The organism is Pseudomonas sp. GCM10022186, from assembly GCF_042656385.1.
Classification (GTDB): domain Bacteria; phylum Pseudomonadota; class Gammaproteobacteria; order Pseudomonadales; family Pseudomonadaceae; genus Metapseudomonas.
The window spans coordinates 64,484-122,154 of record NZ_JBHSOU010000025.1 but is presented as its reverse complement, the minus strand read 5'-3'; the positions used below and the strand labels follow the sequence as shown (position 1 = coordinate 122,154).

The following is a 57,671-nucleotide window of genomic DNA, read 5'->3' as shown; positions in this document are numbered from 1 at the left end:
TCCTCATTGCCTGGTTGGCCGGTGAAGCGGAGTTCCGCTGGGCGCGCCTGTCGCGCATCAGCATCTACGGCCTTGCGGGCTTCCTGATGGCTGGGGCGCAGTTTGGTTTACTGCCTAGCTCGACGGAGTCGGGAATTCTGCAGTTGGCTCACATCGCCTTTGGCTTGATCCTGTTTGAAGCCGGCTACCGCTTCATTTGAACTTGGGAAACCACGTCCTGAAGACGTGGTCATGAGTCATCGGCGCTGCCTGTGACGATTCGAATGTCCGGGCTGGCAGGATGAAGCCGATGGGGTAGGGTGCGCCGTGCGCACCGGCGGTTTGACGTGGTGCCGAAGCCGATCCCGGAATCGGTGCGCGCAGTGCACCCTAGGGTCCAGGCCAGGGGAAAGGGGGCGGTCTTGTGCAGGGGGAGGATTCGCCATCTTCCAGGGGGCTAGCGCAACTCCACGTTCTACGAACGTGGATGTTTACGCGTAAGTGTGGGGGGGAGACCGCAACTGGTGTGGGTGATCAGGGTAATGATCTTCGCTGTCGTGTGGCTGGTGTTTGCGATGGCCAGTACCTGGTGGATAGCGCAAAAGCAGGACGTGACCAGAAAGCATCCGTCCCGAACCGCTGTGACCGGGCCCGATCCGCCCGGTCCCTCCCCCTGGCGCCTGCGGTGACAGCCCCGGTCCCGTTAATTATAATTTGATTAACATCAGACGACCGGAACGAGCCGATATCCCATGGAAAGCAAGACCGCCCGCCTCACCGTTCTCATCGATCCGCACAAGAAAAAAGCGTTCGAAGAACTGTGCGCCGCGCAAGACCTGACGCCATCGCAGGTGGTGCGGCAACTGATCCGGGATTACCTGGAGCGCCATGGCGTCACCTATGCGACCAAGAGCACGTTGGCGGCCAATGCCAAGTCTTGAGGCTCCGTGAGCCGTGATCGTCAGCGGGCCAAGGGCCCGCCCTAGGGTTCTGGCACCTCAGCCGTCGCCAGCGCAGCGGCGAATTCCTCGTGGTAATGCGCAGGTCCAAGGGTCTGCAGGATCCCCGCCTTGTCGAGCTTGCTGAGCACCTTGCGGTTCGCTTCGCAGAGCTTCACCACGATCTGCCGCTTGTGCAACTGCTGAATGACTTCTTCCAGCGTCTGCAGGCCGGTGATGTCCATGAACGGCACCCGCTTCAGGCGAATCACCAACAGGTGCGGATCGGTGTGAGTCTGCGCCAGGACCCGTTCGAAGGTTTCCGCCGCGCCGAAGAACAGCGGTCCTTCGATCGTATAGACCAGCACCCCGGGGGGGAGCCGGAGCTGACCATTGGCGCGCAGTTCGCTCGTCAACTCCTCCTCGACGACCTGTTGCACCGCCACCGACGAGGCCATGCGGCGCATGAACTGCAGCATGGCCAGGATGACGCCGATGTTCACCGCGATCACCAGGTCGCTGAACACCGTCAGGCTGAAGGTGATGAGCAGGATCGCCACGTCGGCCCGTGGTGCCCGCTGCAGCATACGCTGGAAGTGTTTCAGCTCGCTCATGTTGTAGGCGACGACGAACAGGATCGCCGCCAAGGCGCAGAGCGGAATGTTCGAGGCCAGGGGCGCCAGGAACAGAATGATCAGCACCAGGGTCAGGGCATGGGTCACGCCAGCCAGCGGTCCGGTGGCGCCATTGCGGATATTGGTGGCGGTCCGGGCGATGGCGCCGGTAGCGGCGAACCCACCGAACAGCGGGACGGCCAGATTGGCGATGCCCTGACCGATCAGTTCCTGATTGGAGTCGTGCTTGGTCCCCGCCATACCATCGGCGACCACGGCGGACAGCAGCGATTCGATGGCGCCGAGCATGGCAATGGCGAAAGCCGGACCAATCAGCTCGATCACGCGTGACAGGGTGATCTCCGGCCAGGTGAACTCGGGCAGCCCCTTGGGGATGCCGCCGAAGGCACTGCCGATGGTGGCGACCCCCTCGAAGTGGAACAGTGACTGGACCGCCGTGGCGAACACCATTGCCACCAGGGGGCCGGGTACGCGCGCCAGGCCGGGCAGCCTGGGCGCTGCGATGACCAGAGCGAGGCTGGCCGTCGCGAGCAGGGTGGTCGCGACATGCAACTCCGGCAGCGCCTGCAGCAGGTGCCAGAGCTTCTCGTGGAAGTGCCCACCACCGACCTTGGGCAGGCCGAAGAAGTCCTGCCATTGCCCGACCCAGATGATCACCCCGATCCCGGCGGTGAAGCCGACGATCACCGGATCGGGGATGAACTTGATGATGGCGCCGAGGCGGGTGAGGCCGAGGAGCAGCAATATCGCGCCGGCCATCATGGTAGCGAGCTGCAGGCCATCCACGCCGTATTGGGCGGTGACCCCCGCGAGAATCACGATGAAGGCGCCGGTCGGCCCGGCGATCTGCAGGCGGCTGCCACCCAGCAGGGAAACCAGCAAGCCGCCGATGATCGCGGTGTAGATGCCTTGCTCCGGCTTGACCCCGGAGGCGATGGCGAACGCCATGGCCAGGGGCAGCGCCACGACGCCCACAATGACACCGGACACCAGGTTGCGCACCCAGTGTTCCCGCCCGAACAAACCGGCCTTCCACGCTTCGCGTACGGCAATCATGACTGGATCCTTAATCGGAGTATGTGCATGAGATTATCATGCAGTGATAATATTAAATGCCCGGGCGCCGTGGAACCAGCGGGAAGACCAGCCTAGGCGGATTCAGCCGGGACCTTTGTGTAGAAATGTGCGAGCGCAGACGTAGCGTGGTGACTTGAATGAAGCGAAACGATGTAAAGGCCCGGCATGCCGAAGGCATATCCTTCGACACCCATGTGATCGCCAATCCCACCAACACCAAAGAGTGGATCGTGTTCTTCAAGAAGAACGCCGGAAGGAGCTTTTTCCTGGTCGATGACAACGAAGAGGTCGAGTCGTTTGCGCACCTGGACGACCTGATCCATGAACTGCGCGACCTGGGGATCAAGAGCGCAGAAATCCATTTTTGACCCGCAGGCCGATCTAGAGGCGCCGTCATGTCAGTGAAAATCGAGCATCTAACGAGCCAGAGTGAAGAGTTCTGGACGGTGCGCTTCGGTATCCGCCGGGTGCAGTTTCGCCACGAGCGTTGCGCCAGGGATTTCGCGGCCAAGCTCAAGGAGCGGATCGAGGCGCCGCATCGCTATCCGCACCCGGTGGGCAGCGGCACGGGCGGGCCAGTCAAGTGAGCTGTACGACCAGTCGAAAGATCGACCAGTTGCGTCGGCAGATCCCGGCTTTCGCCTGCGAGCCCGGCTGCCACGATTGCTGCGGGCCGGTGACCGCATCCTCCGAGGAAATGTCACGACTACCCGTGAAAAGCGACGCCGAGCATGACGCGGCGCTGGCGCAATGGAATTGCGTGCATCTCGGTCCGCAGGGCTGCGAAGCCTACGAGCAGCGCCCCTTGATCTGCCGTCTATTCGGGACTACCCCGAGCTTGCCGTGCCCGCGCGGTCGTGGACCGGAAACGCCGACGGAGGCGCATGTTGAACGCCAGGTGCACGAACTGATCGCCAGCACCCGCCAAGTGCTGGTGTAGCCGACCAGCGCGAGGAGCATTTTGATCCAGGTGTTCATCCAGATCGATGACCAGCTTGAGCGGGCTGTCGGCCTTCAGGGTCAGGGAGTTTCGTGCCGCCACCCTGGGTTACTTCGGCCACATTTGGGAGTTCTACACCTTCTGGACGATCGTGCCCCTGATCGTCGCGAATGCACCATTGGCCACGCGCTTCCCGGAACTCGGCGTCTCGGGGTTGTCATTCCGTGTGATCGGGGTTGGAGCGCTCGGGACCTTGCTTGGCGGATTCCTGTCCCAGCGCCTGGGCAGTGCAAGAGTTGCCATGGGAGCCCTGCCTGCGGTCTGGTCTTCGCGCTTGGCTGGCGCGAGCTGCCGGTTCCCGCGCTCCGCTCTGCCACATCCCACGGGCCCGGCGCTGTGCGCGCTCTCAGTGTGAGGTATTCGCGTGGTACCAGGGGCGCTGTAAGCGCAGCACCAACCGGTCGATCTGCGGCACCAGCAGGTTGGCGGCCAGCACGGCGAAGCAGAGACCATCGGCATAAAGTCCGAATTCGCGAATCAATTCAGTCACCGCGCCAATGGCCACGCCGAAGAGGATGCGACCGCCACGTGTATTGGGACTGGTGACCGGATCGGTGGCGATAAAGAAGGCGGTGAAGAGATAGCCACCGAGACTGAGGTTGTACACGGCTTCCTGTGGTGTGTGGCCGGCTGCCAGGCACAGCAATACGGTGCTGGCGAGCATCGCCAGCGGAATCTCGATGCGGATCACCCGCAGGAAAGCCAGTATCAAACCGCCGGCAATATAGCCGTACCCCGACAGATTGGGGGTGATCAGTGTGAACTGGTTCTTGGCCAACTGCGTGGCGCCGGCGAACGCATCGAGGTTAAGGCGTGGCGCCAGCTGCAACTGCTGTAGAAGAACCGCCTTGGCGTCCAGGGTGAGGGTCCAGGGGGCATAGTTCGAGGGCGCGGGGTACAACTGCTGGTAGAAGCAGATCGCGATGATCCCCAGGCCAACCATGGCGGGGTTGAGGCGGTTGCGACCGAGGCCGCCACTGCCGTGCTTGCACAGGGCGAGAGCGGCAAAACTGGCCACGGCGATCATCCACAGCGGCACCAGCAGCGGTAGTGCCCGAGCCAGAATCAGGCCCAGCACCAGCCAGCTCAGGTCGCTCAAACCCTCACGTACCTTTTGTCCGCGCAGGCGCAGCAGGGCGGCTTCGAAGCCCAGGGCGAGCAGCACGCACCAGAAGGTCTGCAACCAGACCACGCTGCCAAATTGCCAGGCGTACAGGGCGGTGCCCGGCATGAGACACAAGCTGACCAGCAGCATCACCGTGCGGAGTTTGTGCGGGGTAGGACGGCGTATCAGGCTCATGCACGCAGCTCCGTCTTGCTCTGGCGGAAGGTTTCGCGCAGCGGCAGATTGCTCGGACAGGTGCTGCTGCAGCTGCCGCATTCGATGCAGGCATCCAGTCGCAGTTCCTGCAGGCTGCCCTTGTCGAGGCGTTGGGCGGCATCGTAGAGATCCAGCGGTCTGAGCGACATCGGGCAGACATCCACGCAGCGCGTACAGCGAATGCAACTGCCTGCGGGTCGGGGTTCCGGCAGGTAGCGTTCGGCGCCGAATATCAGGCAACTACTGGTCTTGCTGATGACGGCAGTGGGGTCCGGCAGCGGCTGTCCCATCATCGGGCCGCCGACCTGGGTCAACTGGCCTTCGGGGGCCGCGCCGGCAATCTCGCGCAGTGCACTGACCGGGTAACCCACCGGCACCAGGACATTCCCGGGGCGCTCGCAGTCCCCGGTCAGCGTCAGCACGCGTCTTACAAGGGGTTCGGAGTGGAAGACGGCCCGTCCCAGTGCGTAGAGCGTCGCGACATTCAGCGCCAATACGCCGATATCGGCGGGCAAGGTCCCTGGCGCCAGGTTGCGGCCACTCAGGCTCTTGATCATCAACGGCTGCCCTCCTGCCGGGTAACGCTCCGGCAGCGGACAGATCTCGACCGGGGTGCGCGCCTGGCGAGCGGCGGCACGTAACGAGGCCATCGCCTCAGGTTTGTTGGTTTCGATACCGAAGCGGGTCAGCGTTACGCCCATCAGAGCGGCGAGATAGTCGGCGACCTCGATCAGCGCCTCGGCACGTTCGCGCATGAGACGGTCATCGCAAGTAAGGAAGGGTTCGCATTCGGCACCGTTGATCAGCAGCAGATCGGGCTGCTGGGCGCCGGCCAGCTTGAGGCCCGTCGGGAAGCCCGCCCCACCAAGGCCAACGATGCCCATCTGCAATGCCCGTTCGACCAGCGCCTCGGGCGTTTGTGGCAGCCCCAGCACCGGGCGTTCGATCCACTCATCCAGACCATCTGCGTTCAGAATGACGGCCATGACCGGCTCGGCCGAGTCGGCCGCGAAGGCGAGATCAATCCGCTCCACGATGCCGGAGGTGCTGGCATGCACCCAAGGGGTGTTGTCATCGCCGATTCCGATCACCTCGCCCTTGCGCACATGCTGTCCCGGCTGCACGCAAGCCTGGACACTTCGGCGACCCCGCTCGAGCGGGATGGCCAGCTGTATGTTCCCGACTTCGATCGGGGCAACCGGCGTGGCGTTGGATAACTGCTTGTAGCCTCTGAGCTTGAGCCCGCCGTGCCAGCTACGCTGTGAGGGTGAGGCGATGGCCAGCAGGCGGCGCAAGAAGGGCTTTTGCAGGCGCTCGACGCTCTGCAACGAATGGCTAGACATGTTCTGTCCTCCAATTCTTTGGGCAAAAAACTCCCCTATGCGCTGATGGATGCACATGATGGTTTTTTGCTTCCAGGAAAATTGAGCGAAACGCGAGGGCGACACTCGATAACTCACGGGACTAAGAGCACCGAAGGGAGGTTTTGTTCAGTTTTTGAGCAGATTCCCTGATGAACGGTAGGCCAATTGCCATCCCACGGGGGGATCGTCGGAACGATGTCAGGCCGCGATGGGGCGACCGGAACAGTGAGGTGTCGAGTGATGCGCGCAAGCCTGCTGGTGATGCTGTTGACGTTGCTGTATGGCTGCGGCGAACGGATCGAGCAGCTTTCCGGGCCGACCATGGGGAGCACGTATTCGATCCGGTACATACCCACCGCGCAAACGCCCGACGCGCAGCGAGTAAAGGCCGAAGTCGAGACGATACTCGGGGCGCTCGACCAGCAGTTCTCCGGCTGGCGCGGCGACTCCGTGGTTTCCCGCTTCAACGATCTGCCGGCCGGCGGCTGTCAGGCAGTGCCGGAGGATATGCGTCGCTTGCTGGAGTACGGTGAGTTTCTGTCCCGAGAGAGTGGCGGGGCTTTCGACCTGACGGTGCTGCCATTGATGAACCTCTGGGGCTTCGGTCCGCAGTCACGGGGGGAGCAGGTACCGGATGCGAGCGCGCTGGAACGGGAGCAGGCGCGGGTAGGGCACCAGCACTTGCGCCTGGATGGCGACAAGCTGTGCAAGGATGTGGCGGCGCAACTGGATTTCGACAGCATGGTCGCCGGCTATGCGGTGGATCGGGTCGGCGATAGGCTTTCGGCCCTGGGGATCCAGGCCTATCTGGTCGAGATCACCGGCGAACTCAGGGCGGTCGGCCGCAAGCCGGATGGTTCGCCCTGGCGCATCGCCCTGGAGGTGCCGAGCGGCGGGAGCGAGCAGCAAGTGGAGCGCGCCATTGCACTGGATGGCTACAGCGTTTCCACCTCCGGCGACTACCGCAACTATTTCGAGGAAGGTGGCCAGCGCTATTCGCACACCTTCGATCCACGTGTCGGCAGGCCGGTGAAGCACGCGCTGGCGGCAGTGACGGTGGTCGACCCTTCGGGGCTGCATGCCGATGGATTGTCGACGCTGTTGATGGTCCTCGGCCCGGATGAGGGCTATGCCTTCGCCGAGCGGCATGACGTCGCCGCCTATTTCATCATGCGCCAGGGGCAGGGTTTCGTTGCCCGGGCGACGCCGCGATTCGAGTCGTTGTTTCCCGGGCAGGGCGAGAAGAAGCAGTAGTTGAAGGAAAGCCCGCCTACTGGTTGACCAAGCACTAAGGGCTTATCCGTAAATAACGGTTATTCTGTCGACGTCCATAGGAAGTCGACAGGGGAGTCGCCGATGCCCAAGCCGAAAGCCAGTTCATGGGAAGTCACGGACGAATTCTGGCGGCGGGTGGTGCCGCTGATCCCCCAGCCCGAGCGCGATCCCACCAAGCAGTATCGCCGCCAAGCCGGTGCCGGACGCCCCGCCAAACCAGCCCGCTTGGTGTTCGAGGCCATTGTTTATGTGCTGCTTACGGGTTGCCAACTCAACCAGTTGGCCGCGGCGATCATCGCGCTGTGCAAGATCAGGCTGCCGATCAACATTATTTACGGATAGATACTTAGGCATCAGCCGCCCCGCTGAGCGTAACTTCGCTGTCCGATTCGAAGCGGAAATTCAAGCTGCTGCTGCTTTGTGCCATAACCGGAAGTCCAGGCATTCCGCTTCAAGTCGCAGGTCAACTCCGCTAAAATTTTGCACACACGTACAACAATACTGGGGCTGTCGGGGTGTGATCACCGCAACATAATCCCGCGGTTCCAGCCCGGGAACTCGGAGTCGACACTTTTCGGCGTGCAGAGCAGCGTGTGGGCGCCGGCGGGGGGATAACGGACTTTCAGAGGTGCAGCGCAACCAGGGGAGCCGTATGCCGAGCGATACGAGTGGCGTTGGTCGCGAACTAGTGCCAGCGCGACTACAGATCCGGCTTCTTGGCGCAGTCGAGATTATCCTGGACGGCCGGCCTCTTCGTGCCTTCAACACTCTTCGCTTGCAACGGTTTCTGGCGTTGATCGCATTGCGGCGAGACACGCAGCACCGCTCACGGCTCGCGTTCGAACTCTGGCCCGACTCTGACGAGCGTCAAGCGCGCACCAACCTCAGGAAGCTGCTCCACGACTTGCGTCATTCTCTTCCCGATATCGATAAGTTCGTCGAGATCGACAACGAGACTGTACGCTGGATTCCGACCGGGCCGACCGAGGTCGACGTGCTGAGCTTCCGTGATGCCTTGGCAGCCGGTGATTTCGAGCTTGCCGCGCGCCTCTATTCGGGCGATCTCCTGCCAGCTTGTTATGAGGACTGGGTCCTGGACGAACGAGCCAGGCTTCGAGCCGAGGCATATGAGGCTCTCGTGCGACTGACAGAAGAGGCCGCGGGGCGCGACAACCACAAAGCCACGATCAGGCACGCCCAACGCATCATCGACCTGGAGCCGACCGACGAAGCGGCTGTTCTAATTCAAATGGAAGCGCATCTCGCGCTTGGCGATCGAGCCGCAGCGCTGCGCTCCTACCACCGGTACGCGGAGGTGCTTGAGCGCGACCTTGCGGTGCCACCTGGCAAGGCAATCGAGGCCATTTACCAACGGCTCCGAGCTGGCGCATCAACCCGCGACGAAGTGCAGGGCAAGGATCTACCCATCGCCGAATCTCCTTTCGTCGGCCGCAACCTCGAATGGAACCAGCTCATCGAGGCGTGGAACACCGCGCGGAAGGGTGGGGCACATCTCTTCCTGGTGACCGGGGAACCAGGGATTGGAAAATCCCGTCTTGCCCTGGAATTTGGCCGCCGCGTTCGAGCAGACGGTTACGTGGTGGCATCGGCTCGTGCGTACGAGGCTGCGGGTAGACTGCCGTGGGGGCCCGTCGTCGACCTGCTCCGATCGGATGCCATCCGAAGCCACATTGACACGCTCGACACGGTCTGGCGGGCCGAGCTCGCTCGTCTTCTGCCCGAACTCCGCGAGGTTTCCCGGCCAACCGGACCGAAACGGTCGGGCGACGTGGCTCAGCGCCATCGGTTGTTCGATGCCGTAAGCCGAGCCATCGTGGCTGGCGACCGTCCGCGCTTGCTGATCATCGACGACCTCCAGTGGTGTGACGCCGAAACCATTGAATTGATCGGTTTCGTTGTCCGCTCCGGACATAGCGCACCGGTGCTTATCGTCGGTACTGTCCGGTGGGAGGAGATCCCACAGCATCATCCCCTCGTTGGACTCGTGGACGCCTTGGGCCACGACCAGGCAGTGACCACCTTGTCACTCGATCGGCTCGACGAAACCACCACGGCGAGGCTCGCTGCTCGGCTACGCGGTGAAGTCGCGATTGATCCGGAATTGGCGGCGCGACTCTGGAGCGAGACCGAAGGCAATCCGCTCTTTATCATCGAAGCGCTCCGAGCCGGAATTTCCACTGACGGAAGTCAGGCTGTGCTCACACCAACGATGCGGGCGGTGCTGCGCGCTCGCCTGGGCCAACTGACTGACGGCGCCCGGCGCCTCACCGAGGTGGCGGCCGTCATCGGTCGGCCCTTCTCGGTCGGTCTGCTGGTCTTGGCCTCTGGCACCGATGAACCCCAGCTCGTTGATCATGTCGACGAACTCTGGCGTCATCGGATCATCCGAGATCAGGGACTCACCTACGATTTCAGTCACGACAAGCTTCGGGCGGTTGCCCTGGAGATGGTCAGCCCCGCTCGACGACGTCAACTCCACCGCACCGTCGCCGAGGCGATCGCGCTCGAGCGCCACAGAGACATCGACGCGGCCAGCCCGCAGCTTGCCGCCCACTACGATCAGGCCGGCATGGTCGAACCGGCCATCAACGCCTACCGCGTGGCGGGGGGGCGAGCGGTGGCTGTGTCGGCCCTCGAAGAAGCGGTCACCATGTTTCGGCGGGCGCTCGCACTGCTCGCCGACCTGCCAGCGTCACCCGATCGCGATGCACTTGAGCTCGACATCCGGATCGCCTTCGGGTCGCCCCTTGTTGCCCTGGAGGGCTACGGGTCCAACAGCGCGCACCAACTCTACGAGCGAGCCCTTGCGCTTTGCCGCAAGCTTCACAGACCCGAGGACCCGCCGGTCCTCCGTGGTCTCGGCCTCGCCCGGCTGCAGGGTTGCCACTTCGACGATTGCGATGAACTCGCCCGAGCCCTCCTCGAGGATGAGCGTCATGACGCGATTGCCGGGATAGAGGGCCGATATCTCCTTGGCGTGAGCGCGTTCTGGCGGGGTGATCTGGCCAGAGCACACCACTATCTCGGTGACGCTATCGAAGCCTATGACGTATCCCATCGCGACGAGCACCTAGCGCTATATGCCCAGGACCCGAAGGCTGTTTGCCTGGTACGGCTGGCTCTCGTCGAGCTGTGGGCCGGAGATGCCGGCAGGGCCGACCAGACTGCTCGATCTGCACTCAAGATCGCCGTCGAACTCGATCATCTGATGACGTTGGGGTACGTCATCACTTACGCGGCGATCCTCGCGGACCAATCCGAAGATCTCGTCCGCCTCGCCGAGCTCCTCGCGGACGCCGACCTTGTATGGAAACGCCTTCCGGAGCGCTACCTGATGGTCGTCCTGGAAGCCCTTCGGGGCTGGCTGGACGTCTGCGCGGGAGCGGCCGGAAGTATTGACAGGATCGTGCAGTCGGTGGCGCGCTCGCGCACCGAAGGAGAGACTCTCCACCTGACCTACACACTCCTTCTTCTCGCCCGGGCTCGCGGTATGCTCGGCGAATTCCGCGAAGGGAGAGCTGCTACCCGCGAGGGGCTCTCGTGGTCACACCGGTGCAACCAGCGCTATCTCGAGGCCGAGCTGTGGCGAGTGGATGGTGAGCTGGCTTACCGCAGCGGGGAACCCGAGGCCGCCGCTGCTTCTCTGCGCCGTGCCGTCGAGACCGCTAGCGCTCAAGGGGCTAGCTGGCTAGAGCTTCGGGCGCTTCACTCCCTCGCCAGTCGATTTCCCGATCAGACACTGCGCGAGCAACTTGGGGACCTCATCGCAACTATTCCGTCGGGCCATGATCTCCCGGCGTTCCGGGCGGCAATCGGCCTTCTGAACGAGTCCGGTTGAGAGGGAACGCCTTCGGAACGCTCGAGAGTGCATCCTTGTACCTGTACGAAGCGGAGCAGGGGAGTGCCCAATGAGCAACCTAATCGAGACGTTGACCAAAACAGTACGGGGTCGTGTCATCACCCGCTCGGATTCTGACTACGACGAGGCTCGCGCTGTCTACAACGCCATGCACGACCGCAAGCCCCGCGCCGTCATCCAGTGCGTGGATTCGGCCGACGTGATGGCCGTGGTCGCTGCTGGCCGCGACGCCGGCCTCGACGTGGCAATTCGTGGCGGGGGCCACAGCGTTCCTGGATTCGGCACGGTGGAAGACGGTCTAGTCATCGACCTGTCGAAGATGAAAAACGTTCGGGTTGACCCAATCAAGAAGGTCGCCCGGGTTGGGGGCGGCGCGACGTGGGGAGATGTCGACCATGCTACCTATCCGTTCGGCCTGGCGGCGCCCGGCGGGATCATCTCGACGACTGGGGTTGGCGGCCTGACGCTGGGCGGCGGCATAGGCTATCTGACCCGCGGCTGCGGTCTCTCTATCGACAATCTGCTGGCGGCCGATGTCGTCCTCGCCGATGGCCGACAGGTCACCGCGAGCGATTACCAGAACGAAGAATTGTTCTGGGCCCTGCGCGGCGGCGGCGGCAATTTCGGCGTGGTCACCAGCTTCGAGTTTCAGCTCCACGAGGTCGGTGACATCGTCGGCGGCCCGCTGTTTTACGAGTTCGAGGATGCCGAGGCGGTCCTGCAGTGCTACCGCGAATTCATTGCGGTTGCGCCCGAGCAGCTCGGATGCTTTTTCGGCTGGCAGATAGCTCCTGACCTGCCGTTTATCCCCAGGGACCGGGTCGGGGATCTGTTCTGCGTACTGGTCGTTTGTTGGAACGGTCCACACGACGAGGCTGAGCGGATACTGCAGCCGCTACGCGAGGTTGCCGAAGTGAAAGTGGAGCAGGTCGACGTTATGCCGTTCCCGGCTCTCAACAGCGCCTTTGACGGCCTGGTCCCGAAGGGCATGCAGCACTACTGGAAAGCCGACTTCATCGCCGAACTCACTGACGGGGCGATCGCTGCTCACATCGAGCACGGCAGGAAGACACCGCACATAAGCTCGAGCATGCATCTCCATCCGATCAACGGTGCGGCTCAACGGGTCGGCGCCGACGAGACTGCCTTCGGGCATCGAGATAAGACCTTTTCCCCAGTAGTTGTAGGAATATGGTCTGACCCTGCCGACAACGACGCCAACATCAAGTGGGTGAGGGACTACTACGCCGCTATTCATCCCCACTCGGGCGGCGATGGGGGCTACGTCAACTTCATGTCCAGCGACGACGATCACCGTGCCCCCGCAAACTATGGCGCCAACTACGAGCGCCTCGCAGCCGTGAAGGCGACCTATGACCCGGACAACTTCTTCCATATCAACCAGAACATTGTCCCGGCGAAAGGGAGTTGAACATCATGGCTTTCGGACGGCGCAGTGAGATGACTGATTGATGGCTATACAAGAGCTGGGCTGGATCAAGCGCCAGCTGGCGAAGTTTCAGGCCCAGCCCAGGCAATCCCAGCGGCGTATGGTGAGTGGTGCGAGCCATTATTTCCTGGGGCAGCGGTATCGGCTCAGGGTAATAGAGGAGGGTGGTGCACCCAGGCTGATCCTAACGGGCAAGGCTTCGATTGATCTGATCGTGCGCCCCGGCACCACACCGGAGAGAAAGCAGGAAATCCTGCGTGCCTTTTACTGTGCAGAGCTGAAAAAATTCATTCCCGAGCTGCTGGACAAGGGCGGCGAAGTAATTCTCTACAGTTCAGCGCGAAGAATATTTCTATATGCGCTCGAATCTTATCGATTTTTTTTAGAATTGCCATGAAGAGCTTACCTGATTTTACTTCAGGCCGACAGCTGCTCGTTAGATGCACAACAGATCAACGCGAACTAATTATGGAAAATCCCCTGGCTACCGTGAGCGATATCTAAAATAGAATGCTTATCGCAAAATAGAATATAAGCCTTCAGGAGTATGAGCTAGGGTCACTCTTGGAATGCGCCAGAGAATGGAATCTAGCCAGGATAAGCATATCCGCCCGTTCATTAGCTAAATTGGGTGGGGTATGCCAAAGAAAAACAGAACTGCGTATTTTACCAAGCGAGGCTTGGCAAAAGGAAACATTTGGAAAGCTTACAGCGCCAAGACCGACAAGATCGTTGTACTATCAAGTGATCGAGAACTCGCTCATTGGCTCATCAATCTAGAATTCAATCCGTCGGTTATCGACTTCAACCTTGGCTCAATCGTCAAAGAGATCAGGGTTGATAATTCTATCGAAAAAATAGTTTTAAGTGCGGAGTCTTTCTACAAAGAAGGGCGTCCAGAATGGCAGTTGGTCAGAACAGCGTCAGGCAGCGACACGACAAAAGAAACTGTACGACTAGATAGAGCGAAGCAACTCGCTCTGACTCAGGGTTGTTCATATCGCGAATACACCGATATTGATCTTTTTCCTCAAAAAAGCAAAATTTTGCCACTTCTGCGCGTGGCAAATCTCTTATCTTTTGGCAGAAAATTCCAGATTCCAGACAGTTTGAGGTTGGTTGCCGAGAAATATTTCTCGGAACACAGAAGTGGGACGCTTAGATCTTATATTTCGGCAACACTTTCCTATGAACAGAGTCTTTCACTTTATCTTTTTTTCAGTGAATTCTCGAAAGGTAAGATTGCATTAGAGTTCAGTGAAAGCCCGTTTTACAAAGAGACGGGATGGGCGCTCACATGAAAAAGATAGTTTCACGTGAGCAAATAGAAAGAATTGGTTTCCTGAGAGTAAATCCAGATCTCTTAGAAGAGGGCAAGAGACAGGCTTTTCACTCAAAAAAAGTGGCAATCCAACTTCTACTGAATGGGCATACATACGTGGAGGTTGAGAAAGAAACAGGAATAAAACCATCTGCGCTATCTAAGTTGTACTCTAGGTACACAACTCTCAACGACGAAGGGCTGTATTGTGGCGAACTGGCATTTTTGTCAGGAACGCATCTGAAGCCCTATCAGCGCAAGACTGCCCCGCTAAAGAAGAGGTCCGAACAGCAGGGTGGGTATAGTGGAGTTCTTGGACTAACACTGAGAAACCACCTTGGCTTGGAAGTTGAATTTCAAAACTTGGTTCTTGGGAAAACGGAGAACTTCGTAGAGGGAAAGAAAACAAGCAAGTCACTAATGTGTGCCGATTTTTATGCGCTATTGAAAGCGTATGGAGTTACCGATGATGAGTGGCCGTTCAATGAGGCGTCACGTGGACGAAGAACTATACTTGGCTACATAAATAAGATATTGGAAAGTGATTTAGCGAGGTCGGCAAGAGTACTCGGAGGCAGTGACGCTTACCTGCATTCTAAGGTAGGCACGGGAGACGAGAGACTAATACAAGCAGCACACCCGTTTGACGTGGTTCAAATAGATTCATACAAAATCGATGGCTACGCAGCCCTAAGAATTTACCCGGAGCAGTCTATTACGGTAACAGATATCGTTAGCAGATTCTGGATGATTGCGGCAGTGGATACGAGGACCACCTCAGTACTAGCAAGAAAAACCTGCTATTCGAGTGAGGTTCGCGCAGAAGACATTGCAGACGTTATCATTCGCGCCTTCCTTGGTAGTTGGAAGCCAAAGGAAAAACTTGAAAAATCTGGGCTTGAGTATTTACCCGGATCCGGAATGCCTGGTTATCTCCTTCCTGAGTCTAAGTGCATGGTATGGGGGAGTGTATCGCTAGATAATGCCATGCAGCATCACGCTGGAAGAGTGCATGATCTCGTCCTGGATAGGATTTGTTTTGCATTGAACTTCGGTCAGCTTAAAAGGCCTGAGCGCAGGACGGAGGTGGAGAATCTCTTCAAGCAAGTAGCGAGCAAATTCATACATCAAATTCCATCAACAACCGGAAGCAATCCTTATTCAGGACGAGCAGACACCCCTGAAGAGAACGCAGTTAAATATGAAATAGAGGTTGATGCTCTTGAGGAGGCTCTGGACGTATATATTGCCGCATACAACACCACTCCGCGAAGTGGCTGGTGTTACTCCAAAAGCCCAATAGAGATCATGGGGGATTATCTGCGAGATGGTCGTCTTGTATGGCCAAAAATAACAGATAACTACGTAGCCGTATCACAGCTTAGTAGTATCTGGAAACTCTGCATGGTGCGTGGAAATATTAAAAAAGGCACGCGCCCTTATATAGAGACGGACGGGGCGACTTACACTAGCAACAAACTCTCAAGCGCATCAAGTCGGATTTCAACGAGGCTGTGGATTAAGATAAATCCAGAAGACTATCGAGAGCTGGAGGCATACACAGAAGATGGCGTCTTTTTTGATACTCTGCTGGTCTCTTCTGGATGGGCGCGTACCGCGCACAGCGTAACAACCAGGAAGATTATCAATAGGGCGAAAAGGAAAAAAGAATTTTCAGTACATCAAGGTGATGACATTGTTTCCGCGTGGAATAGGAACCTTCAAGAGAATCGCTCTAAGAAAAACAATCTAGAACTGGCAAGAATGAGAGAAGAAAATGGGGGTGGGCCAAAAGAAGATTGCGAGAGTGATCCTAAGGAGGAGGATATCTCTTCCCAGTGGAGTGACATTGTTGCATTGAATTTAATAAATCTTAAGCCCGGCGAAGGGGTTGATTAAGTGTCGACTTAAATCATGCAGATGAGATTAAACAATGGAAGAGGAACACCCCGTAGTACATACTTATTTCTGGATGTCTTCTACTGAAGTGGCCAGGATATGCTCAATTGCGTCATTCAAAATGTATATGCGGAAGACTGGGGTCATTTTTGTGGGGCCTTCTAGGCTCGGAAAGACTCGGTGTTGCGACATTTTAGAGAAACAAACAAAAATCACGTGCCCTCGTGCTTACGTGTTGAGGCTGGCCGCTGTTAATCGAGAGGGCAACAGTAAGGCAACTATTATCCAGCAACTTGCATTTGTTCTGGGCGTCAAGCCAAAAGTTCGCGATACTAGGCTGAAGATTTTTCAGATGGTGGTCGAACGCCTGGAATTTAATATGCGCGACCATGGGAGAAATCAACTGATCTTATTGATAGACGAACTTCAGCGATTTAATTGCGATGACTTCTATCAACTTGCCGACCTTTACAACGCCCTGGATGAAAGGAGAGTAAGGATGACAGTAATCTCTTTTGCTATGCCAGAAATAGAGGATATCAGAAGTGATCTATCGAGGAGCGAACAGCAACAGATAATTGCCAGATTCATGAGTGAAATTATACCTTTCAATGGTCTGAGATCGGAGCAGGATATAAGAGTGGTTCTGGAATATTATGATCAGAACTCTGAGTTCCCTCCAGGGTCCGGAATCACATATACGCAGGCGTTTATTCCCCAGGCCTTCGGGTGCGGGTTCAGATTGGGGAAATTATCGGGAGTGCTGTGGAAGGAACTGAACGCGGTAGCCACCGGCAAATATTACAAAAATCTCCCTATGGAACATTTTATGATGTGCCTAAAATTCATCCTCCTGGTTGGGGAGAGAAATGACTCTGAAACTTTTACCATTACAAAGTCATTAATCCTCGAAGCCATTAAAGAAAGTGGCTTAGAGGAATTCTGTCGAAAAAAAGAGTAGAAATGAGTAAGCCGCTATGCGCTTTGCATTCTACAAAAATGGAGCCTATCCTTACGAATCCGTAGCTGGAATATTGTGGGGTATTAGAAAGATTAATTACCTTTCTACTTATGACTTTGCAAGGGAAATAGGAAAATCTAGCTTTCGCTACGAAGCCTTTCTTACGAGGATTCCGCGCGATCTGAGTGTATTACCCGGGTGCAAATATCATCAGGTGGAACTGCATTACCCTTCGAGTTATTGCCCCGACTTCTTACTTGTCATGCCGCGACGGGAATTGAAATTCTGTGAGCGCTGCTCCGAGATCGGCTACCACAGTGTGTTTTGGATGTTAAAAGGTGTCAACAAGTGTCATATACACAATTTAGAGTTGATGCATGCTTGCTCAAAGTGTGTATACGAATTCACGGAAGGATGTAAGGCAGGGAAATGCAATTCCTGTGGATTTGAAATTATTGAGCCGAGGGCCCAACTAGCCTTTCGGAATGACAAGATGTTAAATTACGAGATATACAGGTCAGGAAAGATAATTTCAAATTGGTACTCAGGGATATACAGAAGGGCATTATCAGGCTCTGGTGTCTGCAAGGATTACTTTCGGCTTGAGAAGATCTCTGGGCCTTCAAATGAGCTTACCTATTCTCTTGAGAAATTACTTGGCGTGAAATCCCCGCGCGATACTTTTTCATCAAATATTTGCTCCTATCGGGGGAGTTGGATTGACATAGGATCTATAGATAGTGGTCAGGCTTATGGCTTCGATGACTATCACGTTTGGCGTAACGAGTTAGCATTGTTCTTCATTGAAATAGAAAATCAATATCTAGGTAGGCACAAGGAGTGTTTCAGTGAGGTGGATAGCCTCCTGGCCTACTCGGATGGAATAGATAGGCGATGCGCACTATGCCCCCTAGCTTTAGCATATTCTCTTTTGCGCCTTGGTGCCGCCTGTGAGTGGTGGCCGACACCAACAAGTGTTTCGCCATCAAAATCTTGTTTTGACTTTTTTATGAGACATGCTTCTTTCTGTAATATGCCAATTACCGCTCAGGGAAGGCTTATTCGTATTTTATTTCTTGGATTGTTAGGGGAAATACAACTCGCGTTAGATCTAGGTGAAAGCAAGGAAATACAAATGAGAGGCACGAATATTATTGACAGATTTACCCGTGGTGGAAACCTTGTTTTTGTGAGGAGATCAAGTTTTTGGGGGCGAGTGAACTGCCTTTATCCGCTAGAGATAGATGCCAATCGGCACCTCATTCGTGATGGTAAAACAGGGCGCCTCCGCTTGGAAATAGACAATTAATTTAGAGGGGCCTGGCTGTATCGTAGACTCACGGGCAAGACAGAAGCTGCGCAGTAGTGTCAGCGAGGGAAAGCGGAATCAAGCGTCACCAGCAACCTTTCTATATCCGTTCAGGACATACTCCAATAGCGTCAATTGTGTGGTAATCACTACAAGACCTCTTGTAGCTTTGAGCATGCAGTAATTGTGCCTCCAACTCTTCGCCGAATTTCTCTACTTGAAATTTAGATGCATCACAACAATCACGGGGTTGCATCACGGCCCAGGTGCGTTCGTAGAGGTGTGACATCTGCACCTTGGCACTTATTCGCAGTCTCGGCGCCAGCTCAGGTCTGAATTGCGCTGGCGGTATCCGTCAGAGGATGGCCAAGGAGCTTCAATTGCGTGAGGGCCTCTACCAATCGTTCCTGGAGGCTCTGCACCTGCTGGACTTGGGTGTCTCTGGTTTCGCTCAGACGCATTACTTCACCTTGAAGCGTATCGCAGCGCTCCCGTAAGGCACTGTTCGCCTGCTCGATGTAGGTCCATGTGCGCTGGCCGTCTGCTAGAGATTGCCGGTTCTGTTCCAATTGCCGTTCCAAGGCCTGCGCCTCCTTCTGCTGCTGACGGGCCTCAGTCAGCAGGCGGGCGTTGTCACGGTTCAGCAGAGTGAGTTCGTCTTGCTTGATGATTAGAGTCTGCTGCAACTGCCGCAACTCCACTTGGAGTTGTTGTACCTGGCTTTCGTGCCGGCGCTGATCTTGCTCGCGCTGATCCTTGCTGGCCTGCCGGAAGTGCTCCAGAGCATCCCGGGCATGTTGATGCTTCTCCTCCAGCGAACGAATCTGCCCCTCGCGGTCCTGCAGGCGGGCTTCTTGGTCGTGCTCCGCCTGCTGCAGCCGCGCTACCTCGACGTCCGCCAGCTGACGTAACTGCTGTTCCTGCTGCAATCCCTGCTGCGCGACCTGTAACTGCTCGGTGAGAGTGGCGTAGGACGTTTCCAGCTGCTGGTTACGAATCTCCAGTTGGTGAATCTGGTCGTGGTAACCGCGGCGCTCCTGGGCCAATTGCTCACGCTCCTTGGCCACGGCGGCGCGCGCTTCGTCCTGCAACTGCGTGGCCATCTGTGCGACGAGATTCGCCAGTTGATCACTGAGAGGCGCCGACGCTGCCCCCCGGCCGTGATCGGCATCTTCCAGTTCTTTCAGGTAGCGGTGAATGGTGGTTTTCGAGCCGGTATTGCCCAGCTCGACCCGCACCGCATCGATGCTCGGGTGCTCGCCGCGGGCGAGGAGGGCGGTACGCGCCTTTTGCACTACCGCCTTGTTGATACCGCCACGGGCCATGTCAGTCTCCTACGATTTCGTACTGGTATACATACCATGTATTTACATTCTATTTTGAGTGTCTATTTCACGCTAGATGACGCATGAATTAGTATTGGATAATCACGAATTATCCAATGTTAAGATGCTTTTCTGCGGGTTTGCGGTCGAAAACCAGTACGCCAGGGTGGGGAGGGGCGGTGAATCACGACGTGGAGCGCTACCTGCAGGCCGGGACCCGGGCCAATACCCGGCGCAGCTACAAGCAGGCGATCGAGCACTTCGAGGTGAGCTGGGGCGGTTTCCTGCCGGCCACCAGTGACGCCGTTGTGCGCTATCTGGTCGACCACGCCGGCAGCCTGGCCAGCAGCACGCTGAAGTTGCGCCTGGCCGCCCTGGCGCAGTGGCATGTCAGTCAGGGTTTCCCTGACCCGACCAAGACGCCGCTGGTGCGCCAGGTGCTGAAGGGCATTCGCACCCTGCACCCGAAACCGGACAAACAGGCCGAGCCGCTGCAGCTGCGCGAGCTGGAACAGTGCGTGGCCTGGCTGGAAAGGGCAGGGGAGAAAGCGCGTGCCGAGGGCAACCTGGCGCGTCTGCTTCGCTGTTGGCGCGACCGCGCCCTGCTGCTGATTGGCTTCTGGCGTGCCTTCCGCAGCGACGAGTTGTGCCGCCTGCAGATCGAGCACATCCAGGTGCGGCCGGGAGAGGGCATGCAATTGTTCCTGCCCTGGAGCAAGGGTGATCGCGACAATCAGGGGCAGACCTATCAGGCGCCGGCCCTGGCCCGCTTGTGTCCGGCGCAGGCCTACAGCGACTGGATCAGCGTCGCCGGTATCGCCCGCGGACCGGTGTTCCGTGGGATTGATCGCTGGGGCCATCTGAGCGAGCAGGGGCTGCACCCCCACAGCGTGATTCCGCTGCTGCGGTCAGTATTGAAGGGCGCCGGACTGCCGGCCGAGCTGTACAGCAGCCATTCGTTACGCCGTGGTTTCGCCACTTGGGCCACCCGCAGTGGCTGGGATCAGAAGGCGTTGATGGGCTATGTCGGTTGGCGCGACGCCAAATCGGCACTGCGCTACGTGGATAGCACCGGAATATTTCCCGGGCAACTGCGCCCGTTCTCCCTAAGTCTGGAGGCTGAGGAGGTTCCGGGGCCGCCTAGTCCAGGCGCTCCGCCAAGTTGTTGACCAGTCGGAGTATCCGTCGCGTCGTGAACATTTCCATTTACGTATCTGCTGATTCTGGCGGGTTAGATCGCACTAGAGCGCGCGCTGCCTGTCGGACGAGAAACTGACGTGGTAGCTGACTCTGCCAATGGATGCCAGCCAGCATGGGGATAAAGTGGGCATCTAGTTGATACCAGGCAGATGACTCGATTGGCTCAATTTCGCTCAGCCCCTCCGACATTGCTCGCAAGAATTCTTCAGGTACCTCTGGGATGTCACCAATGGCCTCACCAGCACCATGCGCATGCAACATACCAGGGTCTGAGACAATCGAATCGTACCCTTTATCTGCGTTCCAGAAATTTGGTGTTGTGCCCTTTGCGCTGGGGACGACGTGATCGCGCAAGAACGAGTAACTGTCTTGCATGCCGAGCGATGCGGTCCATGTCAGCAAGATAGGAATTAGGGTAGAGGTGGAGCAGAACTCGTCGGCCATCTCCTCCTCTCCTTGCCGAATCAATATCGCCTCCTCAAAGGGAGCCGACATAGGCATGAACCTGCGGAGGTTGGTGGCGTAGCTAAGTCGTTGACACAGCCGGCGCACCCACTGTCGTGCTTCGTCGATTCGGTTGGTTGTAGCCAACAACAGCAGGGCCATGTGAATGTTTGCTGAATGATGGTCATAAGCCGGCAGCGCACTGCAACTATGGGTCTGTAGCAAAGATTCAATTCGGCGTGCGTAGCACTGCGCGATCATCAGTGTTTCCTCGGTCTGCTCCACTTGCAGCGAGCAGAGGCAGCCTTGCAGACCTAGTCGCCCCAACTCATCGAAGACTGCTTTGGACACGAGCAGGCTGTCCGGCAAAGCATTAGCGAACGCATCCTGCACCACGTAGTACGGTTCCAGGCGCTCGTGATAAGCGTCCGCGACGTTCGACAGCTGTGCCAACAGCTGAGCAAATTCTTTAGCTATGGCCGCATTGCCGGCAAGCATCTCATCATGTAATCCTGCCCAAACTGCTAACACTGCGTACTCGGCAAGCCTGTATGGCGCCAAGAGGTTCTTCTCGCCCTGTGCCCAGATCTGCAGGACACTCAATGCCGTTCGGATGCCACGTAGATTTGTGAGCAACTTCTTCGCTTTGGCGCCTTTGGTTTTGGCCGGCGCAGTGGCACTACTGACCAACTGATCAATTAAGACACGTCCGACAGAAGCACAGAGGTCCGGCGACACGACGTTAGCCAGCATCCGCCGAAGAAGAGTGCGGCTATCGGCAGGCAAAATGTACTCATTCAGCAGAAACTGCTCGGTCCAGAACGCCAGCGTTGAGCCATTCACTTGCTCGGCTTCTGTCCCATTCCTTGCACACCAGGATTCGAGGTATCCAGCTATGGTTTCGTTCAAGCTGGCTTTGAAATCGCCGTTTGTGACAACCAGAAGCTTCTTCTTGAGCTGCTGAAATTCCGGTGCGACATGGCTTCGCAGGTAGACATCCTCAACATCCTCAATGGACTGTCTAATGGCTTGTGGGCCCGAGTTCCACTCAGTTCGACCGATGTCTCCACATTTGACAAGCCAAAGAAATAGCTTGGTTTCACCATCGCTATCGGGACCAACAGAGGAGATATCGACTCCATACTGGCGCGGTCCCTTTTGGGCCCGATAGACCACCTCGTGGCCCATGCCGGACATCAGCAATGGCAGGAAAGCATCTAGTTCGCCTTCTTCCCGCATGAGTCCCAGAAAGTCTTCCAGAAGCAGACGGAGGCTGGTGTTCATCGCGCGTCTCTTAGCAAGTGGATGCGCTGAAGTTGTCCACGCATAGGGTCCGCAAGCTCGCTGGACGGCAGTTCAATAGAATGGCTGGCTTCATTCATTGGAACGATCTGCGGTGAACCGTAGGGCGTGCGGATCACGACTTTTCGGCCCTGGGCTACATGAACGCCACTGACCAAGTTGGCGAAGATAGAGCGTTCGGCTGCGTCGCGGAGTATCGCGCGGTTTAAGCGATGTTTGAGCGTCCTTAGGATATGCAGCTCGCTATCATTCGGACGAAGCTCATTGAGTGACGGAAGACGCCTTAACACTCGGTGCCACCGAAGTACGCTGGCGTAAACCTTTCTGTAGGCTTCGGCTTCAGGCGCTGATCGAGTACAGGTTTTTGCCTTTTCTTTCAAGAACTCATCAGTCGCTGCTGGGTATTCATCGAATAGGACCTGCAGCATTTGCTGTCCGAGATCAATCCGTTCCTCCCCAAGCGCTGACATCTCCGTAATGGTACCTATGAACTGGCACAACGTTGGGCCGTTAAGTGTTAAGCCCAATAGTCGTCTTGCGGCCTTGATTCGCCGTTCCGAGCCTGCTTTGACAAAGGCGTCGGAATCGAGTCCAACTGAAGCCTGTCCAGATGAGCAGCGTGAAAGGAGACTCCTGATCGCATCAAAGCTGGCATCTGGTCGGAGAAGCCAAGAGGTCAGAATGCAGGCGAAGTCTTCTGCATTGTCGCTAAGCGCTGCAAATGTGCTGCTGAATTGCTCAGCCACCCTGCACTCGGCAGTGCAGAGCTCATGGAGACACGAAACGGCGTGAGGACGCAGCGACTCCCCATAAAGCAAGCTTTCGATGGCATTGTCGACATGGTGGCACACTTGCTCATCCTTCAACGCGACTGAAAGTAGGCGCTGAACGATACGCTCAAGGGGCTCCTTGGTGACTCCCACTGTCGGCTGCTTGAGGTTATACAGTGCATTAGACATTGCTATGGCAGCATTTGGTTTACCTGCGTCCAGCGCTACAAGGAGGTGGCCCATAGAGGTGGGGGAAATATCCATAAAGCAAGCCAATGCTGCCCACGCTGATTGTCCTAGTTCCGCTGTGCAGCTGAACAGGAGGTCGGAGATATCCTTCTCTTGAGATGTAAGCGTCAATTGAGCGTCCAGCGAGTCAGCCGGCAGCATTTGAATCAGATAAACAAGCAGGTGGGCACCGAAACCATTCCCTGTCGTCAGCGTCAGTGCATATTCAGCAGCAGCCCGTGGGGAAGCAGGAGCGAAAGCGGAGGCCCATAAACGTTGGGATGCTTCATTGGCTTCGCTGGACGATCTTAGATTCTCTCCGATCTCAAGCCCAAGTGAGGGTTGCTTAGCGATATGAGGACGCAAGTGTTGCACGCACGTATAACCGAAGGATGAACCCAATTTTGACGCGTACGCTAGGAGGCGCAATGCATCTGCAAGTGGCAATGAGGGCAGCTTGCCGATCGCGGGAAAAACGCGACTGCAGCAGGTTCGCACCTTTTCGATTGGCCAGTTAATGATCGTATCAATCAGGTTGAGTTCGGTGGGGTGAGCGGCAGCTATACCCTCCCAAAGCTTGTCCTGGCCGCCACCAGAAAGAAGATCCCGAGCTATCACGTCGTAATCGGCCCATCGACCTTCGCGCAATGCCCGAATTGCCATGCTTAGCTTGCTATGCCCCACGGCCAGTCTCCACTACCTTTGCGATGAACGACTTACCAGTGATCCTGCAAACTGCATGAAATCTCGGGTGATTGCAAACGGACCTGCCTTGGCGGCGCCGGGGTGGTAGAGGTCATTGATTGCCTACTGGACTTGCGGCGATGACGCCTCAAAGATGCCCATCAGCGTCTTCCAGGCGGGGACTGGCCCCTTCATTTGGTCAACGGCAGTTTTCGGCCAAAGCTGCCATTCGAGGTGGTGGTATTTTGCCCCCAATCGACCTTGACTCGTCCATGATCCAGGCTCAGATGTGACTATTACGCTAGATGGGTGGCATTGCAGGCATCTGGGGAGTTGGCGGAGCAGCTTTAATCTTCAATACTGGCAATCGGCCTGTATCAACAAGAGAGCGCAGTGAGCATGGCAAGGAAGCGCAGAAAGAGCAGTAAGTCCGGCACATCCGGCGTATTAGTCCTTGGGGCCATCTTGATAGGCCTGCTCGCTTCCGTTCCCAAGATGGTGTGGTTTCTGCTGGGCGGCGTGGCCATCGTTGGTGTGGGAATCTGGTTGGTCGCAAAGGCCACCAATAAGTCCTCGGTTGAGCCTCCTCCTCCGGCCAAGCGGCAGCCTTCCCTGAGGACAGACCGGTCAGTTGCTGCCGCTAGATCTGCGCACGGTGAGTTGACGTTTTCTTTGGCGGAGGTTGTGCCACAGGAGGCCGCCTCAACTTCCCGTGTACAAAAAGCTCCGACGGCTACGAAGTTGGATAGCTCCGAGCTGTTCACCGTGACGCTTGAGGTGGTGGAGCGATCTTCTCATCGAATTCCCAGCGCGCCGGCGGATCTGACTGGTTCCAAGGTGCGCTGGCTTTCTGCCGGCGAACCCATCGAGATTGCCGGCGAGAAAATCCCAGGTGGCTTGATCTACGTCGGCGAGGATCGGAGCAGCCGCTATGGTTCCTCGGAACCCTCACTGATCAACCCAAAGCTGAAGGTCGCGCGGGGGATCGTTGATATCGCCGAGCGTCTCACTTCCTACTGGCCGAGCTATGACAGCATTTCCCCGGAAGCCCGGCGCGCCTATCTGCAATGGCTATCCAGTGGCCGAAAGGCGCCACATGCCAACATCGGCTACGTGTTCCTGTTCTTCTACGGTCTGGAGCGCAGGGTATTCGTCGATGCGAAGCACGATCCCGACGCGGCTTCCGAGATCCCGACCATCATTGCTGAGGTCGAAAGGCTGCTCTCGGTCTACGACGAGAACCATTCGTTCAACACCTACGCCAGCCGTTTCATCGACTTCCTCTGTCAGGGCAAGGTGGCTGCTCGGCGCTACCTGGATGCACCGCCGGCGCCGTTGCCTTACGGCTACGAAATGCCTATGGAGCTGCGCATCGGTCTGGGGCAGTTGGCTGTCGACAAGCAGCCTCTGCCGGCCGACTGGGCATTGGCTTGGGTACTGTCCGATCACAACATTGGAAAGCGGACACCTGTGACCCGCTGTGGGGAGGCATTCGCCCCGTTGTTCCGCATGCGATATGAGGAACGCCATGGTGCAGGCATCGTGCTTCCTCAGAACAAGACGCGCCTGCGGCTCCAGTACAACACCGCCTCTGCGGGCCTGCCTCCCCAGGAGCTGGATGGCTTGTCTGGCATTCCGGATGTCACCGCCACCTCTGCAGTCCGGAAGAAGCTGCAGCAGTTGGTCGACGAATGCACGGTGCTGTTGGAGCCCTACAGCCGTTATCTCGGCCGCAACCCTGATGCTCCAGATGCGTTGGAAGGACTTCTGCAGCTACCCGTTAGTCTGTGGCCGGAAAGTGCCCGTGCAGCGCTCGATGAGCTGAAGCAACGCATTGGCGATGGCATGGTGGTCATGAGCTTCGGTGAGCTGGCAGGTCGGCTGCAAAGTGCGGGTACCTTATCGAGAGACAAAGTGCTGACGCTCGCTCGGGCGTTGGAGTCCTTGCACATCGGCATTGAGCCGGATGTATTGGCTGGCAGTAGAACGCCCAAGGCTGAGGACAGCGTGGCGCTTTTTGCGACCCAGGCGGAAGACGGTGATCTGCGTGCATCGCCAGCTTACGCTGCTGCCTCTGTCACTCTGGATCTTGCCTGTGCAGTGGCGGCAGCCGATGGTGACACGTCGCCGAAGGAAATCATGCTGCTATCTCAGCATGTCGACTCCTGGAATCACCTGAGCGGTGCGCATCGCAAGCGCTTGAAAGCCCATCTGCGTCTGCAGCTGAACCAGCCGCCCACTCTGCAAAGCCTGAAGAAAAAGCTGGAACCACTGGCTGAGCCGGCGAGGAGAGTCGTAGCTGCGTTTCTTGCTCACCTGGCCCAGGCTGACGGCGAGGTCAGCCCTGCGGAAGTGAAGCTGCTTGAACGTGTCTATAAGACTCTGCAGTTGGACTCGCAGTCGCTGTATAGCGACCTTCATGTGGCAGCCAGTGGCAGTCCGGTCGGCTCGTCGCCGGCAACGCCTTCTGTACCTGGATCAACTCCATCGAAGCCCGCTGGTGGGTTTGCATTGGACCATGAGCGCATTGCTCAGCTGCAGCGTGAAACGGAACAAGTGTCTGCGCTGCTGGCACAGGTCTTCATTGACGAGCAGCCTGCTGAACTTGAGGAGACAGTCGTTGAGGAGGCCGTCGAGGACTCTTCCAGCATTTGCGGCTTGGATGCCGATCACTCGGCCTTCCTGCGTGTGCTTGTTTCCCGTGCCGAATGGGCACGAGATGAGTTGGAAGCGGTTGCTAGCGACATGGAACTCATGCTCGACGGAGCCTTGGAGCAGATCAACGACATGGGTTTCGAGCAGTTCGACATGCCGGTAACTGAGGGGGATGACCCCTTCGAAATCAACCCTGAGATCATGGAAAAACTACCGCTATGAGCAGCATCAGAGCCAAGGATCGCGATGCGGTCATCCAGTCCCTGCGCGCTGGCGTAGTGCCGCGTGCAGGTCAGCACCTGATTCAGGTGGGGCGCGTTGGGGAACTCGAGGCACTCATCCGTGACGTGGAGCGCCTCGCGGATAGTGGCTCCGCGTTCCGGGTAGTGATTGGCGAGTATGGGGCGGGCAAGACGTTCTTCCTCAATCTGGTGCGATCGATTGCGATGGAGCGCAAGCTCGTCACCATGCATGCGGACCTGAACCCGGATCGCCGCCTACATGCCACTGGCGGTCAGGCTCGTTCGCTGTATGCCGAGCTGGCCAAGAACCTGTCTACTCGAACCAAACCTGACGGTGGTGCTCTGCAGGGAATCGTCGAAAAGTTCATCGCACAGGCGAAGACCGAGGCCAAGTCTACTGGGCAAGACAGTGAGGCGGTGATTCGTGAGCACCTCGCTCAACTTACGGAGATGGTCAACGGTTACGATTTCGCCGATGTGATTGCTGCTTACTGCAAAGGCTTCGACGAGGGCAACGAGCAGCTCAAGGCAGATGCGATTCGCTGGTTGCGTGGCGAGTTCACCACCAAGACTGATGCCCGTGCTGCGCTGGGTGTGCGAACCATCGTTGACGATGCATCTGTTTACGATCAGCTCAAGCTGCTCGCGCGGTTCGTTCGGCTGGCAGGTTTCGGCGGCCTGATGGTGTGCCTCGACGAGCTGGTCAACCTGTACAAACTGTCCAACACACAAGCGCGCAACGCCAACTACGAGCAGATTCTGCGCATCCTCAACGACTCTCTGCAGGGCTCTGCGGAGGGACTTGGCTTCGTGCTAGGCGGTACGCCCGAGTTCCTCATGGATACCCGTCGCGGGCTCTACAGCTACCCGGCTTTGCAGTCGCGCCTGGCGGAAAACAACTTCGCCAAGTCGGGATTGGTGGATCTGTCAGGGCCGGTGATCCGCCTGGCCAGCCTGACGCCTGAAGATTTCTATGTGCTGTTGCAGAAGCTGCGCCATGTCTATGCGGCAGGCGAGAGCGAGCGCTATCTGCTACCCAATGAGGCATTGCCGCTGTTCATGGCCCACTGTAATCAGCGCTTGGGGGAGGCGTACTTCCGCACTCCGCGGACGACCATCACCGCATTCATCAACCTGCTCGCGGTGCTGGAACAGAACCCGGGGGCTGATTGGCGAACGCTACTGGGCGCGGTAGAGATTGCACAGGATCGAGGTGGTGAGTCCGACACCCAAGTGGATGCCGATGATGAGCTTGCCACCTTCCAACTCTGAGTCCGCAGGCTTCGAGTTACTCGAGCCAAGAATCCAACGCTGGATATGGTCAGAGGGCTGGACCTCACTGCGGGACGCCCAGGAACGCGCTATCCCCGCGCTCCTGGGGGCAGACCAAGATGTCATCATCGCGGCCGCGACGGCAGCTGGGAAAACCGAAGCTGCCTTTCTGCCCATTCTTACCAATCTCCTGCAGGGGCAGGACTCACCCGGGGCGGTGTTGTATATCAGCCCCCTGAAGGCACTGATCAACGATCAGTGGGACCGCTTGACCAGGCTTTGCGATGAGCTCGAACTGCCTGTCATCGCCTGGCATGGGGATATCTCGGCAAGCCGCAAGCATCGCTTTCTCAAATCTCCGGAAGGCATTCTGCTGATCACACCGGAGTCACTCGAAGCGCTGTTCGTGAACCGGGGAACCAGCCTCGCAGGGTTGTTTGCGAACCTGCGGTACCTGGTGGTGGATGAGCTGCATGCCTTCATCGGTAGCGAGCGAGGCAAGCAACTGCAGTCCCTGATGCATCGCGTGGAAACGATCATTGAGCGCCCTCTGCCCAGGGTTGGTTTGTCCGCTACGCTGGGCGACATGACACTGGCTGCTGCTTTCTTGCGTCCGGGTGCTCCCCATCAAGTATCAGTGATCGAGTCCAAGGGGAGTGGCCAGGTACTGAAGGTTCAGATCAGGGGGTACGCGGAGTCCCGACAAGACTTCTCGAAACCACTTGAAGGTGAAGAGGTGTTTTCCGCGGACCATGCCATTGCAGAGCACCTCTTCCAGGTGCTACGAGGCAGCAACAACCTCATCTTCCCCAACAGTCGCGCCCAGGTAGAGTGGTTTGCCGATAACCTGCGGCGGCAGTGTGAACAGGATGGCGTTCCGAATGAGTTCTGGCCGCATCACGGGAGCTTGGCGAAGGACATCCGAGAGGAAACTGAAAAGGCACTGAAAGTCGGTGGCCAACCCGCCACTGCCGTTTGCACCACGACCTTGGAACTGGGGGTCGACATCGGCAGCATCAAGACGGTTGCGCAGATCGGACCACCGCCATCGGTCGCCAGCCTGCGCCAGCGCTTGGGTCGATCCGGTCGCCGCCCAGGCGAGGCGGCGATTCTCCGTAGTTACTGCAAGGAGCGTCAGTTGGACGATGGCTCGCCACTGTCCGATCGGTTGCGCCAGGGCCTGGTACAAAGCATCGCCATGATCCGGTTACTGATGCAGGGCTGGTTCGAACCGCCCCGCGTTCAGGGCCTGCATTTGTCGACGCTGGTACAGCAATGCCTCTCGGTGATTGCTCAGCGCGGAGGTGCAACAGCCGCAGATATCTGGAACACGCTTATTCGGAGTGGTCCCTTCGCCGGGTTGGAGCAGGGCAGCTTCTTGAGTCTGCTTCGTTCTCTTGGCGAGCGCGATTTGATTACCCAGGAGGCGTCAGGCCTGTTGCTGCCCGGCGTACTGGGGGAGCGCATGATTAATCACTACGACTTCTACAGCGCCTTCGTGAGCAACGAGGAATTTCGCCTGGTGTGCGATGGCAAAGCACTGGGAGCGTTGCCCGTTTCCCGGCCGCTGACAGTCGATCAGCGCATAATTTTCGCCGGGCGACGCTGGCGTGTCACGGATGTGGATACCGAGGCCAAGGTCATTGCCGTAAGGCCGGATCCGGGAGGGGCTCCTCCATCCTTCGACGGGCTTGGCGCACGTGTACATGGTCGAGTCAGGCAAGAGATGAAGACGGTCTTGCTCGAGACTGATGCTTACCCCTATCTCGATACCACCGCCCAAGAGCTTCTGGCTCAGGCGCGCGGCGCATTTTCGGAGCTGGGGCTGGCGCATTCGAGCATGACGGAAAGCGGAGGCAAGACTTACCTGTTCACCTGGCAAGGCGATTGGACGAACGATGCGCTGGCCATCTTGCTAACGCATACCGGAGTGCCCAGTGAAAACGCCGGTCTGGTCATTGAGGTCGAGGGGGATCGGGCATCGCTTGAGAGCAGTCTGCGCGAGATCGCCGGATGGGACGGTATTGATGAGTCCACAATTCTGGCCGACGTGCAGAACATGGTGCAGGAGAAATGGGACTGGGCACTCCCGCCCGGGATACTCATGCAGTCGTACGCCAGGATGCAACTGGATTTGGACGGCGCAAAGGCCTTGGCGGTGGAGCTGTCGAGAAATCACAGCTGACAGTCTGCACTAAAAACGGATTTGACCAGCCGGAGTGGCTCGCTGCTGTCGACAATGGCGTGCATTAGGTCGCGCTTGCTGCGTGGCAGCAATTTGGCACAGCGCTTGGCCGTGGCCTTGATCGCGGAGTTATTGCCGTGGATAAGAGCGAAGCGGAAGAGGGCGGAGTTGGCTTCTTTTGGCTCCCACGGCTAGCAGTGGGCTGCGCCGTTTGTCGTGATACAGCAGCGTCCTGGAGTAACATGCGTGGCCGGGACACAAGAGAGGGAAAACCTTGGTCGGATTCGAAGAGGTGCGTCCACTGGAGGGGATGTGGGCGCCGCTGCAGGTACGCCTCGATCTGAGGCTGATGTTCCAGCGCTGGTTGTCGCGTTCGAGTCACCAGCGTCCTGTCTTCGGGCCGAACGGAGTGGTCGACGAGCTGAGCATCCTCGACTTGTGCCAGCACTACCGATTGGAGTATCTGGGCGGCGCAAAGGACGTTGCCAAGAACTGGGACGAATCGGAGCAGCGCATTGCTGACGGCGGCCCCACGTTCGACGACCTCGCGCGTAAGGGCTGGGTGTTCTTTGACGGCGGCCGTTGGATTATGCAGAGCGCGCCTCCAGGTACGTTCTCGCACATCAACTATCCGAGCCCAAGCACGAAGACCTTTCTGACGGGGCTCGCCAAGGCTCAGCTCATTGCGAAGACGGATACGCCTCCTACCCACGCTCAAGCGCTTGCAGCCAGGATAAGGGCCGAGAACTGGCTTGAATTGCACATTCCTACTAAGGATCCGGACTGGCTTGCATGCCGGCTTTGGGAACGACTGTGCCCGCAGCCTCTCGCGGACGAGGCTAGTTGTGCGTCAGCATTGCTGGAAGCTGATGCCGAGGCTGTAGATAGAGCCTTCTTGGAGTGGTCTGTGTGGTGTGACGTCCTTGGCGGTGCCGGCAGATGGGACATGGGCTGGGGGCCCACTGAGATGCGGTACTGCCGCGAGGCGGCTCATCGGGCCTTGGAGTGCCAGGCCCTTTGGGGCACCTGGGACAATGATGCCGCGCGATACGCGGACGTGCTCGAAACGACGTTTGCAATTCCGCAGGACCGAGTGCGCTATGCCGGGTCTCCGAGGAAAGTGCCGCCACGGACTCTGGTGTCTCGGGTGGACTGGCTGAAATGGCCCGAGGTCGAACATCTCATGATGGAACGGCTCGGCGCGAACACGGTCAGCTTTGCATTTGGCCTGCTTTGCTCCGAGCTTGAGAAGACCGACATCGGACCCAGCATCACGGCTGCAGCGTCGACGGCTTTATCGTTCGCAGTTGACCATCCGATGGCATTGCAGCAATTCCTGTTCCGAGTCGAAGCCGCACCAGCGTTATTGGTAGACATGCTGATGCATCAGTGCACTGCCTGCCTTGCTGCCAAGTTGGCCATTGAGTGGCGCCCGGAATCAGGGCGGCATAGTGACCGCAACCTGAGTCGTGAAGCCCAGACCAAGGCGTTTGTGGTCCAAGACGCGCTGTCGCTCCTGGGCTATCACTTGGACAAGGGCACGCTTGACCTTGAGGAATGCGCGTCTTTGCTTACCTGGTGCTATGACAACGACGCTGGTGGTAAGCGGGCAATTGCAGATTCGAGGAGGAACGTCGGGCGACAGCTTCTCGGGATCGTCGCAAGGGGAAATGAAGCACTTCAGTCTGCTGTACTGCAGCACCTCATAGGCCAGGCGGCCTATGAGGACAACGTGCCCCGGGCGCGGTTTGCGGGAGTGCTCTACGGATTGGATTGCCTTTCGAACGCGCCCGCTATCGACGCTTCGTCAATCGTCGCACTTTACTCAAAGTTTGCGCGCGACCTGACCCTGGATTGGACCGACGCGTCCAGCTTGTCCGCAGAACTGGCCACGCGACTCGTCACGACTGCATTCGGACAATCCGTGTCCGACCGCGATGCGCTCTTAGTCCCATTCGATAGCACAAAGCTGCTGCGAGAGACGCCGGACGGTGAGAGGCCATCCTTGCGCTTCTCCATTGCTCAAACCCTAAGAGGGCACGTGCGGTTGCTCGCGCGCGCTGCGGCCGGTTGGACTGACGGAGCCGTGCCGACGGAGCTTTGTGACGCGCTCCAAGCGCTCATTTCGCGCAGTGTCATTGAGCATACCGAGAAAGGGCGCGTCGGAGCCCTCACTGACAGGTACAGCCCAAACCGCATCCTTGCACGTGAAGAGGGCTCGCCGGCCGAAGACATAGCGGCCGCATGGCGACGGCTCGACGGCAGTCATCAGGAAGGCATGCTGCAAGCGCTTACCCAGTCTGACGACCCGGTGCTACTTGCCGAGCTTTGCCAATACCTCCCTGCGGCGGCAAAGCCCAGCATCCAAGCGAGGTTGCGGCAGCTGACGCCAGGAGAGGCTTCAGCGCTTTGGACCTGGCCCGAACTGCAGCACCGCATCGAGTCCTTGTTGGTCGCTGGCGAATACGAGCTTGCCCGTGAGCATATGGATGAAGCCGAGCGGGACTTGGACCGCGCGCCACCGCAGTTCCGGCTTGGCCTTTTTGGCCTCGGACTTCAACTGCTTCTGCAGGAGAAGAACTGGACTGCACTCGATGGAGCAGTCGTCCCGGCGACGCTGGATGTGCCCACGACGCGACAAGCGCAAGACCAACTGGAATTCTACAGAGCTACTTCCCAACTGCTGCGCCCGAACGGCGATTTGGCAGGTGCTCGGATCGTGCTGCAGCGACTCGCAGCGCGTCCTGGTGCGGCCTCTTCATATAAGGACAACATCTTTGCGGTTGCCATTCAGCAGCTTTTGGGGCCCAACCTTCATCCGTTGACCGGTGCGGACAAGATTACCGGCGAGGGCCTGCTTGCGGAAATGAATGCTGTGGTTGCCGTGGACGAGAAGCAAGCCAGCAGCAACTTACTAGCCAACCGTGCGCTTCTCATGCTGGCCTTGCAAAGGCCCGAGGATGCATTGGAGAGCGTGGCTGCGCGTCGTCAGGAGAAGCGAAACCCAGACCTCGAACTCGTCGCCGTACTTGCAAAGTCCGAGATAGGGCTCCGGGGCGAGGCAATGGCGATATTGGACGCAGCCATCACAGAGTTCGGTACTGACGACCGACTTATTGCGCTCAAGAACGACCTCCAAGCTGGTGACGCTACGCCCAGTGTCGCTTCGGCATCAGTCGTCGTCGATTCGATTTCATCCATCCGGGCCGCCTTGCAACAGTTGACCGAGCTTCCGCCTTCCCAGGTTGGTGACGTACTCGGCCCCCCAGGCCGCGGAGTTCGAGGCTATCTCATACGGCAAGTCTCACGTGCAGTTGCCGCACTTCAACACATGGCGGCGATGTTACGTGACCGGAAAAATCCGGAGGACGAGGCAAGGTTGGAGGACGACCTCAACACCGCCATGAGGGAGGTGCTGGGGGCTTCGCTCGCAGTGGCCAAGTGGGATGTGGCTGACCAGGCGCTCGGTGGCGTCACTGCAAATGGCAATCCCGGCGAACGGGACGCTGTTATCCGGGTATCTGGTCAGGAAATATCTATCTATGAGGCGCTCGTCTGCTCCGGGCTTGACCGGACAAATATCAAGAAGCATTTCGACAAGCTGTTGTCGTACGGCATCTGTGACATCTATTTCCACGTCACTTACTCTTACGCGAAGGAGCTCAATCCTCTCCTCGAGTATGTCGAACAAATGCTCGAACACGAGGTGCCTTCGGGGCTCATATACCTCGGTTGCGAGTCTCTGGGGCCTCCCGATTACGAGACAAGCGGGTATATCGCGACCTATCGTGTCGACCACCGGGAGGTCGCGGTGGCGTTCTTGATTGTTGACCTTAAGGGCTCGCGGCCTCAGATGGCTGACGCGGCCGCTCCAACGACTCAGTCGACCGCACAGATGGGACATCCTCTGACAGACTGACTGTTACCATACTGGCGGTGTTGACTCGGTAGTTCGCCGTACGGCTGGTAGGGTGGCTCGCGAAGCTCTGGCAGACGTGGATGAATTGATCGAACAAGCCCAGCGGACAAACAAAATAGTGGCGCTCAACCGCCGCCGATCGAAGAATGTTTAGTGACGGCCGTGCCATGAGGGGAGTAGCGCCTCTGTTCTTCAGCCATTGAAATGACGACGGATTTAGATCTAGTCGCGGTGGCTGTTCATTTCGATGATCCATCGGGCAGAAGCGCTAAGCCACGCCCTCAGGGCGCGGCACTGGTAAGCTGGTGTTAATCCCCCTCACTGCTCTTCAGAAGTCTGAAAGTCACCCAAACTCATTCGAACCGCTCATCAATAACCTGATCCCGCTCATCCTCTGATTGCCGATCACGGGCGATCTCTCGCGCCAGTTGGCCCTTGGCTTCGGCCACATACGGTAAGAGTGCGGCCGGAATCATCCCCTCAAGATCATCGAGTAAGCACGCGTTCGACTCCATCAGTGCAGCGCGAGAGCCACTCCAGCTCGACGGCCTGAACCGGTCAACCAATACCGCCAGAACGTCAATAGGTTCGGGGGCGTTAGCCAGGAGCACCGTAGCCTGTTCAGACCAAACCTCCGGGCCACTTTCTTCCGGACGACGCTTGAATGGGACGAATGACGCAGCGAGCGGGTAACGTACAGTGCTATCTCCATTGCACCACTCAATCAGGTGCTCACAGGAGATCTCACTTGCTGGGTTGGGGCCACGATCGCGTAGCTGCTTGAATAGCCGGACACCTGCCTTTTGCCCGTCCTCACCCCCCTCGAACAGTGCCTCCAGCACGCATATTGGCTGGGCGCTGAGCAGGACCTGCAAGAGGTGGGTATTGTGGAACGCAAAGGTTTCATTCGCCGAAACGGCCAGCCTCAATCGCGTTGCAACTTCGGCCGCGATAGCACCCTGACCCGCCCCGGCCAAGGAGGTGCGCGCGATTTCCGCCACCTTATAGTCACTGCGCTGATTGTGCTTCCTTAACATGACATACCTCAGCAGCTCACGCCCGGCTTCAAGGGTTTCTAACTCATGCGCCCGTTGTTCTGTACGGTTTGAGTAATAGCGCATGGACAGGATCTCTACTGCCACGTCGAAGCCGTCTGGCTGGTCCGCGATCTGCATGAGCAAGTCTTTTAGCTCTCCACCGGACAATTGATCCGTAGTCCGTCCGAGCGCCAAGTTGCGATACATCCAGATTGGGGCCAGGCCGGCGAGGAGCGCTTGCTTTAGCCGTTGGGACCCACGCTCATCTAGCGGCATTGCCGATTGCAGCAGTGGGAAGAACGCGCCCAACGCTGGCTGATGGAGCGCAGCATCCAGAAGCTCTTGCACAAGGTCACGGTCTCGATCCCAGAGCTCGGCAAGAAAGCCTCGTAGCACGCCGGAATCACGCTGCTCTACCGGTACGCCCTCGAAACCCTCCACCAGCTTCACCCATGTGCTGCGGGGGGCATTCGTCCTACTGGCGAGTCCGTTGCCGAAACTCCAGGCCAGGTTTCCGCCACGGAGGAGGTCGGGTATGAGTCCGTCTAAGACGATTTCATTGGCGGCTACGGCTTCGCCAAGCTCGCGGGCGATCACCCCAGGCCGCTCGAACTCGCTTTCCACCTCACCTTCCAGCTCCATATCCACCAGATCAAGCCCGTCGGTACTGTTCCTTAGCACCATCGCTCGGACTCGTTCGGGCAGATTGGATGGCCTCAACTCGGCTTCTAAAACAGCCAGGCGTTCGGTGCTTTGCGCAGTTAGCCAGTCTCGGTCGTAATGCATGGTCTCAGAACAGGCCGCCCATCCCTTATTCCAGAACCCCTCGGCCGCAAATCTGCGGAACAGGTGCTCCAGCTTGTCCAACACCCGTACCTCGGACCACAAGGCGCGAAAATGCCGGGAGAGCAGGTCGCGAAGCTCCACTTTGACAACGATGTCTTCACTGAACGCCAATCGCTCAAGGAAATCCAAAACGGCTTCGTACCACTGTGTTATGTCCTCAGCGCTCGTGGGTTGGTAGCCGTAGTCCCGTGATCGTGCTCCGAATTCAAACTGATGACTCGAGCTGAAGCTCGAAGCTTCTAGCATCTTTTCTAGCGCCCCGAATCCGAGCGAGCGCTGTCTCGCTTCGTTGGATCGGATCAATCGTTCGATGAGGGCGAGCCGCTGCTCGACGCTGGCGTGCGTTCCAGAGAGATAGATGGTGAACAGCGACAGGAAGATATCGGCGGTTTCCTTCAGCTCTTGCTCATCCGCGCCATCCATCGCAGCTTGAACAAGCGCGAAGGCACTTCGTTCGAATAGGCCTGGTTCATACGCCAAGGAACGCAGCAGCGACTGATATCGCCGCCATACTCGCGCCGCTACATCCACGCCTCCATCTTCGGCACGTTCTAAGACCGCGAGCGCCCGTTCAGGTAACACCGGCGCAACGTTCTTGAACATTCCGTGGCGAAATTCGCTAAACGATGTTGCATCGCCTAAGAAACCACCTGGGGCAAGCCAGCCCTCCACAATGGCCATCGCTCGCTCATGTTCGTGCAAATACGAAAGCCGGCGCGAGAACGACAGCGCAAGGCGCTCTGTTCCGCCCGACACGAGTTGCTGATCGATCAGGTCAGCTGGCGTGTCCTCCAGTGCTCGGGCGGCAAGACGGTTGGCGATAGCGTGCGGCAATACCGCTCGCCAAACACTGCGTTGCTGGACGAGGTCTCGACGCTGCAGCTCACCGACATGTCGAAAGAGTTCGCGAGGTGTTTCATCGGCAAGCACGGCTAGGCGCAAAAGCTCTGCTTCATCTCCTGTGAACGCTTCGCCTTGGAAGGAATACACAAGTGAGCAAGCCTGTGCCGCGCGAAGCAGGGAGTCGTTTGGCTCGTGCCGCTGCTGGAAAAGACGAATGAAGAGTTCGTCGTCCGAAAGGCCTGCAATCGTCTCGGAGTGTCCCACTGTTCCAGCAAGGGCAATTGCAATGCGGGCATTGCCGCCGGATGCGTCTGCAATTGTGCGAGCGTCGACCTGAGATAGATGAGGGTAACGACGGGCAACAAGCCGCTCGATCAGCTCAGGTGAAGAGGTGTCGAGGGTCACGACCTGAGTTGCTTCGGGCTGATCGCCGCGTACGTCGTACTCAACCGTGATGAGACTAACGGTGCTACCTGGCGCGGAGCACAGATCCGAAAGCCGGCGATGGAGATCGGGTGGGCAATTGTCGATGACGACGACGACTCGCATGCGGTTGGCGATCAGATCCGACACCAGCCCAGTTGGCTGGGGATTGGGGTTGTCCGACAGGTTGGTGTAGACGGCAAGAGATGAGGGAAGAGGGCGCGAACCTATTCGGGCATCAAATAAGGCTTGGACGAAACGGGTCTTACCAACGCCGGAGAGGCCGACCAATCGTACGATTTTGCCAGGTTGAAGCAGCTCATCTCGCAACTCATCTATGGCGTCAGCAACTGGTTTAGCCACAGCGTCACGGCGATTGCCAAGATTCAAGCGGAGCTTGTCGTCGAGCAGGTACTCGGCCCCAACGCCCTCGATCGCACCACTCCACGCCCCATAAGGATGCCAACCGGGATGAGAGCGACCTATCTTCTCCTTGACCCAGACAACGAGGCCCGGGTGACGCCGTACCCAAGTGGCCAAGCGAGTGCGGTCGTAGAAGTCGACGTGAAGTTGATCGGCGTTGGGCATACCAACCAAAGCCAATCGCATAGCCGCTCTCCGATTGTTGAGCGCGATGTCCGCCGTGGAGCCATGTGAACTCACGATAATGTAGGAACCGCGCGCATTGGCCAGTTCCTGAATGACAGGGCGAATCGGACCATTATTTGGACACATCTCGGCCAGAATGGCCGCCCTCGGCATGTCCGGTGTCTTAACCTGGAACCCCGTATTGGCGCGGGGGATGAAGCCGTCTATGTCTGTCCCTGAAGGCAAGGCGACACACACATCTAAGCCACCGTCGGCGGCAGTCTGATTGCCACCCCAGGTGACGGCTACAGGAGAAGGCCCTTGGCTCGCCAGTTCAGCCTCGCACAGGCGGCCTACGAGCTCCCGCAGATCCTCGTCGTTCAACCGCACAATATCGTCAGGTGTTACGTCGAACATGGTTTTGAAACCGTCTTTATCGGGTCGTGCCGTTGTTAATAGTTCAGCGGCTGGAAAGCTAGCCACTTTACACGTCCGAAACGGGACTTTTACTGGTTAATTGAAGAACCCAGATCGAGCGGCCTAGGGTTAGCAAATGCCGCGGTGATCATCGGTAGGCTACAGCCGCACTTCGAGGAATTCAGACACTAGTTGAGTCCGATCTTTACGTATGATCCCGACCCTGCTGGTCCGGCCCGATCCCTTCACTAGGAACTGAATTGCCTGTTGGACGGCCTCCAGTTCGGTGGGCGCGCTGAGTTGAGGAATGACTCAACGCTCTGCCTCTGGCCCTTTAACTACAGCCCCGTCAGGTCGTCCTCCCTGGCGGGGCTTTTTCTTGTCTGCGGGCTGGGAACTCATCATTGAATCTCTTCGGCGGGGCAGGCGGCAGGCAGAAAAAAGCCAGTCACGATGACTGGCTTTTTTTCCATTCGGTGTGGTTGCTCAATGCCCGGTAGCCGCCTTGCCCGCACGCTCCGGGTCGTAGCACCCGGCCTGTTCGAACACCAAGCGGATCTCATCGAGCACCGCCGGGTCCTCGATGGTCGGCGGCACCGCCACCTCTGGTGTCTTCGCCAGGGTTCGCAGAGTCTTGCGCAGGATCTTTCCGGAGCGGGTCTTGGGCAGGCGCTTGAGGATGAATACCCGGCGCAGAGAGGCGATTGCCCCGATCGCTTCGCGTACCCGCACCACCAGTTCGCCTTCGAGCTGCTCGGGCTCCGCCTGGACGCCCTGCGTGAGGACCACGAAGCCCACCGGCACCTCACCCTTGAGCTCCTCGGCCAGTGCCACCACCGCGCACTCGGCGACCGCCGGGTGACTTCCCAGGGCTTCCTCCAGGCTGCCGCTGGAAAGCCGGTGGCCGGCGACGTTGATCACATCGTCGACACGGCCCATGACGAACAGGTAGCCGTCCTCGTCCAGATAGCCACCGTCGCCACTGCAGTAGTAGCCCGGAAAGGCACTCAGGTAGCTGTCGGCGAAACGTTGCGGATCACCCCACAGGGTGCTCAGGGTGCCCGGCGGCAAGGGCAGGCACAGGGCGATGTTACCCGGCTCGTTGGCCGGCAGCGGCCGGCCTTCGTCGTCGAGGATTTCCAGTCGGTAGCCGGGCAGCGGGAAGCTGGCCGAGCCCGCTTTCATCGGAAAGTTGCCAAGCCCGCGCGGGTTGCCGGCGATCGCCCAGCCAGTCTCGGTCTGCCACCAGTGGTCGACCACTGGGCAGGGCAGGAAGCTGTGCAACCATTCATAGGTCGGTAGATCGAGGCGTTCGCCAGCGACGTACACCGCCTTCAGGCAGGACAGGTCGCGGCCGCTGGCCAGGCGCACCTGCGGGTCCTCGCGCTTGATCGCGCGGAAGGCGGTAGGCGCGGTAAAGAACACATTCACCCGGTGCTCGGCGATGACCCGCCAGAAGGCTCCCGCATCGGGCGTGCGCACCGGCTTGCCCTCGTAGAGCACGGTCGTGCAGCCGCGAATCAGCGGGGCATAGACGATGTAGGAGTGGCCAACCACCCAGCCGATGTCCGAGGCCGCCCAGAACACCTCGCCAGGCTGTACGTCGTACAGCGCCTGCATGCTGAAGTTCAGAGCAACCGCATGGCCGCCATTGTCACGCACTATCCCCTTGGGTTTTCCGGTGGTACCGGAGGTGTAGAGGATGTACAGCGGGTCGGTAGCTGCCAGCGGTACCGGCGCCACCGGCTTGGCGCTGGCGAGTAGCACCTGCCAGTCGTGCTCGTGGGGCCCGCGCAACTTGGCACGGGCCTGCTCGCGCTGCTCAATCACGACCTGTGGCGCGGTTCCGCCAGCAAGCTCCAGGGCCTTGTCCAGCAGCGGCTTGTAGGGCACCACGCGGTCGTACTCGATGCCGCAGCTGGCGCTGAGCAATACCTTGGGCTGGGCGTCGTCGATGCGCACGGCCAGCTCGGCTGCAGAGAAGCCGCCGAACACCACCGAGTGCACCGCGCCCAGGCGAGCGCAGGCCAGCATACCGACCAGCGCCTGGGGGATCATCGGCATGTAGATGATCACCCGATCGCCACGCTCGACCCCCAGCGCGCGCAGCATGCCGGCGCAACGGGCTACACGTTCCTGCAACTGGCGGTAGCTGATGCGCTCCTGGACGCCGGTCGCCGGCGAGTCGTAGAGGATCGCGCAGCGCTCGCCGGCGCCATTCTCGACATGCCGGTCGACCGCCAAGTGGCAGGTATTGAGTTGCCCGTCGGGGAACCAACGACCGTTACCGGAGGGCTCCGCCGCAAAGATCTGGCTGGGGAAGCGGTACCAGTCCAGCTCGGCGGCCTGTTCGTGCCAGAACCCCTCCGGGTCGTCGGCCGCGCGGGCGTAAGCGTGCAGGTAGGCAGTCATGGGGTTTCTCCTGATTCTTGGAGTTATCTCGGCGGCCCGCAGGGACCTGAAACTATCCTCTCAGCCGGTTCCGGCAGTCGCTTGACCTCCGGGCACGACTACTTGACCTTCGACAGCGTGCGGAGTCCTCCTTCAGGCGGGACTGAGCAGGCACCAGGATTTTGCTGTGGCGCAAACGGTGCACCGACACAGCTCCTTAAAGAAAAGTAGCTTCGAAAACGGGCAGGCTGTCCAGGGAAAGCGCCCTTGGTTTCAGCACAAATGCGGCAGCAGCTTAAGCAAGTCACCATAACGCGCCGAGGTGAGGAGCACCGTTCCCCATCAGAGCGTCTGCGCGCCAGGGGGGGGATGCGGGTGCTTGACATTAGAGACGATCGGTCTAATTATTGAGCCATACATCCTGGCCCCCAGGGAGGCTTGGCTTATGGCCCACTAAATGGGGTCTCGTATGTAGAACACAGTGCGCGAGTTGGCTGGGCAGCGCAGGGTCCTGTTTACAGTTTCCAACGGTCACGCGGGCATAGCGCGCTTCTCGAGCAAATGAGTCAGCTCCCGCGGCAGCAGGTAGGCCTGATGGGAGTGCGACTAGTTCGAGCGATCGAGTGCGGAAACGGTCATCCGCCGGCCTGAACTACCGAAGGCTTGTGCCCCATAGAGGACTGATGCCGCTGGCAATCAAGTCTGCGGGCTGTCTTGCCTGGGAAGGTCTGCGCGGCACCCAAACAAAAAGGAGATGAATGGCATGCGGCAGTCCCAGGCCATGAGCCTAATAGCAACCGTCGCTCCCTTAATCCTCCAGCGAACCAGAGCGCTCTTCGGAATACATAGATCTTGGCAGGCCTTACAGTTTTTAATTTTAAGTAACAACGCAGCAAGAATAAGCCTATAAAGCGTCGATATATGCGAGCCACTCTAATGGCAGAACCAAAGTACCTCCTCTATCTTTGGCCACTTCTCTGCATTGGCGTGTATCACATTAGCCATGCCACGTAAGGCTACATTAGAGATTACGGGTGCTTTGGTTCAAATAAGAAAGTTTTTGGCAGACACCAAGCTAAGCAATCCTGGTAAAACCCAAAAACAAATTAGTCGCTACAGAAACTCTAACTGGACTGACTGAAAGATCGCCACAGCACTCGAATGGTGCCTGTTTTCACCAATTTCGAATGCCTAAATTAGTATGCAGCGAAACCATGATCCTAAAGGATATGCATGTTTTTTACAGCGACAAGGACATTATCGCAATGATTTCGGACATGACCCTATTTAGTGGTTGCGCCTGCCATGAGCGCTCCAGACAATCGGCCTCGACAAGTTCTAATGAGGTGATCAATGCATACGGTGGCATTGGTAGTTTACCCGCAGTTTCAGTCTATGAGCTTAGCGGTTGGATCAGTGTTCGAATGCGCCAATCTATTATATGGTGAGCAAGTTTATATATTTACCTTGGTATCCGAGACTGGGGGGGCTGTAGTTTCATCCCAAGGCTTCTCGGTGAATACCGAGAAGCTTGTAACGTCTGGCTACGACACCATTATTATCAGTGGATTCCTGGAGCTAGGATTACCCAGCCGAGGACTGCTGAATAGCCTATCGACCCTCAGCAACCAAACACGACGCATTGCCTCGTTATGCACGGGTATTTACGCGCTCGCTGAGGCCGGGTTACTGACAGGTAAGCGTGTGACGACTCATTGGCTACACGTGCCAGAGTTCAAGAGACGTTACCCTGGCGTACAGGTAGAAGAAGATCGGCTGTTTGTGGTTGACGGAGAGATCTGGACCGGAGCGGGAATGAGCGCCGGAATCGATCTTGCAATGGCCATGGTCGAGAACGATCTCGGTCGGGACCTGGTCCGTCGGGTCGCACGCAAATTGGTTATCGATCAGCGACGAAGCCCAAAGCAATCTCAACTCTCCGCTTTGCTTGAGCTCGATCCTAAGTCTGACCGAGTACAACTGGCATTAGCTTATGCACGTGAGCATCTCCATCGGGATCTATCAGTTTCAGTGCTAGCAAAAGTTGCAAAGCTGAGCCCAAGACAGTTTAGCCGGGTATTTCGTGAAGAGACTGGAAAGACCCCGGCGAGAGCCATCGAGAGTCTGCGGGTGGAAGCCGCGCGAGTCATGATGGAAACGAGTCGCCATCCGATAGAAGTGATTGCTCGGGAGACAGGTTTCGGAGATCGCGAGCGTATGCGGCAAGCTTTCTTGCGAGCCTACGGCAAGCCACCGCAGCTAATGCGTAATGCATTGCACGAATGTGCCAATGGTGAGTCTTAAACATCCTATGCGGTTGACCGACCACCTTGGTTAGATAGACCAGGATGAAATCAGTCTGGCCGTCGTTCGAGTTCGCAATGATCTTTCGGCGTGGAGGCGTGAATTTCCGCTCGGCGATCTTTAAGCATGCCACCATTGCGCCGGTTCAACACGGCGGTCATCTCGGCAAGAATAGAGGTGGCAACACTTTCTGGCGTGTCACCCCCGATATCCAGGCCAATGGGGAAGTGCAGGCGCTCAAACGCCGATAGTTCTGGACCTAGCTCGGAGAGCTCAGCGAGTAGGCATTCGGTACGATCACGCGGACCTAGCTGTCCTATATAGGCTGGGCAGCCCCGCAACAGGCCTCCGAGCCAGTGACGGTCTTGTTTGTAGCTGTGGGTCATCACCGCGACTAATGCACCGTCCGTCACTTCATCCAGGATGTAGGGCGGCTGGGCATCCACATGTAGCACAGCGTCAGCATGGGGAAAACGCTCTTTGCGAGCGAAATGGGCGCGGCTGTCGATCACTGTCACATGCCAGTCCTGCAGTTTGGCCATCAGAACTAAGGGCTGGACATCGTTCCCAGCGCCAAAGATCACGATGCGACGCTGGGGCGGAAGGTACTCGAAGAAGACTTCCACTTCGCCATGTGTATTGTGATAGGTGCGTAGGGCCGAGTGGCCTTGCGCCAACGTATCGGCGAGGTCTCTGCGTACTTGGGCCTCGAGGGCTGCATCCATCAGGTGCCCGTTGTTAGGTTGATCGGGGTGCAGTAGCAACTGATCCCCAACTCTGACGCGGGCATTGCGGTAACTCGCTGTAACGCTGGCCAACGCGCCGGCCCGCCCACTTCGGCGCACCCAGCGCAGTAGTTCGAGTGCTGGCAGCGGTTTGTCCGGGGTGTGGCGTTCAAACAGTACGTAGACCGTGCCGTTACAGCCGAGGCCTAGGGTGAGTGCTTCGTCCTGATCGTCATCGGTGTCTTGAGTGGCGGTACTATAACGACGCACCACCGACGCTCCGCTATCGGTCAACCACCATGCCTTCTTTGCCACCTCTGACTCTAAGCAGCCTCCACTGATACTGCCAACGGTAGCGCCGTAGAGAGGGATAAGCATGCGTGCACCGGGTTGGCGATAAGCAGAGCCTTCGACCTTGACCACTGTAGCGAGCACGGCTTCTCCATTCTCCCGTTCAAGGACAGAGAATGCGGCCAGTAGAGCAGTCGTTCCCGTGAACATAGACTTCTCCCATGATCTTGCCCATGTGCCGCATGAATTACCGTGCTAGTCGTGATTTATGATCCTGGACACGGCGCGCCAGCACTGGTCCAAAGCTTCATGGCTTTAACGAGTTCAGCGTGAGTTCCTGGCGCGGGGACTCGTCCGGGTCCAGGCTCCCATGCCCACCTGACCAGTGGGTCGTCATTCACATGATGATTGAACTCCCTCTTGAATGTTTCGAGGTCGTCACGCCCTCCCCGAGCGGCTAAGAAGCTGTTTCTCCGCGGATCGAGCAATTGTTCACAAAGCTGTTGAGCGGTCATGGTTCTCATCAGGATCATGGTCGGAGGTGGCATGTGCCAAACGAATCCGGGCATCAAGTCGTTTGCGGCGCCTGGCGGCATCCCGGGTGCATCGCCGTTTACGTCCTGATGGCAACTCCTGCAATTGACAGGCTGGGCTGTGTTAGGGATTTGAACAAATTGTTTGCCGTCTACCTTCAAGTGCAGGTTGTGTACGGAAGAAATATTCATGGGGTGCAAGCGACTGTCCTCACCCACCATCGGCCGTTGAACACCAGATTTAATAACCCCATGACAATTCACACACCGCTGATGTGTCATCACTTGATGTATGTAATTGAACGCTGTTTCCGGTGAGGGAGCGTTTACGTAGTCCTGATAAGGGTCGGCGTGTGAAATTCCGGAGAACACGAATATCGCCAATGCACTGATTGTCGGAAACAGTTTAGCCATGGCTAACCTACCTTCTTTTCAAGCGCTTTAAGAATGTGATCCGGCCTCATGGGAAGGTCCCGAAGCCTGACTCCTATCGCTTGATAAACGGCATTTCCAATAGCTGGGGCTATACCTATCACTCCAGGCTCCCCCAGACCGGCGGGAAACTCGCTACTCTCGATAAACTCAATGACAATCTCAGGTATTTCGTTCATGCGGATAGGTGTATAGCTATTCAAGTTCACATCGCGAACTTGTCCGTTGACGAATTCCGTTTGTTCATTAAGGGCCAGGCTGACACCCCACAGTGCCCCTCCCTCTAATTGAGCACGTGCGCCATCGGGGTGGATGATTACGCCCGCATCCACCACCATCACCAGTTTCTTGACATGGATGCTCCCATTATCCGGATCGACCCTGACATGGGCTGATGTGGCGATAAGAGCAGCATTCGTGCGCTCTTGTCCTGATGACAAGGCAATGCCTATGCCTTCGTTCGGTTCCAACGTAGAACCATAATTAATTTGTTTTTTCAGCACCTCAAGTACATGTTTAAGTCGGAGGGCGCCACCAACCGTCTCAGGTGGTATTCCTGCTTGTTTGCCTTTGCCATCCAGCATTTGTAAGCGGAACTCAAGAGGATCGACGCCGGCGCGATGGGCTGACTCGTCAATAAAGGATTCAAGTCCCCAGACGATCCACCCTTGACCGACAGATCTCAGCCACCCGGGAAGAAATGTCCTTTGGGCGAGGTCGTTCTTTATAGCGCGAACTCGATGGTTTTCCATGGAATACCAATGATCGGCGCCACTGGTTGAAAATGGATCGACTTTACCTTTTTTGTCTACGCTGTCGGCCAATACCATCGGCGCCATCGTCAAAGTCGGCCAGCCTGCGGACAAAGCATGATCAAGGGCGATCAGTTGGTTGGCCTCTGTGAAGTTGGCCTTGAACCGCTGTACAGATGCTGACCGTACTTGATCGAAACGCGAGTCGTCTTCACGCGTAAAGATCAACTTCACCGGCTTGCCAAACTGTTTGGCTGTCAGCGCTGCAGGGATCAAGTAGTCACCCCAGAGACGCCGTCCAAATCCTCCGCCGAGATAATACTGATGGATCACTACACTTGCTTCATCGACTTCAAGAGCTTTTGCGAGTGATGGCAATGTCAATGACTGCCACTGATTCCCACCATGAATGTGCCAGACGCCATCCTTAAATTGTACAGTTGCATTAAGAGGCTCCAGCGCAAAATGCAGTGCCGTATGGGTTTTGTATATTGCTTCGATTGTATTTGGATTTTTTTGGATTGCGCTGTCAACATTTCCATAATCGACAAATAGGAACCCTTCTTTAGGGTCTCGAACCTGGCGCTCTCCCTCCTGCAATATGTCATTTTCGCTGACTTTCTCTGTTGGGCCCGGCTGATAGTCTACCTTTATAAGATTACCGGCTTTGATCGCAGTTGGATAATCAACGGCGAGTACTGAAACCCAACCCTGGAGGACGCCGCTTGGATCATTAAGAACTACGTGTCCTAAGTAACCCGGCAGCGTTTTAGCGCGACTTTCATCCACACCTATTACACGACTTCCATACCGTGTTGGCGGGACGATGGGACGGGCAAATACCATGCCCTCGACTTCCACGTCGATTCCGTACACAGCCGTTCCATTGGTTTTTTGAGGAATGTCTAACGCTTTGTAATCAGTACCAATAAGAACGTGCTTGTTGGTAGGTTTCGGGGTGAACTTGCTCAGTTCTTCTGGACTGAATGTTCGGTCAAATGATCCCTTTTGAACGACTTCCGCAAAACTGATTCTCCCTACTGGTGTCAGCACGTAGCCGTTTTCAGTATCACAATGCGTAGGTGGTACATCCTTGAGCTTTGCTGCTGCCTCGATAAGGGATTGTCGTCCCGCTGCGCCAGCCTGAGAGAGTGCTGTAAAGGAGGTATGCACTGACCAAGAACCCCCTGTGACCATCATTCCCCATTTAGGGTCGGTGTCCACATGAGAAATTCGTACGTGGTCCCAGTTTGCACCAAGCTCATCGGCGATGATGCGGGCCAGGGAAGTACCTACATGTTGGCCCATTTCGGCTTTGGCGATATTGATAGTTACTACCCCCTCTCCATCTATCTGATACCAGATGGTTGGGGAAAATAGCTTGTTTGCCAGTATGTCCTTTGCCGGACTGGCTAGTGAGTAGAAGCTTGGGGCGAAGGCTAAGAATAGGGTGCCGGCGACACTTCCAACCAGGAAGTTGCGACGGGACAAAGCACCCGTATCGACAATGATACTTTCGTTAATATCAATCATTGTTAACCTCCGCAAGATTTGACGCACCAAGGGAGTGCTCTTGTGTTAACTGTTTCGATACCGCGTGCTTGATGGCTGACTTAATGCGTCGGTACGTCATGCACCGACAAAGGTTTGAGCTCATATGATTTACGATGTCTTCGTCGCTTGGGTTAGGTGTGCGGTTGAGCAAAGCCGCAGCCTGCATAATCTGACCTGATTGACAGTAACCACATTGAGGAGTTTGGTTTTCTACCCAGGCCTGCTGTAGAGGATGATTGTCACCAAGCCCTTCAATTGTGGTCACTCGCATACCTCGGACCATCCCTACCGGGTAGACGCATGATCTAATAGCGTTGCCGTCGACGTGAACAGTGCATGCGCCACACATGGCAACACCACAACCGAACTTTGTACCTTTGAGTTTAAATTCATCTCTAATAACCCACAGCAACGGTGTGTCATCACCACTTTTGGTCTCAACCTTTTTTTCATTAAGAAAGAACTCAATCATGGCAACCTCCATAGTTGAACTATAGATTCAGAGCATCATTCAACACACCTGTCCCGATAGACGCTTGAGGCGCCGAGTGCGGCTGTCGCCGACTTAAAATGACATCGCGCAATTTGCTCAATGATTCTATTTATGATTGCGTTCTTCTGTTGGTGTGCGGGAGCTTGTCGCCAGGGCATAGAAGATAAAAACCTCCCGTTCCTTCTTGATGCGACATTCATCGAAGCAAGAATCGGCCTGGGGCAAGTTTTCAATATTTATCAAAGCCGGTGCAATTGCAGCAAAAGACTATCAAGTTGTTCTGATTTTGTGAGTTGTCCACACGATAGATAACGTGTATGCACCAGGCTCTCTTGTTCTCCGAAAGCCGCCTACTCTGATCATCGGAGAGAACATTTAAACGCCACAAATGGTTGGCTGAGCAGTTTCGAATTACCAATACACTACTCAAATTCAGATTTGTAATCCCGACTTTCGCTCATAGGCCATTCGTAAAATTTTGAATTAAAGTGAGTCTAGCAATGGGGGAGGGGGAGGCAATGTCAAAAGCGCAATGATTTAGGACATTATTTATCGTGGAGTCGGTTTCCCAAAGACCCTGTGTTGGTGGGCAAGTGGGCTACCAGTGGTACAGCGGGCTAGCAGGCCAGAGTAGTGCGATGCTAGCTCTTATGGACAAGTGAGGGGATCAGGTCGCTTACCCCATGGCCTGGAAACAGCATCGATACGATGGGCAACGGGGATGCAGGATCGAGCTGTCGAACTAGCCCGCGACTCGATTCGGTCGGCCAAAGCGGTCTAGGAAGACGTACGTGAACACGTAGCGAATCACTACGACTCCACGGGCGAAGTAGAGGAGATTAACGCTGTCATCATCCTCAGGCTGTAATCGAGCGGACATCGGTCTCAATGTGTCGTTCGTCAGGCTGTCCCAGCTATGTCCGGCAGGATTGGCCTAGATCCTCTCCTGCAGCGCCGTAAAGAAGGCTTCGATGTTTTCGTCATGTCGCTTGTAGTAGGTCCAGGGGCCGATGCGCTGCGATGTCACCAGTTGCGCGCGTTGCAACGCTGTCAGGTAAAGCGATGTGGTGGACTGCGAAAGGCCCGTACGCTCCTGGATGATGCTGACGCACACCCCGACCGTTTCCGGATCGACCTCTTGCTCAGGAAAGCTTGCCCGAGGGTCCTTGAGCCAGTTGAGGATGGCGAGGCGAATCGGGTTTGCCAAAGCCTTCAGGGCTTCATTCACGTCAATACTCATAGATCGAGATACCTATTTTTCGCAATATTACGATATTGTCCTCGTCAAAGCGGAGAAAGGGAAGGCCTCAAAGTGACCTTCACCGACCGCTTGTCTCCGAACCGCTCATGACTCAATTCCATTGCTCCGCCAGGCTGACGAGGCAGCCTAAAACGCGCCAAAGCGAGGGACAACGTGCTTGCCAAGCTCTTCGATAACCTCGGCTGCGGGGCGTCTGCCGTATTTCAGGTTCAGGATAACGTGGTCCACACCGATTTCCTGAAGCGCCTCCAGTAAAGCCCGCAGGTGGTCACGTCCCAAACGGAACCCAAGATGAATTCGAGAGGGAAGGGCAGACGGGGATGCATCGAGATCGATGTAAAGCGACTGCATGAACGGTTTGTAGACGGGGCCACACTGCGTTCTGACTTCACGCCGCCAATCCTCGACGATCATCTGCTGAATTTTCGGAGGGCGTGGATAGTTGATCCATCCATGGCTTTCGCGCGCGATCCAATCGAGCGACTGGCGGCTATGCCCGGTCACGAACAGAGGGATCTCACGGGTTGTAGGCTTGGGGATGAGGTCAGCCCCTAGCAGCTCACCGCCGCTCCAGCGAATGGGCGCAAACGAACTGGAATGGGCCTGGCGTATGACTTCACAGCTTTCGCGAAAGACCTCGCCCCGTTTTTCGGGATCGACGTTGAATGCGGGAAACTCCACCGGACGGTCTCCAGACGCCACCCCCAGTAGTAACCGACCGTCGCTCAATTGGTCGACGCTCGCTGCCGCCTTGGCTGTATGCAAAGGATGGTGCAAGGGCAGGGCGATTGAAGCGGTACCCAAGGCGATCTTGGTGGTATGGGCGGCCATGTAGCCTAGGTAGACCCACGGGTCAAAAACCTGGCCGACATCACCAAAGTCCGGGTCCCTAAGTGGAACATCGCGAAACCAGAGCGTGGCAAAGCCTAGCTCTTCGGCCCGTCTCGCCAATGCCACCTGATTGTGCATGGTCGGCGTATCCCACTCGAAGGCCTCCAGTGGGAAGAACAACCCCAGGCTCAGGTTGCCCGGCATGAAGGTTCTTCTGAACCCATGATGGTCTTGGTAAGGAACAGTGCTCGGTTGATACATCTCTATCTTCCTCTACTGGAAGGCCACGAGCCGCGCCCTGGGGCTTCAGGGCGCGGCGACGATCATTAGGGTTGATAGGTCGGGTAGTCGGTGTAGCCCTTATCAGTACCGCCATACATGCTGGTCGGGTCCACCGGATTCAGCGGCCAATTGTTGGCGATGCGGGCGGGCAGATCCGGGTTCGCAATGAAGGGTCGACCGAACGCGATCAGGTCGCCCCAGCCAGCCTGGATCACACGATTACCGCGCTCTGCGGTGTACTTACCGGCATAGAGGATCTTGCCGCTGAAGGTCTTGCGAACATCCTCGCGAAACGCCTCGGGCAATTCGGGGGCGTTCTCCCAGTCGGCTTCGGCGAGCGACAGGTAGGCGATGCCCACTTCCTCGAGAATCTTCACCGCCTCGACATAGGTTTGATGCGGATCTTCTTCAACCAGGCCGAGGTAGACGCGATCCTCATCAGTGGTAGCGAAGAGCGGTGCGAAGCGAACGCCCAGGCGCTCCTTACCCACGACGCCGGCAACGGCCTCAGTGACTTCGCGCAGGAAGCGCAAGCGGTTCTGCAGCGAGCCACCATATTCGTCATCGCGACGGTTGGTATGGGCGGAAATGAATTGGTTCACCAGGTAGCCGTTCGCACAGTGAATCTCTACGCCGTCGAAACCGGCGTCCAACGCATTCCGGGCGGCCTTGGCATAGAGCTGAACCAACTCCTTCACCTCTGCGGTCGACAGCGCTCGCGGAGTGGAAGGCTCGGCCAACGCCCCCGCGCCGGGGCCAGTCTCGATGAACACCTTGACGCTATCCGCACGAATAGCCGAGGGCGCAACCGGCGCTTCGCCGCGGGGCTGCAGGGAGGTGTGCGACACGCGGCCGACATGCCAGAGTTGCGCGAAGATCACACCCCCTTCGGCATGCACAGCATCAGTGACCTTGCGCCAGCCTTCGACCTGCTCGGCGCTGTGGATGCCTGGGGTCCAGGCGTAACCCTGACCACGGGGTTCGATCTGGGTGCCCTCGGTCACCATGAAGCCGGCACCGGTACGCTGGCGGTAATAGGTGGCCATGAGATCGTTCGGAATGTTGCCGGGCTGGGAACTACGGGAGCGCGTCAGCGGCGGCAGAACGATGCGGTTCTTGAGGGTGTACGGACCCAGTTGGGTGGTTTTGAAGAGGACAGACTGATTCATTTCAATTACCTGCATATCTCGATTTATCGATGTTAGTGGGCAAACTGAACCCGCTTCACAGCATCAGAACAAGCCATGGGCCGCTTCTTTGAGGCTGACGAGAATATTCTTCTTCTGGCTGTAGGCTTCGAGAATGGACTTGTGGGTCTCTCTTCCCAGGCCGGACTTCTTGTAGCCACCAAAGGGCGCGTGGGCAGGGATGTCATGGTAGGTGTTCACCCACATGCGACCGGTTTCCACCGCACGTGCCACGCGCACCGCGCGATTGATGTCCTGGGTCCAGACCGCACCGGCCAGCCCGTAGTCCGAGTCGTTGGCCATGGCGATGACCTCCGCTTCATCCTTGAACGGAATCACACACAGGACCGGGCCAAAGATCTCCTCGTAAGCCACGCGCATGTCGTTGCGCACGTCGACCAGGATCGTCGGCTGGATGAAGAAGCCGTTATCGTAAGCAGGCCCTGTCAGGCGACCACCGCCGATCAGCACCCGTGCGCCCTCCTGCTTGGCGATATCGATGTAACCAAGGATGCGCTCCATTTGTGTCTTGCTGACCTGGGCGCCCATCATGGTGTCCCGATGCAGCGGGTCGCCCACGCGCACGGCTTCGAACTTCTGCTGGACCTCGGCTAGGAAGCGCTCATAGATCGACTCATGGACGAACAGCCGTGCGCCGGATTCGCAAACCTGGCCCTGGTTCCAGAGGATGGCGAGAGCAGCGCCTTCCACGGCCTTGTCCCAGTTGGCATCGGGGAAGACGATATTGGCCGATTTGCCGCCCAACTCGAGGGTCGCCGGAATCAGCTTCTTCGCCGCCGCATCGGCGACACGCATGCCGACACCGGTCGAGCCGGTGAAGGCGAGCTTGCGCACGTCCGGATGGTCCAGCAGCGCCTGGCCTGCAGAGGCCCCCGTGCCAGTGACGATGTTCACGACGCCGGCCGGTAGAACCTTGGCGAGAATCTTCGCGAGCTCAAGGATGGTAACCGGGGTCAGTTCGGATGGTTTGATGACCACGGTATTACCCGCCGCGATGGCCGGGGCGATCTTCCAGGCTGCCATCAGCAGCGGGAAGTTCCAGGGAATTACTTGGCCAACCACGCCCAGCGGCTCACTGAGCACGATGCTGAGGGTCTGCTCGTCCAGCATGACCGCCTCGTCGGAGTGACTGCGGATCACGCCGGCGAAGTAACGGAAGTGATCGATGGCCAGCGGGACGTCGATGCTGCTGCTTTCCCGGATCGGCTTGCCTACGTCGAGAGTCTCCAGGACGGAGAAACGTTCTGCATCGGCTTCCATCAGATCGGCAATTTTCAGCAGGGCATTGGCGCGCTCGATGGGGCTGGTAAACCGCCAGGTTTCGAAGGCGCGCTGAGCGGCCTGCACCGCACGATCGATATCGGCGGCTGTGCCGTTCGGGATGCTGGTGAGCGTTTGCCCGTTAGCGGGATTGATGATGGAAAGGGTCTCACCACTTTCACCAGCAACCCATTGGTTGTCGATGAACAGGCCGTAGCTGCTGTCGGGTACGTAGGTCGGGAGGGTAACGTCGAGCTTTTGCATGGGGTATCTCCAGGGGGGGTAGGGTGGCTTGCGATTTCTAAGCTATTTGCCATATCGAGATATGTCAATATCTAGTTTCCGCAATTTTCTCCAGCCGGAAATTTGTGCGACAAGGTCCGCTTCCTGGATTGGCGCATGCGTGCTTGACTTTTCGAGACGCTCGGTCTAATTATGCGCACATGAAATCGTCAAGCCTACAGCTTGCGAGATCACCTCTTAGGATCGTGAGGGGAATGCGTTACGTGTGACTGCCATCCTGCGTCCGGAATGGGCAGTTCTCGGCAGAGTTGGCTGGGAAGGCGCCAGGCGTCGTCCCAAGTGACTCATGGATCAACTCCTCGATGTTTCATCAAGGGGTTAATACCCGCATCGAACGCTGATGCTTTTGATTTATAGACGACCGGTCTAAATGGAGGTGAATGTGTTCAAGGCAATTTTGATTGATAAGGTCGACTCGACGTACCAGGCTCGGATTACCGACCTGAGCGACGAACAACTGCCCGAAGGTGATGTGACCGTACGGGTGTCCTATAGCACCCTCAATTTCAAGGATGGGTTGGCAATCACTGGAAAAAGCCCAGTTGTGCGCCAATTTCCGATGGTGCCGGGGATCGATTTCGTTGGCACCGTCGAGAACAGCACACACCCCAAGTACCAGACCGGAGACAAGGTGCTGCTCAATGGCTGGGGAGTAGGTGAGACCCATTGGGGAGGCCTGGCGCAAAAAGCGAGAGTCAACGGTGACTGGCTGATTCCACTTCCCCTGGGCATCAGTGAGCAACAGGCGATGGCCATCGGTACGGCGGGATACACTTCCATGCTCTGCCTGATGGCATTGGAGCGTCATGGAGTCCGCCCGGAGCACGGTAAGGTTTTGGTCACTGGAGCCAGCGGTGGAGTGGGAAGCTTTGCGATCGCGCTCCTAGCCAACAATGGGTATTCGGTGATCGCTGCGACAGGGAGGCTTGAGGAAACCGAGTATCTCAAGCAGCTCGGAGCCGAGACTGTCATTCATCGATCTGAGCTGTCAGAGCCGGGGCGTCCGCTTGCAAAGGAACGATGGGCCGCCGCAATCGACTCTGTCGGAAGCCATACGCTCGCCAATGTCTGTGCCGGTACTCAAGCAGAAGGTGCGGTAGCTGCCTGTGGTTTGGCTCAAGGTATGGATTTCCCGGCATCAGTAGCGCCCTTCATTCTGAGAGGCGTAAGTCTGCTCGGCGTCAACAGTGTCACGCAGCCCTATGCACGAAGAGTCGAAGCGTGGAGCCGTCTCTGTGACGAGTTGGATTTCCATAAACTGACCGACATCACGCGCGAGATTGCGCTGCCGCAGAGTCTTGAGGCAGCGAGCGATCTGTTACAAGGGAAAGTAAGGGGTCGTCTGGTGGTGGACGTAAACCGCTGAACAACAGTGCTCCAGTAGTAAGCCTGCGCTTGGTCAGTGGAAGTTCCCGACGCAGGTCTTCGGCCATCACTCCTGGCGTGAGTTCTGACTGCGCCAGGAGTAAGTGGGCAAGCGCTGCCGCAGCTCGAACTGCGGTGGCGCGAGCCACCGTCGTTTGCTGTCTATGAGAAAACCCCCGGTGGCCTGTTGCGACAAAGCAGTCAATGCAGGGTAGGGCGGGGATGTTCTCTGCAATAGCAGTTTCACTCCCCCTGACTGGCGATCTGCCTGACCCGGGTGCGAGCTCACCGCTCCGCAAAGTCTCCTCACTGCTTCTATCCCTACATCCGCAACCGCGAACCCGCTGAGAGCAGTGTCGACGTCGAAGACGCTACTTCGGTGCGAAGCCGGATACCCATGCGTGGCGCAGAAAACTCACAAACGTGGAGACCGCCAACGGCACATGGCTTGCGTAGGGGCGAACGGCGTAGAGCCGTTCAGCGAACGTTCCCACAGGCACCCATTCAGGGAGAACCTCGACCAGCTTTCCGGCTTCCAGGGCCGCCTGAGCGCTGAAATCTGGCAGTAGTGCGATGCCCAGTCCTGCTATCGCTGCATCACGCAGTGCCTCACTATTGTTGGCTGCGAACGGACCGGTGATTGCCACCGTGACTCTCTCGCCCCCTGAACGGCTATCCAGAGGTTCGAAGGCCCAGGTGGGCGTCTCTTGAGCGCGCGGGTAATACAAGCAGTCATGTTCTGACAGCGCTTCAGGTGTGCTAGGCGCATGACGGCGCCGCAGGTAGGCGCGGCTGGCGACCAATAGGGACCGCGTGTTGCATAACTGCCAGGCCACATGCGTGTCCGGTACGGTGGCTGCGTGCCGGATCGCCAAATCAAACCCTTCCATCGACAGCGAACTGATGCGGTCGGAAAGCTCCAACTCCAACCGGACTTCAGGATTGGCACGTGAGAATTCTGCCAAGCGCGGCACCAGTTGTTGACGTGCGAGGGCGACAGGGGCCGTCACGCGCAGCAGCCCGGTCGGCACCCCCGCCAAGTCACGGACACCCGCGAAGCTGTGCGCTATTCGCTCGAACGGCGTTCGAATGTCATCCACCAGACGCTGGCCAACCTCGGTTAGGCGCATGCTGCGGGTTGTACGCCGCACCAGCGGCATGCCGACTGCGCGTTCGAGTTCAACGATGCGTTGGCTCATGGCTGCCTTGCTCACTCCAAGGCGAGCCGCAGCAGCCGTATAGCTGCCTTGTTGCTCCAGGACGATCAGCCAATGCAGATGAGCCCAAAGGGCTTCGATATTTTTGTCGTTCATGGATCTATTGTTCACCATCGTGAACAATCAATTCAAGTTTGTGGCGTTGTTGGGGGGAGGGGGATTCCCTAGGCTCTGGGGGCACTTCCGACTTACCCATCGTAGTGAGACACGTCATGAGCCAAGCAAACGATACTCAAGAGATTGCCCAGTACATCCACGGTGAACATGTCACCGGCAACGGCACTCGCACTCAGCCCGTATACAACCCCGCCACTGGAGCTGTTAGCGGCCGTGTGCGTTTAGGTACCGCCCAAGACGTCGATGCTGCGGTAGCGTGCGCCCAGGCAGCCTTTCCAAGCTGGTCCAACACCCCACCGATTCGCCGGGCGCGAGTTCTGTTCAAGTTCTTGGAGTTGTTGAACCAGAACAAGGACGAGTTGGCTCACATGATCACTGCTGAGCACGGCAAGGTCTTCACCGATGCTTTGGGCGAAGTCGCACGCGGTATTGATATCGTTGAGTTTGCCTGTGGCATCCCCCAATTGCTCAAGGGCGATTTCTCCGACCAGGTGTCCACGAACCTGGATAACTGGACGCTGCGTCAGCCACTGGGTGTTGTTGCCGGTATCACCCCGTTCAACTTCCCCGTGATGGTGCCGATGTGGATGTTCCCGGTGGCAATAGCCGCGGGAAATACCTTCATTCTCAAGCCCAGCCCTACCGACCCGAGCGCCAGCCTGTTCATGGCAGACCTCCTTAAGCAAGCAGGCCTGCCGGATGGTGTGTTCAACGTTGTGCAGGGCGACAAGGAAGCCGTAGACGCGTTGTTGGTGCACCCCGAAGTGAAGGCGGTGTCCTTCGTTGGCTCCACGCCAATCGCCAACTACATCTACGAAACTGGCGCTCGCCATGGCAAGCGTGTGCAAGCGTTGGGTGGTGCGAAAAACCATTTGGTGGTCATGCCGGATGCAGATGTCGACCAGGTCGTGGATGCCCTCATCGGCGCGGGCTACGGCTCAGCCGGCGAACGTTGCATGGCGATTTCCGTGGCGGTGCTGGTTGGTGACGTGGCCGACAAGGTCGTGCCAAAGCTGCTGGAACGGACCAAAGCCTTGAAAGTTCTCAATGGCACCAACCTGGCCGCTGAAATGGGCCCAATCGTTACGGCCGCTGCACATGCCCGGATCACGGAATACATCGAGCTCGGCGTAAAAGAAGGTGCCCAGTTGTTGGCTGACGGCCGTGAATTCAATGGGGCGGAGGCAGGTGAAGGGTGTGCAGAGGGCTTCTGGATGGGCGGTACTCTGTTCGACCACGTCACTCCGGATATGCGCATCTACCAGGAAGAGATCTTTGGTCCGGTGCTCGCGTGCGTTCGTGTGCCTGATTTCGCTACGGCCGTGCAATTGGTCAACGATCACGAATTTGGTAATGGCGTGGCCTGCTTCACCCGTGACGGCAACGTAGCCCGTGAATTCAGTCGCCGTATCCAGGTAGGGATGGTCGGCATCAACGTCCCGCTTCCTGTGCCGATGGCTTGGCATGGTTTTGGCGGCTGGAAGAAGAGCCTCTTCGGGGACATGCATGCTTACGGTGAAGAGGGCGTGCGTTTCTATACCAAGCAAAAATCCATCATGCAGC

Annotated in this window: 38 protein-coding genes and 1 pseudogene (1 of these 39 cut by a window edge); 23 read left to right on the top strand and 16 right to left on the bottom strand. The window is 57.6% G+C overall.

Annotated elements, in window-relative coordinates:
- Together ACFPU0_RS11815 and ACFPU0_RS11810 are read left to right on the top strand one after the other, a co-directional pair.
- Nucleotides 1-200 carry the 3' portion of a hypothetical protein gene (locus ACFPU0_RS11815; RefSeq protein ID WP_377693180.1) on the top strand. Its footprint begins 7 nt before the window's first position, so 200 of the gene's 207 nt are visible here — the last part of the coding sequence; its start codon lies off the left edge, out of view; its stop codon occupies nt 198-200.
- 531 nt (nt 201-731) lie between these two features.
- Nucleotides 732-920, top strand: coding sequence for a ribbon-helix-helix protein, CopG family (locus ACFPU0_RS11810; RefSeq protein WP_377693179.1), 189 nt, complete (start codon nt 732-734; stop codon nt 918-920).
- 41 nt (nt 921-961) lie between these two features.
- Here the strand turns inward: ACFPU0_RS11810 and ACFPU0_RS11805 are convergent, their stop codons facing one another.
- On the bottom strand, nt 962-2,608 hold the full coding sequence (locus ACFPU0_RS11805; RefSeq protein WP_377693178.1) for a SulP family inorganic anion transporter: 1,647 nt from the start codon (nt 2,606-2,608) through the stop codon (nt 962-964).
- Between the two features lie 158 nt (nt 2,609-2,766).
- On the opposite strand from ACFPU0_RS11805, the gene ACFPU0_RS11800 reads away from it, so the two are divergent.
- Genes ACFPU0_RS11800 through ACFPU0_RS11785 form a run of 4 tightly spaced genes read left to right on the top strand, consistent with a single transcriptional unit; the run spans nt 2,767 to nt 3,984 of the window.
- Entirely contained in the window at nt 2,767-2,997 is a 231-nt protein-coding gene (locus tag ACFPU0_RS11800; RefSeq protein ID WP_377693177.1) for a hypothetical protein, read from the top strand.
- Between the two features lie 27 nt (nt 2,998-3,024).
- Nucleotides 3,025-3,216: a hypothetical protein gene (locus ACFPU0_RS11795; protein WP_377693176.1), complete on the top strand. Its 192-nt coding sequence runs from the start codon at nt 3,025-3,027 to the stop codon at nt 3,214-3,216.
- Complete coding sequence (locus tag ACFPU0_RS11790) at nt 3,213-3,569, top strand: YkgJ family cysteine cluster protein (protein ID WP_377693175.1); 357 nt, start codon at nt 3,213-3,215, stop codon at nt 3,567-3,569. The genes ACFPU0_RS11795 and ACFPU0_RS11790 overlap by 4 nt, the downstream gene beginning before the upstream one ends.
- 46 nt (nt 3,570-3,615) lie before the next feature.
- Nucleotides 3,616-3,984, top strand: coding sequence for a hypothetical protein (locus ACFPU0_RS11785; RefSeq protein ID WP_377693174.1), 369 nt, complete (start codon nt 3,616-3,618; stop codon nt 3,982-3,984).
- On the opposite strand, the gene ACFPU0_RS11780 is transcribed toward ACFPU0_RS11785, so the two are convergent.
- Nucleotides 3,976-4,929 (bottom strand): RnfABCDGE type electron transport complex subunit D, encoded by a 954-nt coding sequence (locus tag ACFPU0_RS11780; RefSeq protein ID WP_377693173.1) that lies wholly within the window; start codon nt 4,927-4,929, stop codon nt 3,976-3,978. The two genes, ACFPU0_RS11785 and ACFPU0_RS11780, sit on opposite strands and share 9 nt — an antisense overlap.
- Nucleotides 4,926-6,293 carry an electron transport complex subunit RsxC gene (gene rsxC, locus ACFPU0_RS11775; protein WP_377693172.1) on the bottom strand — a complete coding sequence of 456 codons (1,368 nt, stop codon included), beginning with the start codon at nt 6,291-6,293 and terminating at the stop codon, nt 4,926-4,928. The genes ACFPU0_RS11780 and rsxC overlap by 4 nt, the downstream gene beginning before the upstream one ends.
- A 261-nt stretch (nt 6,294-6,554) precedes the next feature.
- Between rsxC and ACFPU0_RS11770 the strand changes: the two genes are divergently transcribed.
- The 9 genes and pseudogenes from ACFPU0_RS11770 (at nt 6,555) to ACFPU0_RS11730 (ending at nt 18,409) form a co-directional block, all read left to right on the top strand.
- Nucleotides 6,555-7,568: an FAD:protein FMN transferase gene (locus ACFPU0_RS11770; protein WP_377693171.1), complete on the top strand. Its 1,014-nt coding sequence runs from the start codon at nt 6,555-6,557 to the stop codon at nt 7,566-7,568.
- Nucleotides 7,569-7,670: 102 nt separating this feature from the next.
- A pseudogene (locus tag ACFPU0_RS11765) lies at nt 7,671-7,871 on the top strand (transposase); the annotation flags it as partial.
- A 370-nt stretch (nt 7,872-8,241) separates the two neighbouring features.
- A complete protein-coding gene (locus ACFPU0_RS11760) occupies nt 8,242-11,448 on the top strand; it encodes an ATP-binding protein (RefSeq protein ID WP_377693170.1) in 3,207 nt (1,068 codons plus the stop codon).
- A gap of 70 nt (nt 11,449-11,518) precedes the next feature.
- The gene (locus ACFPU0_RS11755; protein WP_377693169.1) at nt 11,519-12,901 is read left to right on the top strand and encodes an FAD-binding oxidoreductase; all 1,383 of its coding nucleotides are present in this window, start codon (nt 11,519-11,521) and stop codon (nt 12,899-12,901) included.
- A gap of 40 nt (nt 12,902-12,941) precedes the next feature.
- On the top strand, nt 12,942-13,316 hold the full coding sequence (locus ACFPU0_RS11750; protein ID WP_377693168.1) for a YgjP-like metallopeptidase domain-containing protein: 375 nt from the start codon (nt 12,942-12,944) through the stop codon (nt 13,314-13,316).
- Between the two features lie 241 nt (nt 13,317-13,557).
- Nucleotides 13,558-14,220 carry a hypothetical protein gene (locus ACFPU0_RS11745; RefSeq protein WP_377693167.1) on the top strand — a complete coding sequence of 221 codons (663 nt, stop codon included), beginning with the start codon at nt 13,558-13,560 and terminating at the stop codon, nt 14,218-14,220.
- On the top strand, nt 14,217-16,139 hold the full coding sequence (locus ACFPU0_RS11740; RefSeq protein ID WP_377693166.1) for a hypothetical protein: 1,923 nt from the start codon (nt 14,217-14,219) through the stop codon (nt 16,137-16,139). Before ACFPU0_RS11745 ends, ACFPU0_RS11740 begins: the two co-directional genes overlap by 4 nt.
- 34 nt (nt 16,140-16,173) lie before the next feature.
- Entirely contained in the window at nt 16,174-17,100 is a 927-nt protein-coding gene (locus ACFPU0_RS11735; RefSeq protein ID WP_377693165.1) for an ATP-binding protein, read from the top strand.
- Between the two features lie 16 nt (nt 17,101-17,116).
- Nucleotides 17,117-18,409, top strand: coding sequence for a hypothetical protein (locus tag ACFPU0_RS11730; protein ID WP_377693164.1), 1,293 nt, complete (start codon nt 17,117-17,119; stop codon nt 18,407-18,409).
- A gap of 326 nt (nt 18,410-18,735) precedes the next feature.
- Here the strand turns inward: ACFPU0_RS11730 and ACFPU0_RS11725 are convergent, their stop codons facing one another.
- A complete protein-coding gene (locus tag ACFPU0_RS11725; protein ID WP_377693163.1) occupies nt 18,736-19,734 on the bottom strand; it encodes a DNA-binding protein in 999 nt (332 codons plus the stop codon).
- A gap of 179 nt (nt 19,735-19,913) precedes the next feature.
- Between ACFPU0_RS11725 and ACFPU0_RS11720 the strand changes: the two genes are divergently transcribed.
- Nucleotides 19,914-20,903, top strand: a complete 990-nt coding sequence (locus ACFPU0_RS11720) for a site-specific integrase (protein WP_377693162.1) — start codon at nt 19,914-19,916, stop codon at nt 20,901-20,903.
- Nucleotides 20,904-20,940: 37 nt separating this feature from the next.
- Here the strand turns inward: ACFPU0_RS11720 and ACFPU0_RS11715 are convergent, their stop codons facing one another.
- Complete coding sequence (locus ACFPU0_RS11715; RefSeq protein WP_377693161.1) at nt 20,941-22,662, bottom strand: hypothetical protein; 1,722 nt, start codon at nt 22,660-22,662, stop codon at nt 20,941-20,943.
- Nucleotides 22,659-24,362 (bottom strand): hypothetical protein, encoded by a 1,704-nt coding sequence (locus ACFPU0_RS11710; RefSeq protein ID WP_377693160.1) that lies wholly within the window; start codon nt 24,360-24,362, stop codon nt 22,659-22,661. Before ACFPU0_RS11710 ends, ACFPU0_RS11715 begins: the two co-directional genes overlap by 4 nt.
- Before the next feature lie 399 nt (nt 24,363-24,761).
- Here ACFPU0_RS11710 and ACFPU0_RS11705 point away from each other — a divergent pair, with 399 nt between their 5' ends.
- The 4 genes from ACFPU0_RS11705 (at nt 24,762) to ACFPU0_RS11690 (ending at nt 34,635) form a co-directional block, all read left to right on the top strand.
- A complete protein-coding gene (locus tag ACFPU0_RS11705) occupies nt 24,762-27,239 on the top strand; it encodes a TerB N-terminal domain-containing protein (protein WP_377693159.1) in 2,478 nt (825 codons plus the stop codon).
- On the top strand, nt 27,236-28,531 hold the full coding sequence (locus ACFPU0_RS11700; RefSeq protein WP_377693158.1) for an ATP-binding protein: 1,296 nt from the start codon (nt 27,236-27,238) through the stop codon (nt 28,529-28,531). The genes ACFPU0_RS11705 and ACFPU0_RS11700 overlap by 4 nt, the downstream gene beginning before the upstream one ends.
- Nucleotides 28,506-30,716 carry a DEAD/DEAH box helicase gene (locus tag ACFPU0_RS11695; protein WP_377693217.1) on the top strand — a complete coding sequence of 737 codons (2,211 nt, stop codon included), beginning with the start codon at nt 28,506-28,508 and terminating at the stop codon, nt 30,714-30,716. The genes ACFPU0_RS11700 and ACFPU0_RS11695 overlap by 26 nt, the downstream gene beginning before the upstream one ends.
- A 274-nt stretch (nt 30,717-30,990) precedes the next feature.
- Nucleotides 30,991-34,635, top strand: coding sequence for a hypothetical protein (locus ACFPU0_RS11690; RefSeq protein WP_377693157.1), 3,645 nt, complete (start codon nt 30,991-30,993; stop codon nt 34,633-34,635).
- A 353-nt stretch (nt 34,636-34,988) separates the two neighbouring features.
- On the opposite strand, the gene ACFPU0_RS11685 is transcribed toward ACFPU0_RS11690, so the two are convergent.
- On the bottom strand, nt 34,989-38,789 hold the full coding sequence (locus tag ACFPU0_RS11685) for a hypothetical protein (protein ID WP_377693156.1): 3,801 nt from the start codon (nt 38,787-38,789) through the stop codon (nt 34,989-34,991).
- A gap of 486 nt (nt 38,790-39,275) precedes the next feature.
- Nucleotides 39,276-41,201 (bottom strand): AMP-binding protein, encoded by a 1,926-nt coding sequence (locus tag ACFPU0_RS11680; protein ID WP_377693155.1) that lies wholly within the window; start codon nt 41,199-41,201, stop codon nt 39,276-39,278.
- Nucleotides 41,202-42,533: 1,332 nt separating this feature from the next.
- On the opposite strand from ACFPU0_RS11680, the gene ACFPU0_RS11675 reads away from it, so the two are divergent.
- Nucleotides 42,534-43,484, top strand: a complete 951-nt coding sequence (locus tag ACFPU0_RS11675; protein WP_377693153.1) for a GlxA family transcriptional regulator — start codon at nt 42,534-42,536, stop codon at nt 43,482-43,484.
- A gap of 50 nt (nt 43,485-43,534) precedes the next feature.
- Here ACFPU0_RS11675 and ACFPU0_RS11670 read toward each other — a convergent pair whose 3' ends face one another.
- The 7 genes from ACFPU0_RS11670 to ACFPU0_RS11640 all read right to left on the bottom strand — a co-directional run bounded on the left by ACFPU0_RS11670 (nt 43,535) and on the right by ACFPU0_RS11640 (nt 53,370).
- Nucleotides 43,535-44,710: an XdhC family protein gene (locus ACFPU0_RS11670; RefSeq protein WP_377693152.1), complete on the bottom strand. Its 1,176-nt coding sequence runs from the start codon at nt 44,708-44,710 to the stop codon at nt 43,535-43,537.
- Between the two features lie 739 nt (nt 44,711-45,449).
- Nucleotides 45,450-47,750 carry a xanthine dehydrogenase family protein molybdopterin-binding subunit gene (locus ACFPU0_RS11665; protein ID WP_377693151.1) on the bottom strand — a complete coding sequence of 767 codons (2,301 nt, stop codon included), beginning with the start codon at nt 47,748-47,750 and terminating at the stop codon, nt 45,450-45,452.
- Complete coding sequence (locus ACFPU0_RS11660; RefSeq protein WP_377693150.1) at nt 47,743-48,243, bottom strand: (2Fe-2S)-binding protein; 501 nt, start codon at nt 48,241-48,243, stop codon at nt 47,743-47,745. The genes ACFPU0_RS11665 and ACFPU0_RS11660 overlap by 8 nt, the downstream gene beginning before the upstream one ends.
- Nucleotides 48,244-49,198: 955 nt before the next feature.
- Complete coding sequence (locus ACFPU0_RS11655) at nt 49,199-49,504, bottom strand: ArsR/SmtB family transcription factor (protein ID WP_057384357.1); 306 nt, start codon at nt 49,502-49,504, stop codon at nt 49,199-49,201.
- A 147-nt stretch (nt 49,505-49,651) separates the two neighbouring features.
- Nucleotides 49,652-50,617 carry an LLM class oxidoreductase gene (locus tag ACFPU0_RS11650; protein WP_377693149.1) on the bottom strand — a complete coding sequence of 322 codons (966 nt, stop codon included), beginning with the start codon at nt 50,615-50,617 and terminating at the stop codon, nt 49,652-49,654.
- A 65-nt stretch (nt 50,618-50,682) separates the two neighbouring features.
- Complete coding sequence (locus ACFPU0_RS11645) at nt 50,683-51,807, bottom strand: alkene reductase (RefSeq protein ID WP_377693148.1); 1,125 nt, start codon at nt 51,805-51,807, stop codon at nt 50,683-50,685.
- Between the two features lie 63 nt (nt 51,808-51,870).
- Nucleotides 51,871-53,370: an aldehyde dehydrogenase family protein gene (locus ACFPU0_RS11640; protein ID WP_377693147.1), complete on the bottom strand. Its 1,500-nt coding sequence runs from the start codon at nt 53,368-53,370 to the stop codon at nt 51,871-51,873.
- A 421-nt stretch (nt 53,371-53,791) separates the two neighbouring features.
- Between ACFPU0_RS11640 and ACFPU0_RS11635 the strand changes: the two genes are divergently transcribed.
- On the top strand, nt 53,792-54,775 hold the full coding sequence (locus ACFPU0_RS11635) for an MDR family oxidoreductase (protein WP_377693146.1): 984 nt from the start codon (nt 53,792-53,794) through the stop codon (nt 54,773-54,775).
- Between the two features lie 370 nt (nt 54,776-55,145).
- Here the strand turns inward: ACFPU0_RS11635 and ACFPU0_RS11630 are convergent, their stop codons facing one another.
- Nucleotides 55,146-56,087, bottom strand: a complete 942-nt coding sequence (locus ACFPU0_RS11630; protein ID WP_377693145.1) for a LysR family transcriptional regulator — start codon at nt 56,085-56,087, stop codon at nt 55,146-55,148.
- A 116-nt stretch (nt 56,088-56,203) separates the two neighbouring features.
- Here ACFPU0_RS11630 and ACFPU0_RS11625 point away from each other — a divergent pair.
- Nucleotides 56,204-57,671, top strand: a 1,468-nt coding sequence (locus ACFPU0_RS11625; RefSeq protein ID WP_377693144.1) for a CoA-acylating methylmalonate-semialdehyde dehydrogenase, incomplete at its 3' end; no start/stop codon positions are given.

Bases quoted from the DNA above. Each gene is read 5' to 3' on its own strand.
- ACFPU0_RS11730 (WP_377693164.1), top strand. From the start codon at position 17,117: ATGCGCTTTGCATTCTACAAAAATGGAGCCTATCCTTACGAATCCGTA.
- ACFPU0_RS11630 (WP_377693145.1), bottom strand. From the start codon at position 56,087: ATGAACGACAAAAATATCGAAGCCCTTTGGGCTCATCTGCATTGGCTG.
- ACFPU0_RS11670 (WP_377693152.1), bottom strand. From the start codon at position 44,710: ATGTTCACGGGAACGACTGCTCTACTGGCCGCATTCTCTGTCCTTGAA.
- ACFPU0_RS11760 (WP_377693170.1), top strand. From the start codon at position 8,242: ATGCCGAGCGATACGAGTGGCGTTGGTCGCGAACTAGTGCCAGCGCGA.
- ACFPU0_RS11745 (WP_377693167.1), top strand. From the start codon at position 13,558: ATGCCAAAGAAAAACAGAACTGCGTATTTTACCAAGCGAGGCTTGGCA.
- ACFPU0_RS11795 (WP_377693176.1), top strand. From the start codon at position 3,025: ATGTCAGTGAAAATCGAGCATCTAACGAGCCAGAGTGAAGAGTTCTGG.
- ACFPU0_RS11740 (WP_377693166.1), top strand. From the start codon at position 14,217: ATGAAAAAGATAGTTTCACGTGAGCAAATAGAAAGAATTGGTTTCCTG.
- ACFPU0_RS11800 (WP_377693177.1), top strand. From the start codon at position 2,767: ATGAAGCGAAACGATGTAAAGGCCCGGCATGCCGAAGGCATATCCTTC.
- ACFPU0_RS11810 (WP_377693179.1), top strand. From the start codon at position 732: ATGGAAAGCAAGACCGCCCGCCTCACCGTTCTCATCGATCCGCACAAG.
- ACFPU0_RS11755 (WP_377693169.1), top strand. From the start codon at position 11,519: ATGAGCAACCTAATCGAGACGTTGACCAAAACAGTACGGGGTCGTGTC.
- ACFPU0_RS11705 (WP_377693159.1), top strand. From the start codon at position 24,762: ATGGCAAGGAAGCGCAGAAAGAGCAGTAAGTCCGGCACATCCGGCGTA.
- ACFPU0_RS11695 (WP_377693217.1), top strand. From the start codon at position 28,506: ATGAGCTTGCCACCTTCCAACTCTGAGTCCGCAGGCTTCGAGTTACTC.
- ACFPU0_RS11785 (WP_377693174.1), top strand. From the start codon at position 3,616: ATGACCAGCTTGAGCGGGCTGTCGGCCTTCAGGGTCAGGGAGTTTCGT.
- rsxC (WP_377693172.1), bottom strand. From the start codon at position 6,293: ATGTCTAGCCATTCGTTGCAGAGCGTCGAGCGCCTGCAAAAGCCCTTC.
- ACFPU0_RS11770 (WP_377693171.1), top strand. From the start codon at position 6,555: ATGCGCGCAAGCCTGCTGGTGATGCTGTTGACGTTGCTGTATGGCTGC.
- ACFPU0_RS11680 (WP_377693155.1), bottom strand. From the start codon at position 41,201: ATGACTGCCTACCTGCACGCTTACGCCCGCGCGGCCGACGACCCGGAG.
- ACFPU0_RS11640 (WP_377693147.1), bottom strand. From the start codon at position 53,370: ATGCAAAAGCTCGACGTTACCCTCCCGACCTACGTACCCGACAGCAGC.
- ACFPU0_RS11650 (WP_377693149.1), bottom strand. From the start codon at position 50,617: ATGTATCAACCGAGCACTGTTCCTTACCAAGACCATCATGGGTTCAGA.
- ACFPU0_RS11780 (WP_377693173.1), bottom strand. From the start codon at position 4,929: ATGAGCCTGATACGCCGTCCTACCCCGCACAAACTCCGCACGGTGATG.
- ACFPU0_RS11645 (WP_377693148.1), bottom strand. From the start codon at position 51,807: ATGAATCAGTCTGTCCTCTTCAAAACCACCCAACTGGGTCCGTACACC.
- ACFPU0_RS11665 (WP_377693151.1), bottom strand. From the start codon at position 47,750: ATGATTGATATTAACGAAAGTATCATTGTCGATACGGGTGCTTTGTCC.
- ACFPU0_RS11750 (WP_377693168.1), top strand. From the start codon at position 12,942: ATGGCTATACAAGAGCTGGGCTGGATCAAGCGCCAGCTGGCGAAGTTT.
- ACFPU0_RS11735 (WP_377693165.1), top strand. From the start codon at position 16,174: ATGGAAGAGGAACACCCCGTAGTACATACTTATTTCTGGATGTCTTCT.
- ACFPU0_RS11715 (WP_377693161.1), bottom strand. From the start codon at position 22,662: ATGAACACCAGCCTCCGTCTGCTTCTGGAAGACTTTCTGGGACTCATG.
- ACFPU0_RS11655 (WP_057384357.1), bottom strand. From the start codon at position 49,504: ATGAGTATTGACGTGAATGAAGCCCTGAAGGCTTTGGCAAACCCGATT.
- ACFPU0_RS11660 (WP_377693150.1), bottom strand. From the start codon at position 48,243: ATGATTGAGTTCTTTCTTAATGAAAAAAAGGTTGAGACCAAAAGTGGT.
- ACFPU0_RS11700 (WP_377693158.1), top strand. From the start codon at position 27,236: ATGAGCAGCATCAGAGCCAAGGATCGCGATGCGGTCATCCAGTCCCTG.
- ACFPU0_RS11805 (WP_377693178.1), bottom strand. From the start codon at position 2,608: ATGATTGCCGTACGCGAAGCGTGGAAGGCCGGTTTGTTCGGGCGGGAA.
- ACFPU0_RS11725 (WP_377693163.1), bottom strand. From the start codon at position 19,734: ATGGCCCGTGGCGGTATCAACAAGGCGGTAGTGCAAAAGGCGCGTACC.
- ACFPU0_RS11685 (WP_377693156.1), bottom strand. From the start codon at position 38,789: ATGTTCGACGTAACACCTGACGATATTGTGCGGTTGAACGACGAGGAT.
- ACFPU0_RS11675 (WP_377693153.1), top strand. From the start codon at position 42,534: ATGCATACGGTGGCATTGGTAGTTTACCCGCAGTTTCAGTCTATGAGC.